General features: G+C 61.3%; 48 protein-coding genes and 4 pseudogenes (1 of these 52 only partly in view). 27 read left to right on the top strand and 25 right to left on the bottom strand.

Annotated elements, in window-relative coordinates; genetic code table 11:
* The 3 genes from B3N48_RS08595 to B3N48_RS08585 all read right to left on the bottom strand — a co-directional run.
* Positions 1 to 138: the beginning of a carbohydrate ABC transporter permease gene (locus tag B3N48_RS08595; protein ID WP_296182094.1), read on the bottom strand. 768 nt of this gene lie to the left of the window's left edge; the window shows 138 of its 906 coding nt (coding positions 1-138); its start codon is at positions 136 to 138; its stop codon lies beyond the left edge, outside the window.
* Between the two features lie 151 nt (positions 139 to 289).
* A complete protein-coding gene (locus B3N48_RS08590) occupies positions 290 to 1636 on the bottom strand; it encodes an ABC transporter substrate-binding protein (protein WP_296182093.1) in 1347 nt (448 codons plus the stop codon).
* Between the two features lie 73 nt (positions 1637 to 1709).
* Entirely contained in the window at positions 1710 to 2741 is a 1032-nt protein-coding gene (locus tag B3N48_RS08585; protein ID WP_296182090.1) for a zinc-dependent alcohol dehydrogenase, read from the bottom strand.
* A gap of 232 nt (positions 2742 to 2973) precedes the next feature.
* On the opposite strand from B3N48_RS08585, the gene B3N48_RS08580 reads away from it, so the two are divergent.
* Both B3N48_RS08580 and B3N48_RS08575 read left to right on the top strand, forming a co-directional pair.
* Entirely contained in the window at positions 2974 to 4134 is a 1161-nt protein-coding gene (locus B3N48_RS08580) for an ABC transporter ATP-binding protein (protein WP_296182087.1), read from the top strand.
* 620 nt (positions 4135 to 4754) lie between these two features.
* On the top strand, positions 4755 to 5378 hold the full coding sequence (locus tag B3N48_RS08575) for a cell wall hydrolase (protein WP_414704212.1): 624 nt from the start codon (positions 4755 to 4757) through the stop codon (positions 5376 to 5378).
* A 27-nt stretch (positions 5379 to 5405) separates the two neighbouring features.
* Here B3N48_RS08575 and B3N48_RS08570 read toward each other — a convergent pair whose 3' ends face one another.
* The gene (locus B3N48_RS08570) at positions 5406 to 6257 is read right to left on the bottom strand and encodes a CAP domain-containing protein (RefSeq protein ID WP_296182085.1); all 852 of its coding nucleotides are present in this window, start codon (positions 6255 to 6257) and stop codon (positions 5406 to 5408) included.
* Between the two features lie 130 nt (positions 6258 to 6387).
* Between B3N48_RS08570 and B3N48_RS26840 the strand changes: the two are divergent.
* The 3 genes and pseudogenes from B3N48_RS26840 to B3N48_RS08555 all read left to right on the top strand — a co-directional run.
* Positions 6388 to 6575, top strand: a pseudogene (locus tag B3N48_RS26840) (hypothetical protein); the annotation flags it as partial.
* A 192-nt stretch (positions 6576 to 6767) separates the two neighbouring features.
* The gene (locus B3N48_RS08560) at positions 6768 to 7424 is read left to right on the top strand and encodes a peroxiredoxin-like family protein (RefSeq protein ID WP_296182083.1); all 657 of its coding nucleotides are present in this window, start codon (positions 6768 to 6770) and stop codon (positions 7422 to 7424) included.
* Between the two features lie 118 nt (positions 7425 to 7542).
* Complete coding sequence (locus B3N48_RS08555) at positions 7543 to 8427, top strand: LysR family transcriptional regulator (RefSeq protein ID WP_296182081.1); 885 nt, start codon at positions 7543 to 7545, stop codon at positions 8425 to 8427.
* Positions 8428 to 8586: 159 nt separating this feature from the next.
* Here the strand turns inward: B3N48_RS08555 and B3N48_RS08550 are convergent, their stop codons facing one another.
* The 4 genes from B3N48_RS08550 to B3N48_RS08535 all read right to left on the bottom strand — a co-directional run bounded on the left by B3N48_RS08550 (position 8587) and on the right by B3N48_RS08535 (position 13404).
* A complete protein-coding gene (locus B3N48_RS08550; protein WP_296182078.1) occupies positions 8587 to 9420 on the bottom strand; it encodes an amidohydrolase family protein in 834 nt (277 codons plus the stop codon).
* Positions 9421 to 9608: 188 nt separating this feature from the next.
* On the bottom strand, positions 9609 to 10973 hold the full coding sequence (locus tag B3N48_RS08545) for a short-chain fatty acid transporter (protein WP_296182075.1): 1365 nt from the start codon (positions 10971 to 10973) through the stop codon (positions 9609 to 9611).
* Between the two features lie 232 nt (positions 10974 to 11205).
* Positions 11206 to 12396, bottom strand: a complete 1191-nt coding sequence (locus B3N48_RS08540) for a CaiB/BaiF CoA transferase family protein (protein ID WP_296182070.1) — start codon at positions 12394 to 12396, stop codon at positions 11206 to 11208.
* Between the two features lie 132 nt (positions 12397 to 12528).
* Positions 12529 to 13404: a LysR family transcriptional regulator gene (locus B3N48_RS08535; protein WP_296182069.1), complete on the bottom strand. Its 876-nt coding sequence runs from the start codon at positions 13402 to 13404 to the stop codon at positions 12529 to 12531.
* A gap of 201 nt (positions 13405 to 13605) precedes the next feature.
* Between B3N48_RS08535 and B3N48_RS08530 the strand changes: the two genes are divergently transcribed.
* Complete coding sequence (locus tag B3N48_RS08530; RefSeq protein WP_296182067.1) at positions 13606 to 14469, top strand: HpcH/HpaI aldolase/citrate lyase family protein; 864 nt, start codon at positions 13606 to 13608, stop codon at positions 14467 to 14469.
* 58 nt (positions 14470 to 14527) lie between these two features.
* Entirely contained in the window at positions 14528 to 15889 is a 1362-nt protein-coding gene (locus B3N48_RS08525) for a 2-hydroxycarboxylate transporter family protein (RefSeq protein ID WP_296182065.1), read from the top strand.
* Between the two features lie 262 nt (positions 15890 to 16151).
* On the opposite strand, the pseudogene B3N48_RS08520 reads toward B3N48_RS08525, so the two are convergent.
* Positions 16152 to 16277: pseudogene (locus B3N48_RS08520) on the bottom strand (carbohydrate porin); the annotation flags it as partial.
* Positions 16278 to 16339: 62 nt separating this feature from the next.
* On the opposite strand from B3N48_RS08520, the gene B3N48_RS08515 reads away from it, so the two are divergent.
* The 4 genes from B3N48_RS08515 (at position 16340) to B3N48_RS08500 (ending at position 21007) form a co-directional block, all read left to right on the top strand.
* Positions 16340 to 17233 carry a LysR family transcriptional regulator gene (locus B3N48_RS08515; protein WP_296182063.1) on the top strand — a complete coding sequence of 298 codons (894 nt, stop codon included), beginning with the start codon at positions 16340 to 16342 and terminating at the stop codon, positions 17231 to 17233.
* Between the two features lie 504 nt (positions 17234 to 17737).
* The gene (locus tag B3N48_RS08510) at positions 17738 to 19048 is read left to right on the top strand and encodes an MFS transporter (RefSeq protein WP_296182060.1); all 1311 of its coding nucleotides are present in this window, start codon (positions 17738 to 17740) and stop codon (positions 19046 to 19048) included.
* Between the two features lie 92 nt (positions 19049 to 19140).
* On the top strand, positions 19141 to 20145 hold the full coding sequence (locus B3N48_RS08505) for a succinylglutamate desuccinylase/aspartoacylase domain-containing protein (protein ID WP_296182057.1): 1005 nt from the start codon (positions 19141 to 19143) through the stop codon (positions 20143 to 20145).
* Positions 20146 to 20326: 181 nt separating this feature from the next.
* Entirely contained in the window at positions 20327 to 21007 is a 681-nt protein-coding gene (locus tag B3N48_RS08500; RefSeq protein ID WP_296182055.1) for a GNAT family N-acetyltransferase, read from the top strand.
* A 22-nt stretch (positions 21008 to 21029) separates the two neighbouring features.
* Here the strand turns inward: B3N48_RS08500 and B3N48_RS08495 are convergent, their stop codons facing one another.
* Genes B3N48_RS08495 through B3N48_RS08485 form a run of 3 tightly spaced genes read right to left on the bottom strand, consistent with a single transcriptional unit; the run spans position 21030 to position 23427 of the window.
* Complete coding sequence (locus B3N48_RS08495) at positions 21030 to 21641, bottom strand: class I SAM-dependent methyltransferase (RefSeq protein ID WP_296182053.1); 612 nt, start codon at positions 21639 to 21641, stop codon at positions 21030 to 21032.
* On the bottom strand, positions 21638 to 22399 hold the full coding sequence (locus B3N48_RS08490; RefSeq protein WP_296182050.1) for a PIG-L deacetylase family protein: 762 nt from the start codon (positions 22397 to 22399) through the stop codon (positions 21638 to 21640). Before B3N48_RS08490 ends, B3N48_RS08495 begins: the two co-directional genes overlap by 4 nt.
* Positions 22396 to 23427, bottom strand: a complete 1032-nt coding sequence (locus B3N48_RS08485; protein WP_414704211.1) for an acyl-CoA dehydrogenase family protein — start codon at positions 23425 to 23427, stop codon at positions 22396 to 22398. Before B3N48_RS08485 ends, B3N48_RS08490 begins: the two co-directional genes overlap by 4 nt.
* 186 nt (positions 23428 to 23613) lie before the next feature.
* On the opposite strand from B3N48_RS08485, the gene B3N48_RS08480 reads away from it, so the two are divergent.
* The 3 genes from B3N48_RS08480 to B3N48_RS08470 all read left to right on the top strand — a co-directional run bounded on the left by B3N48_RS08480 (position 23614) and on the right by B3N48_RS08470 (position 25203).
* Entirely contained in the window at positions 23614 to 23991 is a 378-nt protein-coding gene (locus B3N48_RS08480) for a DUF2946 domain-containing protein (RefSeq protein WP_296182048.1), read from the top strand.
* A gap of 112 nt (positions 23992 to 24103) precedes the next feature.
* The gene (locus B3N48_RS08475; protein ID WP_296182044.1) at positions 24104 to 24712 is read left to right on the top strand and encodes an SCO family protein; all 609 of its coding nucleotides are present in this window, start codon (positions 24104 to 24106) and stop codon (positions 24710 to 24712) included.
* Positions 24712 to 25203, top strand: a complete 492-nt coding sequence (locus B3N48_RS08470) for a copper chaperone PCu(A)C (protein ID WP_296182041.1) — start codon at positions 24712 to 24714, stop codon at positions 25201 to 25203. The genes B3N48_RS08475 and B3N48_RS08470 overlap by 1 nt, the downstream gene beginning before the upstream one ends.
* A gap of 277 nt (positions 25204 to 25480) precedes the next feature.
* Here the strand turns inward: B3N48_RS08470 and B3N48_RS08465 are convergent, their stop codons facing one another.
* The 4 genes from B3N48_RS08465 to B3N48_RS08450 all read right to left on the bottom strand — a co-directional run bounded on the left by B3N48_RS08465 (position 25481) and on the right by B3N48_RS08450 (position 28926).
* Positions 25481 to 26755 carry an Nramp family divalent metal transporter gene (locus B3N48_RS08465; protein ID WP_296182116.1) on the bottom strand — a complete coding sequence of 425 codons (1275 nt, stop codon included), beginning with the start codon at positions 26753 to 26755 and terminating at the stop codon, positions 25481 to 25483.
* Between the two features lie 140 nt (positions 26756 to 26895).
* Positions 26896 to 27561, bottom strand: coding sequence for a glycosyltransferase (locus B3N48_RS08460; RefSeq protein ID WP_296182036.1), 666 nt, complete (start codon positions 27559 to 27561; stop codon positions 26896 to 26898).
* A 336-nt stretch (positions 27562 to 27897) separates the two neighbouring features.
* Complete coding sequence (locus tag B3N48_RS08455; protein ID WP_296182034.1) at positions 27898 to 28461, bottom strand: type 1 glutamine amidotransferase domain-containing protein; 564 nt, start codon at positions 28459 to 28461, stop codon at positions 27898 to 27900.
* 129 nt (positions 28462 to 28590) lie between these two features.
* A complete protein-coding gene (locus B3N48_RS08450; protein WP_296182032.1) occupies positions 28591 to 28926 on the bottom strand; it encodes a hypothetical protein in 336 nt (111 codons plus the stop codon).
* Positions 28927 to 29344: 418 nt separating this feature from the next.
* Here B3N48_RS08450 and B3N48_RS08445 point away from each other — a divergent pair, with 418 nt between their 5' ends.
* From B3N48_RS08445 to B3N48_RS08420, 6 genes are all read left to right on the top strand, one after another.
* A complete protein-coding gene (locus tag B3N48_RS08445; protein ID WP_296182029.1) occupies positions 29345 to 30427 on the top strand; it encodes a glycoside hydrolase family 3 N-terminal domain-containing protein in 1083 nt (360 codons plus the stop codon).
* Between the two features lie 152 nt (positions 30428 to 30579).
* A complete protein-coding gene (gene tam, locus B3N48_RS08440; protein WP_296182027.1) occupies positions 30580 to 31344 on the top strand; it encodes a trans-aconitate 2-methyltransferase in 765 nt (254 codons plus the stop codon).
* Positions 31345 to 31516: 172 nt separating this feature from the next.
* Positions 31517 to 32020 carry a cupin domain-containing protein gene (locus tag B3N48_RS08435; RefSeq protein ID WP_296182024.1) on the top strand — a complete coding sequence of 168 codons (504 nt, stop codon included), beginning with the start codon at positions 31517 to 31519 and terminating at the stop codon, positions 32018 to 32020.
* Between the two features lie 464 nt (positions 32021 to 32484).
* The gene (locus B3N48_RS08430) at positions 32485 to 33270 is read left to right on the top strand and encodes a sulfite exporter TauE/SafE family protein (protein ID WP_296182021.1); all 786 of its coding nucleotides are present in this window, start codon (positions 32485 to 32487) and stop codon (positions 33268 to 33270) included.
* A gap of 92 nt (positions 33271 to 33362) precedes the next feature.
* The gene (locus tag B3N48_RS08425; RefSeq protein ID WP_296182019.1) at positions 33363 to 33995 is read left to right on the top strand and encodes a LysE family translocator; all 633 of its coding nucleotides are present in this window, start codon (positions 33363 to 33365) and stop codon (positions 33993 to 33995) included.
* On the top strand, positions 33995 to 34567 hold the full coding sequence (locus B3N48_RS08420) for a GNAT family N-acetyltransferase (RefSeq protein ID WP_296182016.1): 573 nt from the start codon (positions 33995 to 33997) through the stop codon (positions 34565 to 34567). Before B3N48_RS08425 ends, B3N48_RS08420 begins: the two co-directional genes overlap by 1 nt.
* Positions 34568 to 34627: 60 nt before the next feature.
* Here B3N48_RS08420 and B3N48_RS08415 read toward each other — a convergent pair whose 3' ends face one another.
* On the bottom strand, positions 34628 to 34957 hold the full coding sequence (locus B3N48_RS08415; RefSeq protein ID WP_296182015.1) for a hypothetical protein: 330 nt from the start codon (positions 34955 to 34957) through the stop codon (positions 34628 to 34630).
* A gap of 674 nt (positions 34958 to 35631) precedes the next feature.
* Here B3N48_RS08415 and B3N48_RS08410 point away from each other — a divergent pair.
* The 3 genes and pseudogenes from B3N48_RS08410 (at position 35632) to B3N48_RS26830 (ending at position 38144) form a co-directional block, all read left to right on the top strand.
* Entirely contained in the window at positions 35632 to 36600 is a 969-nt protein-coding gene (locus tag B3N48_RS08410) for a threo-3-hydroxy-L-aspartate ammonia-lyase (RefSeq protein WP_296182113.1), read from the top strand.
* Between the two features lie 56 nt (positions 36601 to 36656).
* A pseudogene (locus B3N48_RS26835) lies at positions 36657 to 37586 on the top strand (methyl-accepting chemotaxis protein); the annotation flags it as partial.
* Between the two features lie 165 nt (positions 37587 to 37751).
* The gene (locus B3N48_RS26830) at positions 37752 to 38144 is read left to right on the top strand and encodes a PDC sensor domain-containing protein (RefSeq protein ID WP_414704213.1); all 393 of its coding nucleotides are present in this window, start codon (positions 37752 to 37754) and stop codon (positions 38142 to 38144) included.
* A 113-nt stretch (positions 38145 to 38257) separates the two neighbouring features.
* On the opposite strand, the gene glgX is transcribed toward B3N48_RS26830, so the two are convergent.
* From glgX to glgA, 6 genes are all read right to left on the bottom strand, one after another.
* Positions 38258 to 40444 (bottom strand): glycogen debranching protein GlgX, encoded by a 2187-nt coding sequence (gene glgX, locus B3N48_RS08400; RefSeq protein WP_296182010.1) that lies wholly within the window; start codon positions 40442 to 40444, stop codon positions 38258 to 38260.
* 175 nt (positions 40445 to 40619) lie between these two features.
* The gene (locus B3N48_RS08395; protein ID WP_296182007.1) at positions 40620 to 41039 is read right to left on the bottom strand and encodes a DUF2934 domain-containing protein; all 420 of its coding nucleotides are present in this window, start codon (positions 41037 to 41039) and stop codon (positions 40620 to 40622) included.
* A 17-nt stretch (positions 41040 to 41056) separates the two neighbouring features.
* Positions 41057 to 43855: a malto-oligosyltrehalose synthase gene (locus B3N48_RS08390; protein WP_296182005.1), complete on the bottom strand. Its 2799-nt coding sequence runs from the start codon at positions 43853 to 43855 to the stop codon at positions 41057 to 41059.
* A complete protein-coding gene (gene malQ, locus B3N48_RS08385; RefSeq protein ID WP_296182003.1) occupies positions 43852 to 45924 on the bottom strand; it encodes a 4-alpha-glucanotransferase in 2073 nt (690 codons plus the stop codon). The genes B3N48_RS08390 and malQ overlap by 4 nt, the downstream gene beginning before the upstream one ends.
* Positions 45914 to 47728 carry a malto-oligosyltrehalose trehalohydrolase gene (treZ, locus tag B3N48_RS08380; RefSeq protein WP_296182002.1) on the bottom strand — a complete coding sequence of 605 codons (1815 nt, stop codon included), beginning with the start codon at positions 47726 to 47728 and terminating at the stop codon, positions 45914 to 45916. Before treZ ends, malQ begins: the two co-directional genes overlap by 11 nt.
* A 26-nt stretch (positions 47729 to 47754) precedes the next feature.
* Positions 47755 to 49341, bottom strand: a complete 1587-nt coding sequence (glgA, locus tag B3N48_RS08375; protein ID WP_296181999.1) for a glycogen synthase GlgA — start codon at positions 49339 to 49341, stop codon at positions 47755 to 47757.
* Between the two features lie 598 nt (positions 49342 to 49939).
* Between glgA and B3N48_RS08370 the strand changes: the two genes are divergently transcribed.
* Both B3N48_RS08370 and B3N48_RS08365 read left to right on the top strand, forming a co-directional pair.
* Complete coding sequence (locus tag B3N48_RS08370) at positions 49940 to 50431, top strand: GNAT family N-acetyltransferase (protein ID WP_296181996.1); 492 nt, start codon at positions 49940 to 49942, stop codon at positions 50429 to 50431.
* A gap of 479 nt (positions 50432 to 50910) precedes the next feature.
* Entirely contained in the window at positions 50911 to 52464 is a 1554-nt protein-coding gene (locus B3N48_RS08365) for a TerC family protein (RefSeq protein ID WP_296181993.1), read from the top strand.
* 67 nt (positions 52465 to 52531) lie between these two features.
* Here the strand turns inward: B3N48_RS08365 and B3N48_RS08360 are convergent, their stop codons facing one another.
* Complete coding sequence (locus B3N48_RS08360; RefSeq protein ID WP_296181992.1) at positions 52532 to 54277, bottom strand: phosphoethanolamine transferase CptA; 1746 nt, start codon at positions 54275 to 54277, stop codon at positions 52532 to 52534.
* A 359-nt stretch (positions 54278 to 54636) separates the two neighbouring features.
* Positions 54637 to 54810 carry a DUF6026 family protein gene (locus B3N48_RS08355; protein ID WP_296181990.1) on the bottom strand — a complete coding sequence of 58 codons (174 nt, stop codon included), beginning with the start codon at positions 54808 to 54810 and terminating at the stop codon, positions 54637 to 54639.
* A gap of 314 nt (positions 54811 to 55124) precedes the next feature.
* Between B3N48_RS08355 and gnd the strand changes: the two genes are divergently transcribed.
* Positions 55125 to 56102 (top strand): phosphogluconate dehydrogenase (NAD(+)-dependent, decarboxylating), encoded by a 978-nt coding sequence (gene gnd, locus B3N48_RS08350; protein ID WP_296181988.1) that lies wholly within the window; start codon positions 55125 to 55127, stop codon positions 56100 to 56102.
* Positions 56102 to 56718 (top strand): annotated as a pseudogene (locus B3N48_RS08345) (glucose-6-phosphate dehydrogenase); the annotation flags it as partial. The gene gnd and the pseudogene B3N48_RS08345, both read left to right, overlap by 1 nt.

Genomic DNA, 56718 nt, shown 5'->3' with positions numbered 1-56718 from the left:
GAACGAATTCACCAGCGCGAACACCGTCGGAAAAATCCCGATCAACGCCAGCGCCACAGTGGCGGGGGCAAGGAAGGAAAAGGCAGCACGGGTGTTGTTCCACAGGGTGGGGAACACCGGTTTTTTGTGTTTGGGCATGGTGTTGGATCTCTGGTCAGGTCTAGGCGTCTGCAACGGCGCGAACGCCTTGTGGGAGCCGGCTTGCTGGCGAAAGTGGTGTGTCATTCAACCCCGCTGTGTCTGACACTCCGTCTTCGCCAGCAAGCCGGCTCCCACACGTTATGAAGCTCTATTTCAGCAATTTGACCTTGCCATCGTAGTAACCAGCCTTCTTCAGGATGTCTTCCATTTTGGTCCCGATGGCCTTCGCGCCGTCTGCCACACTGGTCTTGCCGAGCATGATCGCGGTGCCGTTTTCGCCCACCACTTCGGACACTTCAGGCCATTGCGGGAAACGAGGACGGTAGTCCGGCACGCCGCCTTCCCACGAGGTCACCATCGGCTGCACGAACGGGTATTTCTTCTGCACGTCGGGGTCTTTGTACACCGACATGCGACCGCTCACGCCGCCCGCGTCCAGGTACGGCTTGGCCATGGCTTCGGAGGTCACCCACTGGATGAACAGCCACGCGGCGGCCTTCTGTTTGTCTTCGGATTTCGAGTTGACTCCCAGCGAGAAGCCGCCTAGTGCGGGTTTCAAACCGGCCGGACCCTTGGGTTCGGTGGCCACGCCAAGGCAGTCGGTGATCTTCGATTTGCTCGGGTCGGCCAGGGTGCCGTAGAACGCCGACCATTCGGTGATCATCGCCACTTTGCCCTGAGCCAGCGCGTTGACCGCTTCGTTGTGGTCGTAATCGACGATGCCCGGCGGCATGAATTTCATCAGGTCCTGACGGAATTGCAGGCCTTGCTGGGATTCCTTCGAGTTCAGGTTCGACTTGAAGTTGGCGTCCAGCAGCGAGCCGCCAAACGGCCAGAGGAAGCGCATGAAACTGTCCGCCGACTGCGTTTCGCCACGCCGGGATTGCAAGGCGTAGGCGTAGCGGTCCTTGGCTTTGTCGGTGAGCTTCGGCCCGTAATCCTTGAGCACTTCCTCCCAGGTCGCCGGCGGCTTATCGAACCCGGCATCCTTGAGCATGCACTTGTTGTAAAACAGCAGGCCGGAATAGTTATCGAACGGCAGGCCATAGGTTTCATCGCCCCAGCCGCCGAAGGACTTGAGAAGGATCGGGAAGAAGCCATCGAGCTTCAGGTCCGGGTCCGCCAGCTTGCTGTCCTTGGTGAAGGTGGTAATGGGTTCGAGCCAGCCGTTCCCGGCAAATTCGCCGATCCACACCACGTCGGTGAGCACCACGTCGAGCTGTTCGCCGGAGGTGAAGCTCAACACCTGGCGCTCGCGGCTGTTTTCGTAGGGGATGGTTTCGTAGCTGACCTTGATCCCGGTTTTCTTCTCGAATTCGGGCAGCAGCTTGATGGCGGCGGCGTAGCCGGGCCGGTCGAGGAAAATCGCCTTGATTTCAGTGCCCTTGTAGGGCGCCGAGGCTTCTTCCAGCGTCCACGCCTGCGCCGCGGTCGAGCCCAGGGCGGACCCCAGCGCAACCGATAGAGCCAGGGCGTTCCATACCAACTTCTTCATGACGTGACCTCTTTATTGTTGTGGATGAGGAGTACGCGGGGTTTGCGCGGATGCGCGTGTCTGTGTGAACGATCTAGTCCGGGTGTGGCAGCACGACGGTTTTCAGGGCGCCGTCGAGGAATTCCGCCGGATACCTGAAGGCTTCGGTGGCCTGTTGCAGATCGAAGCGATGGGTGACGAGGCTATCCACGTCCACGATCCCTTGAGCGACCAGTTGAATCGCCCGGTCGTAGACATGGCCCATGCGCCGGGACATGCGAATATCCAGGCCCTTGCGCCGCAGCAACGACGCGCTGAGCGGGCTGTATTGATCGCCATCGGGAATGCCCACCAATACCACGCGGCCACCGATGCGTGCAGACTGCGCGGCGATCTGGAAACCTTCGGGTGAGTTGCTGGCCTCCAGCACCAGATCGACCCCTCGGCCGTGGGTCCACTCGGCAATGGCCGCGTGATCGGCCGACACGTCATCGGCGCCCAATTGCCGGGCTTTTTCGGTGCGGTAGTTGATCGGGTCGATGGCGTAGATCGCTTTTTTGCACAGCCTTCGCGCCAGTTGCAGCAGGCACAGGCCGATTGGGCCACAGCCGATGATTGCCACGGTTTCAAACAGTTTTTGAGTCCCGGCCAGGTCCATGGCGTGAATCGCCACGCCCAGTGGTTCCAGCATGACGGCCTGCACCGGGGTGAAGTGATCGGGAACGGGGTGAATCTGGCTCGGCGCAACGACGATGTATTCGGTCATGGCGCCATGGGTATGCGGGGGAGAGCCCAGGAATTGCACGTCAGGGCAGAGGTTCACATGGCCGCGCTGGCACCACTCGCACTGGCCGCACGGTTTGGCCGGGTCCACGGCCACCAATTGACCGGATTTGAGGCCGAGGGCGGGGTGATCCTCGACCACTCGGGCGGCGAATTCGTGCCCGGCGATGAACGGCTGAGTGATTGTGGCGTGGCCAATGGCGCCTTCCTTGAAGTAATGCAAGTCGCTGCCGCAGACGCCGACCGCACTGACACGCAGCAACACCTCGTCGCCCACGGGCACCGGCAGCGGTTTCTCACCGAGGCGAATGTCGCGGATGCCATGGATGTATGCAGCCCGCATTCGGTGTGCTCCTTGACATTTGTATTTTTAGAATTACAAATGATCGTAGAGCGAAATAAAAGCCTGTCAAGCTCCGGAATGAATTCGCACCTGTAGGAGTGAGCTTGCTCGCGATGGCGTCCTCTCTTTCATGAATGTGGAGGCTGACAGTCCGCTATCGCGAGCAAGCTCACTCCTACAATCGATCGGTGTTGACTGGATCACAACAACAATAATTTCAGGGGATACGATTTTGACCGAGCTCAGCCTTAGCGGCGTCGAGAAAGCCTACGGCGACATCAAGGTGTTGCATGACATCCACCTGAGCATCGAAAGCCGCGAATTCGTGGTTTTCGTCGGGCCGTCCGGGTGCGGCAAGTCGACTTTGCTGCGTTGTATCGCCGGCCTGGAAAGCATCACTCAGGGCGAGATTCGCATCGGCTCGCGGGACGTCACCTACCTTGAACCGGCCGATCGCGGCGTGGCCATGGTGTTCCAGTCCTACGCGCTGTACCCGCACATGTCGGTTTACGACAACATCGCTTTCGGCCTCAAGATGCAGAAACTGCCCAAGGATCAGATCGAAGCGAAGGTGCGCAACGCCGCGCGTATTCTTCAACTCGAGCCGTTGCTCGACCGCAAGCCGAAGGCCCTGTCCGGTGGGCAACGGCAACGGGTGGCCATCGGCCGCGCCATCGTTCATGAGCCGGAAGTGTTTCTGTTCGACGAACCGCTCTCCAACCTCGACGCCTCGCTGCGCGTGCAGATGCGCATCGAGATCGCCAAGCTCCACGCCGACCTGCAGGCGACCATGGTCTACGTCACCCACGATCAGGTCGAAGCCATGACCCTGGCGGATAAAATCGTGGTGCTGAACAAGGGCGGCATCGAACAGGTCGGCTCGCCGCTGGAGCTTTATCATCACCCGCGTAACCGCTTCGTCGCGGGGTTCATCGGCTCGCCGCAGATGAGTTTTCTCACGGTTTCTGCCGCAGCGGTCAGCACCGACGGGGTGCAAGTGAATTTGCCCGGTGGCGGGACGTTGTGGGTGCCGGTCAACGGCGAGGGCGTCAACCCCGGCGATGCCCTGATCCTCGGTCTGCGCCCTGAACACCTGTCCGAACACGGGCTAGGCGAAGCGCAAATCCCGGCCAAAGCGCGGGTGGTCGAGCACCTCGGTGGCGAAACCTTCACCCACGCCGAAACCGCCGACGGCAGCGATCTGATGATCAAGGGCGACGGCCTGTCCCCGGTGAAGGCCGGTCAGACGTTGTCGATTGGCGTGTCGGGTGAGCGCTGCCACCTGTTCGACGCCCAAGGTCAGGCGCTGGCGCACCAACGGCATTTCACCGAAACACAACGCCCACCGGTTGAGCACCAGGCCCCCATCCCCAGCCTTCCACAGCGCCCGTAGGAGATACCCGAGGGACGATGGCGGCGGGGTAGTGGGTGATGTGTTATCCGACACTCCGCTTCGCGACCGTCGTGCCTCCGGTTGCTCCTACGGGTTCTGTGCTGTCGCGGCTTTTCGATACGCTGAAGTCATATAGAAAACGCCGTAGGGACGACGGCGGCGGGGCAGTGGGTGATGTGTTGCCCGACCACCACTTCGCGACCGTCGTGCCTCCGGTTGCTCCTACGGGTTCTGTGTTGGCGCGGCTGGTCGATACGCTGAGGTCCTGTAGGCGCCGCCGGAGGGACGACGGCCGCGATGACGGTGGTGCAGTGGCATCGCACCGTCTGACACGACGAGCTCCCGCAGCGCCCAATCGTCCGGCATCAGATCGCAATCCTCTGCACACCCCGATGGGCTTACACAGCGCCTATTGCGTAAAGTTAAAATGCCACTATGCTGCTTTTCGGCGAGCGAAGCTGAAGGTCGCTGTTACCCCTCAGCATCTCGACCCACAACCACCAAAACAACAGTCGACGACCGCTTGCGACGTTCCGATTCACCCGACCGATGCGCTTCCAAACAGCCGTCCACGGTGACGCGGGTGCAGGACCGATCGGCCTCCAGGAGAAGGTTCGACGATGCGCCTCATGTCCTTTTCGCTCTGCCTGATCATGGCCGCGCTCGCAAGCCAGGTTATGGCCGCCGACGCCACGCCTGAGCCTCAAGCCGTGGTCAGCAAAGCGCAGATTCTGGAAGAGAAGGCGGCCGAGAAAGACGGCCCCACCCCGGCTGTGCCCAGCAGCCAGATCATCACCCAATCCGAGGCGCAGGCGGTCGACCCGGCGGGGGCGGCGTCGGTGGACGACGCCTTGGTCTGCCTGTCGCGGACCATTTATTGGGAGGCCAAGGGCGGGACGGATGCCGACATGGAAGGGGTCGCCGACGTGGTGCTGAACCGCCTGGGGCATGAGGGGTATCCCGACACCATCTGTGGCGTGGTCAAGCAGGGTGTCGAGAAAAAAGCCTGCCAGTTCTCCTGGTGGTGCGACGGCAAATCCGATGAGGTGAAAGAAGACGACCGCTACGCCGCCTCCAAGGAAATTGCCCGCAAGGCCCTGAACCAGCAACTGACTGACCGCACCCGAGGCGCGATGTATTTTCACGACCGCAACGTCAGACCGGCGTGGGCGTCGCACTACCTGCGCACGGCAGAGACCGGGAAATTTCTGTTTTACAAACCGAGGGATGGCAAGGCGAAGTGACCCGCCGCGCGGGCAGCATCAAACGCCTCACTGCTGCACCCCGAACATCGCCGTCCAGTAGATCCCCGCATCGCTCTTCGGGTCCACCGCGTAGGCGGCGCCCAATTCGCGGAACGCCGGGTTCATGATGTTGCGGCAATGGCCGGGGCTGGCGAGCCAGCCGTCGACCACTTTACGGCCGCTGTCCTGCCCGGCGGCAATGTTTTCGCCAATCGCCTGGCCGATATAACCGGCCAGCTCCGCGCGGTCGCCGGGGGTGCCGCCGTTGCGTCCCTTATGATCGAAATAATTGTTGTTGGCCATGGAGCGGGTGTGGCCTTCCGCCGCCGTCGCCAGGGTGTCATTCCAGGTCAGGGGCGAGGCGGGGCTGTAAGGTTGGCCGCCGCATTGTTGCGGCTTGCTGCGGGCGTCGTTGATCAGCGCGAGGATTTTCTGCCCCTCGGCCTGAGCATTGCCCAAGCCGCCGGTCAGTAGCGGGCGCGCCAGCACGACGCGCCAGTCGCGATCATTACGGCTCACGCCCACGTCGACGAACTGTGGATTGAGCACCACCTGGCAAAAACTTTCCTGAATCGCTTTCATGGCAGAGGCAGCATCGCGCGGGCCGGACAGGCTGATGGCCTGCACGGAAACCATCGGGTACGACGCCCGGGACAGCATCGGCTGCAGATCGACAGCGCCACTGGCGGGCAGATTCAAACGCGGGTCAGGGTTGAGCGGCGGCAGCTCTTGAGACACGACGTTGGCGCACGGTTGCGCTTCGCTGCGGTAGGTGTTGATGGACTGAATCAACTGCGTTTCTTCGCTGGCCAGCGCGGTCCCGGTCAACATCAGCAGGCCTGAAACGGCCGCAAGATGCGTGAGTGTTGTGAAACGCATGAAGATCTCCCTTGAGCTGACTGCGGCCATGATGCGCGATTTTGCCTGGTTCGAAATAGTCTGAGCCGAAGAATTCATGGAGGTTGCAGTCCAGTTGCAGGTTTTGCAACGGCAAACGCCTGAATCGGTCGGACGCACAGTGTTCGACGCGACGTGCATGGCGACAATCCGCACATCGATTCGCTCAACGACAACCTGCGCCTGGCTGTCACCGCGACCCATCTGGCGAACAGGGCCTACGTCGCGTCGTGCTATTCGTACGCGTGGTACTGGTACGGCCCGCAGCGGGCGGTCACAGCGAGTGCGGCCTCTCGTTGGTCATCGTGGATGCTGCACGTGATGGCGGATGACGCCATGGCGATCCAGCGTTCATACGACAGCGCGGGGGGCGCGGTCGAGGGGGTATTCCCGGCGGGCATGAATGTTATCGCCCGGCGCTGTCTACTAGGCTTCGGCGCGGCTTGAGAGGATGAGCTCACCCAATGTTCACCACTCACAAGGAACGCCGCCATGACCCTGCAAGCCACCCTCGACGCCTTCAAAGCCGATTTCGTCGCCGGTAAACCGCCCTACAACGCACCAGCTCCCGTGCACGCCATCATGAAGCGCGCCACTGACGAACTGATCGCCTCCGGCCAGGCCGAGCGTACATTGAAGGTCGGCGACAAAGCGCCGGTCTTCACCCTCGATGATCCCGACGGCCATCCGGTGTCCTCTGCCGAACTGCTGGCCAAGGGGCCGTTGGTCATCAGTTTCTACCGGGGCGTCTGGTGCCCGTACTGCAACATGGAGCTGCAAGCCCTCGAGGCCGCCCTGCCTGAGTATCAAGCGCTGGGCGCGAGCCTGGTGGCGATCTCGCCCCAGGTCAAAGCCAATAGCCGCAAGTCGGTGCGCCAGAATGGCTTGACGTTCCCGATTCTCAGCGACGTCAAAAGCCAGGTCGCCGAAGCTTTCGGCCTGCGCTTCACACTGCCGGATTACCTGATTGAGCTCTACAAAGGGTTTGGCAATGACCTGCCGACCTTCAACGACGACCCGGCCTGGGTGCTGCCGATGCCCGCGCGGTTCGTGATCGGCCAGGACGGTGTGATCACGTACGCCGAGGTCAATCCGGATTACACCCAACGCCCGGAACCCACCGACCTGTTGCCGGCCTTGCGCGGCTGAGTCGCCGCCGTAACACCCGCCGTCACCCTGTGTGGCGGCGTTTGCCGTTCACAGATTTTGCAGCCCGTCGAATGATCGGCGATGCTGCGCGCACTGTTTCGACTGACAAGGAACTCCGATGGACCGTCTTGCTGCGATGGAAACCTTTATCTGCGCCGTGGAAACCGGCTCGTTCTCGGCAGCGGCCAAACGGCTTGGGGTCGGACAGCCCGCCGTGTCCAAATCCATCGCCTCGCTGGAGGAAGCCCTCGGTACCCGCCTACTGCTGCGCACCACCCGGGGGTTGACCCCCACCGAAGCGGGGCGGACCTACTACGAGGCCGCCCGGCGCACGGTCGATCAGGCCAACGAGGCCGACGCCGCCGTGCAGGGCGCCGGGGCAGGGTTCAATGGGCGGTTGCGGATCAGCGCGCCGGTGACCTTTGCCAGCTTGCACGTGGTGCCCTATCTCGGGCCGCTGCTGCAAAAGCACCCGCAACTGACGGTCGAAGTCATCCTGGATGACCGCAGCGTCGATCTGGTGGAAGAGGGCATCGACGTCTCATTGCGCATGGGCGCATTAAGCGATTCATCGATGACCGCCCGGAAGATCGCCGAGGGGCGGCGGCGCCTCATCGCCACCCCCGCGTACCTGCAATGCCACGGCGTACCGACCCATCCCCGCGACTTGGCTGGCCATCAGGGAGTGATCTACCAGCGCGGCATTGGCGGCGACACGTGGGACATGCGCCAAGGTGACGACGTGTTCAGCGCATCGCTGACCGGGCGCATCCGGGTGTCGGCGGCCGAAGGCGTGCGCGCCGCGGTGAAAGCCAATCTCGGTCTGGTCATGGCCTCGGAATGGATGTTTGCCCCGGAGCTGGCCAGTGGCGAAGTGGTGACTGTGCTCGACGACTGGACCCTGCCTCCCATCGATGTGTGGGCGGTGTTTCCGGCCGGGCGCATGACCAGCGTCAAGGCCCGGGCGTTCGTCGATTACGTGGCGGCGTTGCTGGCGCACTGACAAAACGTCAGGCGGCTCGCTCGACCTATGGGGGCGAATTCATTCGCGATTCAGAGACCTATCCCGCACCGATGGATCGGACGTGCCGACTTCTCGTCGAATGCCGCCCCGAATGAATTCGCGCTCACCGTCGAGAGCCGCAGATGCGGCGACTTTCTCTCACTCATCAAACCCATAAAGCTGCGCCGGGTTGTCCACCAGAATGGCCTGCCGTGCAGCGTCGCTGTCGGTCCAGTCCAGCAACAGGTCCAGCAGGTCGGCGTCATCGGGTTTATGGGCCTCGGTGACGTGGGGCCAGTCGCTGCCCCAGACCATGCGCTGCGGTGCCAGTGTGGCGAAGTCCTGGGCCAGCGAGCGCACATCGGCGTAACGCGGTCCGCCCTGCGCGGTATTCAGGTAAGGACCGCTGAGCTTGACCCAGGCCTTGTCGGCGTCGATCAGCCGCGCGATGAAGCGAAACCCGGGGTGGCTGGCGTTTGAACCCACGGGCATCCGCCCCATGTGATCGAAGACGATCTGTACCGGCAGGTTCGCCAGCAGCGTTTGCTGTTCAACAATTTGCTCCGCGGCCATATGGATCTGCAGGTGCCAGCCGAACTCGGCAATGCGCTCGGCCAAGGGTTTGATCATCTCGACGCTGACCACTTGATTGCCCGCATTCCACAGGCTGAAGCGCAGGCCGCGAATACCGCCTTCATGCAGCGTGATCAGCTCGTTGTCGGTGACGCGGGTGTCGACCACCGCAACGCCACGCGCCTGCCCCCGCATGTGTGCGATGGCGTCCAGGGTGCAGCGGTTATCGGTGGCGTAATACTTCGGTTGCACGATCACCGCACGACGCAGGCCGAGGGATTCGCGAACCTTGTGGTAGTCGGTGATCGATTGCCCGTGGGCAGGCGGCGTCGAAGGGTCAGCCGGGGCGAACCGCGGGTCGATGATGTGGATGTGCGCGTCGCAGCTGTTAGCAGGCGTTTTCAGCTTGAGTGTTTTCATTGTGCTCGCCTCGTCGTTTGCGTGTCGCTTGCTCTGGGCCGGTGATCACGTCCAGATTTCAAGGATGCCTGGGTCACTGTAGGCGCGAATTCATTCGCGAGGCGCCGTCACGCCAGACAGACACCTGTCGCCTGACACCCCCTTCGCGAATGAATTCGCGCCCACAGAGGTCCGCGCGTCCTGAGGTTTTACACCAGCAACAATAACGCCGCGCCGTACGCCACCATCGCCACCAGAAAGGTGACGAAGGTGAACCCCAGCACCCGCTGCACGCCGACGCCCGCCATGGCCACGACGGGCGCGGCCCAGAATGGCTGCAGCATGTTCGACACCTGCTCGCCCATGGCCACTGCCATGGTGGTGGCGGACAGCGAGGCGTGCAACTCCACCGCCGCCGGAATCGCGAACGGCCCTTGCACCGCCCAATGTCCGCCACCGCTGGGAATCAGAAAGGTGACCAGCAGCGAACACACGTAGCTCCAGAACGGCAGGGTGTGGGTGGTGGAAATCGCCACGAACAGCTTAGCGATCACCCCGGGCAAACCGGTGGCCTCCATCATGCCCATGATCCCGCCGTAAAGCGGGTATTGAAGGATCATCGAGCCGCTCTGTCTGGCCGCACCCTTGACCGCATTGGCGTAGGCCAGCGGGTAGCCGTGCAGGATGATGCCGAGGGTGAACATGATCGCGATCACGCCGTTGACCCCGGACAATTGCAGATGCCCGGTGAACGAATACGCGACGATGGCAATGCCCAGCGCGCCCATGATCACGCTGCCCAACGGCGAGTATTCGAGGAATTGCGCGAAGCTGCGTTTGCCTTCGGGGCGTTTGGCGGGTTCCGGGTCCGGGTGTTGGGTGATGTCCAGGCACACCGCGTCTTCATCCTTGGGGCGCAGGGCCGCGAGGACGAACGGCATGATCACCAGTAACCCCAGGGTCGGCACCATGTTGTAAGGCACAAACACCATGTCACCCAGGCTCAGGACATGGCCGGTGAGTTTTTCCACGACGTTCATCGGGTTGCCCGGTGTGGTCTGGGCCAGCACGATGGAACTGGACAGCCCGCCTGCCCAGACCACCCAACCCGAGAATCCCGCTGCCACCAGCCACGCAAAATCCACACGCATGCGTTTGGCGATTTCCCGGGCGAGCAGGGCGCTGAGGACCAATCCGAAGCCCCAGTTGAAAAACGAGGTCATCGCCACGCACAGGAAAATCATCGCACCGGCTTGCGCAGGGGTGCGTGCGAAGGCAACGAGGCGAGTGAAAAAACGCTGCACGATGGGCGCGTGGGCCAGCGCGTGGCCGAGTACCAGCACCAGCGTGATCTGCAGCGCGAAGGTGAAAATGTTGCAGAAACCCTTATACCAGCCGCCCAACAGCGCATCGAGAGAGGCGTTCGGGGCCACCAGCAACGAAACGACGGCCACGATGAACGTGATGAAAATCGCCAGCACAAACGGGTCGGGAATGGTCCGTTCGAACAGACTGATCGTGCTGTCGGTGAAACGGGTGCGCAGGCTACGCGGGGCCGTGATCGCCGTGTTCATGTGCGAGGGCCTCCGTGCAGTCGGAGGGGTTGCGTGGTGCTGTTCATGGGGCGATCCCTTTTATTGTGGTTGTGGGAAATCTCTGGTGCTGTGAAGACACACGTCCTGTGTGAGTGAGCGTGCTCGCGATGGCGTCAACCCGGATGTTCCGGTGTCTGGCAGGAGATCCATCGTGGGCAAGCGCACCCCTACGAAGGGGCGGGCGAACATCAGGTCGTGCAGGTGTCCGGAATCATTGCAAGGCGCCGCTCGCCCGCAGCTGAGCAATCTGCTCATCGGTAAATCCATGCTCGGCCATCACGCGATCCGAATCCGCGCCAAACACCGGCGCCGCGAAGGGTTCGGAGCCGGGCGTGCGGCTGAAGGTCACGGCGCGGGTGAAGCCCTGATAGCGCCCCACGACAGGGTGCTCGAACTCGGTGATCAGCGATTCCGCTTCGCACTGCGGGTGGTCGAACATGTCCTCGACCCGACGTGCAGCGGCGCACGGCACGGCTTCGCCGAAAATCGTTTCCCATTCCAGCGCGCTGTGCTGCTGAAGGGCTTCGTGCAATTGCGGGACGATGATCGCGTGATGAGTCGCCCGGTTGCGCACGGTGCTGAAACGCTCGTCGTTCGCTAGATGTTCCAGCCCGGTCAACTCGCACAAGGACGTCCAGAAATGCGGCGTATTGGCCGACAGGTACAAGTAGCCTTCGCGGGTCGGGTGAATCCCGGTGATGCCGCCGGAACGCATGTCGCGGTCCAGTGAGCGGGGTTCGCTGTCCGCCCAGATCAGCCGTGCGGACTGCATCGCCAGCGCGCTGCGCAACAGCGACACGCCCACCGACTGGCCCAGTCCGGTCCGTTCGCGTTCGAACAGTGCTGAGGACACACCACCGGCCACCAGCGACGCGGCGTAGTAATCGACCACCGAACCGTAAAGAATTTCAGGCGGGCCGTCGGGCTTGCCCTGGGCCGCGCACATGCCGGTCATGGTTTGCAGCACCTGGTCATAACCGGCCTTGGCTTTGAGCGGACCGTCTTCGCCATAACCGGTCACCGCGCAATAAATCAGTCGCGGGTTCACCGCTTTCAACTGCTCGTAGTCAATGCCGAGCCGCGTCGGGACGCCGGGACGAAAGTTGTGCACCAGCACATCGGCCTCACGCACCAGGGTCAACAATGCATCCAGACCACCGGGGGATTTCAGGTCCAGAACCACCCCGGATTTGCTGCGGTTCACGCCCAGAAAAGCGCGACTTTCAGACGCCAGCGTTGACGGGTATTTGCGCAGGTTGTCGCCGGTGGGTGGCTCGATCTTGATCACCGTCGCGCCTTGGTCGGCCAGCAGCGAGCAACCATAGGGGCCGGCAATGTAAGCGCTGAGGTCGAGGACAGTGATCCCGGCGAGCGGGCCGGTGGAGGGGCGAGGGTGCGACATGGATGTTCTCCGATCTTGTTATCGCTGGACGGACAGTGCAGGCTCCGGTGCAGCACATGGGAGCCATTCTGGTCAGCGCAATGGAGAAATAAAATGCGTTTTAGCTAGCTTTAGAATCCATAAAAAATGGATTTATCGGGCGCTCAGTTGCTCGAACAACACTTTGCAGAACACCTCGATCAAACGCTCTTTGGCCGAATTGCGTTTCCACAACAGACCTATCGGTCGGTACAACCCGGCGCCGGGTAACGGGATCTGTGCCAGCTCACCCAACTGCGCGTGCATGGGTCGCCATTGCGGCACCAGCGATACGCCGAGATTGCCTTTGACCATCGCGGCGATGGCGTCCAGCGCGTCCATTTCGAAGCGCTCTTGGGGCTGAATGCCTGCCTGCAACAGATAGCGGTCCGCCAACACGCCGCCCCATGAACGACGGTGGTAACGAATGAATGGCTGACTGCGCAACACGCTGTGCGGGTGCTCGTCGGCGAGGTGGCGGGGAGCAAGGACCACGAACGGTTCATCGCGCACCGGACGCCAGATGAACTCTTTCGGCAGCTCGAACTGCGGCGCGACCATCATCGCGATGTCGGTTTCGCCGGACAGCACCTTGCGGTACAGGTCGGTGGAAAACGCCGGTTCCACGTGGGGGCGCAGGTGTTCGTAATTGGCGATCAGCGTCGCCAACACGTCGGGGACGAGATAGGCCAGGGCGGTGGTGATGCAGCCGATGCGCAGCTCTCCGGCGACACTGTCCAGCGCGGCAATGGCGCGCAGGTCCCGGGCGCGCACCAGCAATTCACTGGCGGGGCCCAACAGCGCGGAACCGGCGGCCGTCAGTTGCATGTTGCGTCCGGTGCGGCTGAGCAGGGGCTGACCGATTTCGTGCTCCAGCGCCTTGATCCGTTGCGCCACGGCGGTGGGGGTCAGGTTGAGCTTGCGCGCGGCCGCGGCGGTGGAGCCGAGTTGGGCGACGTGAAGAAAGCTGTCGAGGTAGCGCGTGTCCATAGTCTAAAAATTCTGGATTCTAAACGTAGAAATACGCACTTTAGTTAGCTTTTTCGCTTTTGCAATATGGACCCGGCTTTTAACAGCGCCGGGGCCATGCACCTGGCTTCCAAGAACAATGCCGGGTATGGGACAGGGTCCTGTCATCCGGCGCGACGTTGCGACGCCTTCAGGCCGCCGTTGTCATCGAGTGAATTGCCCATGCGCAGCAAACTGTTTGTCCCCGGTTCCCGTCCCGAACTCTTCGAAAAAGCCCTGTCCTCTCGCGCCGACGGCGTCAGCTTTGATCTGGAAGACGCGGTCGCCGAAAGCGCCAAGTCCGAGGCTCGTGCGCAATTGGCGGGATTTCTGGCGCATCTTCCGGCCACTGCCAAAACCATCGTCGTCCGGGTGAACGGTCAGGATTCGGCGCATTACGCCGCCGACCTTGAAGCACTGGCCGGCACCCGGCTGGATATCATTAACCTGCCGAAAGTCGAAGGCCCCGAGCAGATTTCGCAACTGGTGGCTGACCTTGAGCGGCTGGAGCGTCAGCACCCGTCAGCGGCCAACATCCGCATCCTCGCCAATATCGAATCCCCCCGTGGTTTGCGTCTGGCCGCCGAGATTGCCAGTGCCCACCCTCGGGTCATGGGCTTGCAACTGGGTTTCGCCGACCTGTTGGAGCCGTTGGGCATCGACCGTCGCGACACCGCTGTCATCCGGCAACTTCAACTGAGCGTGCGCCTCGCGGCGGGGGAAGCAAACGTCGCCGCCTACGACACGGCGTTCGCGGCCATCAAAGACCCGGAGGGTTATCGCGAAGAGGCGCGTTACGCCCGACGTCTGGGTTTCACAGGCAAGTCGTGCATTCACCCGACCCAGATCGACATAGCGAACGAGGCGTTCATGCCGTCCGCCGAAGAGATCGACCGCGCCCAGCGTTTTGTGACAGCCGCCGACGATGCGCAGGCCGCTGGCGTCGGGGTTTACACGGTTGACGGGCAAATGGTGGATGCGCCGTTCGTGATCCGCGCACGGCAAGTGCTGGAACAGGCGCGTCAGGCCGGGCTGCTGACTCACTGACTGCGCTGGACACCCCGGCAACACCGTTCAACAACAATAAAAGAAGACGAGGTTTCCCATGCATAACGCCGAATCGCTGCCACGGCCCGACGTGGCCGGGTCCGAGCCACGCCGCAACGCGCTGTTCTGGCGCTTGATGGACATCCGCATCAGCTTCATTCCATTGCCGGTCTACCTGCTGCTATTGGGCCTGGTGGCCGGGTTGCTGCTGACCAAGGAAATCAAGGCCGACCTGCCGACCATGATCGCGATCATCGGCCTGGGCGGCGCCACCTGTGGCGAGATCGGCAAGCGGCTGCCGTTCCTCGGCAAGATCGGCGGCGCGGCGATTGTCTCGGCGTTCCTGCCGTCCTACATCGTCAGCCTCGGCTGGGTACCGCAGGAGATCATCACGCCGGTCACAACCTTCACCAAATCGAGCAACTTCATTTACCTGTTCGTCTCGGCGGTGGTGGTCGGCAGCATTTTCACCATGGACCGCAACCTGATCATCAAAGGCTTCGCCAAGATTTTCGTGCCCCTGCTGGTGGGCTCGGTGCTGGCATTGCTCGCAGGGATCGCCGTGGGCATGCTGTGCGGGCTGGAACTGCGTCAGGTGCTGTTTTTCGTCATCGTGCCGGTGATGGGTGGCGGGCTGGGCGAGGGCGCGATTCCGCTGTCAGTGGGGTACGGCGAAATCCTTGGCATGGATTCCGGCAAGATACTGGCGCAATTTCTGCCGATCATTTTGCTGGGCAACCTCATGGCGATCATGGCGTGCGGCTTTCTCGATCTGGTGGGCAAACGCTTTCCGCACCTGACCGGTAACGGGCGGCTGCAGATGATCGAACTGCCTCAGGACGACACCGCACCCGGCACTGAAAAGGAAACGCGCTTCGACGGTGACACGGTCAATCAGGTCATCGCGGCGGGCATGTGCGCGATCACGCTGTACCTGGCCGGTGTGCTGTTGCACGCGCTGTTCGGCCTGCCGGGGCCGGTGTGCATGCTGTTCATCGCGGTGCTGCTGAAACTCTGCAACGCCGTGCCGCAGCGTCTGGAAGTTGGGGCGCAGGTGCTGTTCAAATTCTTCACTACCTGTGTGACGTACCCGCTCCTGTTCGCCAACTCCATCGCGGTGACCCACTGGAGCGAACTGACGGCGGCGTTCCACATCGGCAACGTGCTGACCATCGCCACGACTGTCCTGACGCTGGTGCTGACAGGGCTGGTGATCGCCCGGAAAATGGGTATGTTTCCCATCGAGACCGCTATCGTCAACGGCTGCCACAGCGGCTTGGGCGGCACCGGCGACATCGCCATCCTGACGGCGGCGAACCGCATGCAACTGCTGCCGTTCGCGCAGATATCCACCCGTATCGGCGGGGCGATCACCGTGATGGCCGCTTTGCTGATACTGGCGAATTTGCCGCCGGTGTAGCGGCACCGATAGCCGGGCGCAGATGAGGTTCGTGTGGGAACCGGCTTGCTGGCGAAACGGTGGTGCAGCTGCGGATGAGCTGACTGACACGCCGCATTCGCCAGCAAGCCGGCTGCCACGCGCTGTACGCACAGGGCTCAGAGCGCCGCCTTGACCTGCAACCCCACAATCAACGTGTTCTCGATCTCCTCGCCATAAAACGCCCCCGGCTCGTGATGTATTGCACCGACGGCCGAATCGACGGCCATGGCGCCACCTGCGCGCCATACGTCATCTTCACAAGCCCTTCGCCGCTGGCCAGATCGGGGAAATCTTCACCTCGGGCCAAGACAGCATGCTCTTGCACATCACGACTGCGCGAGTTGAACACCGCGGGGCCGTACCCCATGACAAAGGCGGGCGCTTGTGCGCAAATGCTTCATTTGCCGACAACGCTAAACAGGACATTCGATGCAACTGGAATGGCTGGAAGATTTCATCGAGCTGGCACGCACCCGCAGCTTGTCGCGGGCGGCGGAGAATCGTTGCGTGACCCATCCGGCGTTCGGGCGACGGATTCGTGCGCTGGAAGACTGGGTCGGCGTGCCGTTGGTGGAGCGCAAACAGCCGCTGTCGCTGACCCCGGCAGGCTTGCTGTTTCTCGACGCGGCGACGCAATCGATGGGGCTGTTGCTGGCCGCTCGGGCGCAATTTCAGAACCTCGGGATGAACCGCGACGAGCCGGTGCGCATTGCCACCGGGCGCACCTTGGCCCGCGTGTTTTTTCCGGACTGGTATCAGTCGTTGCACGCACAGTTCGGTGCGTTTCCGGTGTCGCTGGTGACCGGCGGCGCTCAGGAGGCCATCAGCAAGCTGAGCGCCGGGGAGGTGGATTTGCAGTTGATCTTTTCCAGCCCGTTGACGCGCATTTTGATCGACAGCGAGCGCTTCGATTCGCGGGTGCTGGCGCAGGAAGAATTGCTGCCGGTCAGTGCGCCAGATGCACAGGGGCGGGCGCTGTTCTCGATTGACGCCCACAGCGACGCGTCGAGCATTCCCTGGCTGGGGTTTTCGTCGACGCTGTCCTTGCGCGGGGTGCTGGCCCAGCACCTGGCGCAGCTGCCTCAGCGGCTGGCGTTGCGCATGATGTATCAGGCGGATTCCTACGAGGCGATTCTGGAGATGGCCAGGCGCGGCAGCGGGCTGGCGTGGCTGCCACGCATGGTGGTCAGGGAGGCGCTGGCGGCGGGGGAGTTGGTCATTGCCGGGGGGCCGGACATGCAGATCGGTTTCGACATCTCGCTGCACCGATTGCGGACCAACCGCAGCGAACGGGTCATGCGGATTTGGGAAGGGTTGCCTTGAACAAGGACTCATGCGAGGTCAGGTCAGCCCCTGCAGGTCGTGTGCACGGACCGCCCCCCGGGTGAGCACGCACACACAGACAGATATTGTGGTTGAGGTGGTGCGTCAGGCGCTGAAGCGGCGGCGCCTGTGCGACCGTTCGCACCCGAATTCGCGCCCGTGGAGGTTCATCTGCAGGGCGGAATCCGAGCCACGCGCGGATGATAGGTCGGCTTTTTACTGCACCCTTTGTGAGCGATCTGTAAATAATCGACCCCTCAGGCCCTTGGCAAAGCCCCGGCCCCATGCCCTTGTGCCGGATAAGCTCAAGCCTGTGCCCAAACAGCAATTGTTCAAGCATCGCATCTGCTTCACCTTGGCACCGGGCCGGGCAGTCACGAAGGCGCAGACCTTTGATCGCTGCCCGGTTGTTTTCACCCAATAAAAAGACTGCCGTCGAGTTCGTCAGGCCAACGCCCGCGAACGTGATCGCCCACTGTGAAACAGACCCGGAAGCCATCCTTCATGACCCCTCATTCATCAACCGTGAGCGCATCCTCGGCCCCTGCCCGGCGAGGCCCGTGGAAAGAGATCATCGCCGCCAGCTTCGGCAATGCGCTGGAGTTCTACGACCTATTGATCTACGGCTATTTTGCGGTGGTCATCGGCAAGCTGTTCTTCCCCTCCGACAATGAAGCCACCTCACTGCTACTGGCCGTCGGCTCGTTCGGGATTTCATTCCTGATGCGTCCGCTGGGCGCCATCGTGCTGGGGTCGTATGCCGACCGGGCAGGGCGCAAAGCCTCGCTCACGTTGTCGATTCTGATCATGCTCATCGGCACGGCGCTGATCACGTTCACACCTTCGTACCAGCAGATTGGCCTGGCTGCGCCGTTGCTGATCATCGTCGCGCGGATGCTTCAGGGTTTCTCCACCGGCGGTGAATTCGGTGCGGCGACCGCGTTCATGGTTGAACACGCCGATGCCAGCCGCCGTGGTTTCTTCGCCAGTTGGCAGCTCTCCACCCAAGGCTTGGCGACCGTGCTCGCAGCGGGCGTCAGCGCCTTGCTCAGTTACGTGCTGACCGACGCCCAATTGGCCGACTGGGGCTGGCGGGTGGCCTTTGGTGTCGGGTTGCTGATCGGACCGGTGGGTTTTTACATCCGTAGCCAGATCGACGAGACCCCGGACTTCCAGAAAGTCGCCGCCAAAGCGGACGAAAAAACGCCGCTGCGGGATGTGTTGATCAAGGGCCATGTCAGCCTGTTGCTGGCCATCGGTGTGGTCGCCGGTGCCACGGCTTTCAACTACGTGCACAAGCTGTACATGCCCACCTACGCGCTCAAGCAATTGAACATCGCCGCCACTTCTTCGTACCTCGGCGCGTTGGTGACCGGCCTCACGCTGATGATCATGGCGCCGGTGTTCGGCGGTCTGTCCGATCGCTACGGCCGCTTTCGTGTGCTGACCCTGGCCTTGTTGATCACCGGTCTGTCGTCGTACCCGATGTTCGTCTGGCTCAACCACTTCCCCAGTGTTTCGACGTTGTTGATGGTGCAGGCGGTGGTCGGGGTGCTGATTGCCGCCTCCCTGGGACCGATCCCCGCGATGCTGGCCGACATCTTCCCGACCCGGACCCGGGGCACCGGCCTGGCCCTGAGCTACAACTTTTCGGTGACGCTGTTCGGCGGCTTCGCCCCGTTGATCGTGACCTGGATGATCGAGGCCACGGGCAGCAAATTGGCGCCGAGCTTTTACGTGATCGCCACGGCGCTGGTCAGTGTCGTCGCCGTGATCATCCTCGGTCGGCGCATGCGTCATCGTCCGCCGGCGTGATGCCCGCTTTGAATCGTCGTTCAACCATTCGCGTGTCGCCGCCGTCCCACAGGGCTCCGGCCAGCGATTGTCATTGTCTGCTGGAGACTGAAATGAAAACCCTTGAGCAAGTTCGTGCTGCCTTGAAACCGTACCCGATTGAAGTCGAATTTCCGGACATCCGCCGTTGGCAGGCGGGCACCCATGGCGTCGATTACGTGCACAGTTTCGACAGCGGCGTGCCCGGCCCCCACGTCATGATCATGGCCCTGACCCATGGCAATGAAGTCAGCGGGGCGATCACGGTAGACGCGTTTCTCGCTCGCGCATTGCGACCGGTACGCGGACGCCTGACCCTCGCGTTCGGCAATGTCGAGGCGTATCACCGCTTCGATCCGCACGACATTGATGCGACCCGTTATCTGGACGAGGACATGAACCGCGTGTGGCTCACGGACAAGCTGGACGGTGACCAGGATTCCACCGAGCTGCGTCGGGCTCGGCAATTGCGGCCAGTGGTCGAGACCGTCGACCTGCTGCTCGACATTCACTCCATGCACGAGGAAGCGCCGCCGGTGATGATGTGCGGCGCCCAGCCCAAAGGGCAGGATTTCGCGGCCACGCTGGGTGTCCCGCAGACCGTGGTCGTCGACGCCGGGCACGCCAATGGCCGTCGCCTGCGCGACTTCGGCGGGTTCGACGATCCGGCCAGCGCCAAGAACGCCTTGCTGATCGAGACCGGGCAGCATTTCTCCAGGCGCAGCCGGGAAGTGGCGCTGGACACCGCGGCGCGATTTCTGGTGACCACGGGGGCTGTGCGTCAGCAGGACGTGGCCGAGTTCATGCGCCCGACGTCGTCAGAACCGCAGCGCTTTCTGGCCGTCACCTGCCCAGTGGTAGCCCGCAGCATGGACTTCACCTTTGTCGAGGATTTTCGCGGGCTGGAAGTGATCGAAAAGGCCGGGACCGTGATCGCCCATGACGGCGGCACTCCCATCGTCACACCTCACGATCACTGCGTGCTGGTGCAGCCATCATTGCGGCACCTCGGGGTAGGCGTGACCGTGGTGCGATTGGCGAAGATTCTGGACGTGAAGCCGCGTCAATTGTCGTTCTGATTCAACGCGGGCCGGACCGCCACCTCTGTTGGGGGCGAATGCTTTGGTGAAGCGGCGGTTCAGTTGACGGTGGGTTGTTGTAGCAATGTCTCGCAACCGCATGGGTTCCGGCGGGTATGATGCGTGGGTTCGGCTTTTGCGCACCTTCGCCGCACAGCCTTCACCCCGACTCAGGATCGTCATGCACACCATCACCCGCCTCGAACGCACCCCGCCCGAATCCATCGACAGCCAGATCATGCAGATGGTGGTCGACTACGTCACCGACATCAGCATGGTCGGCATCGCGCCGAGCAACCCGCTGTACCCGCTGTATCAATTCGGCGTCGGTCATGAGGTGCATCAATACGTGCAAGCCATGGACGGTTCCCGTGGCTTTCCTGTCGAATTGATCGTGGCGCTGGACCCTGAAGATCCGTCAGTGGTGTCGGGCTTTCTGCTGTACCTGCCGGTGCAGGGCGATGCCGATGCGTGTTCAGTGGCGTACATGGCCGTCAAGGCCGATCAGCGCCGTCGCGGTATTGCCCGCGCCATGATCGAAAAAATGCTGGCGCGCTACCCTCACGCCGAGCTCGCCTGTTTCGTGAACAAGGTGCCGTACTTCGAGGCGATGGGCTTTCAGGTGCTCGCTGCGCGCGGCCCGCAGGTGCTGATGAACACTCGCGATCATCAGACGGATGGCCTGCTGGCAGTCATCGACACCACGCCCATCTACCAGTCTGTGGAAGTGCGTCAGATTCATGCCTACTTGCTGAAACAACACGGCAACAGGGCCATGACTGACGCCGAGAAACAGCGTGACCGCCAGTTGGACCAACTGACACGACAAGCGCGCTTGTTCGTCAATGAGCGATTGGGGTAAGAGGTATCCCGTGATTGCCGGGTTAGGACGCCGCGTCCAGCACCTGTTCGTTCAGATCGATACCCCCCGGCTGTTTGCTCCACATCTCAAGCAAAAAGTCCTTTTCCTCGTGCCGCAACGTTCGGTGCATCTTCAGCTGCTCATCGAGCAAGGCGTGAGCTTCACGTCCTACCATTGGGCAGCCTTCAATCGGGTGCAGCCAGTGGCAGGCGAGCACGGCGCCGTTGGCGGTGAGGCTGGCGACGAGGCGCTCGATGACGCGGGCGAACTGTTCAGGCGCGAGGTAGTACGCCCATTCGCTGACCACGATCAAGTCAAACGACCCCACTGGCCAATCTTCCGGCAAACGCCCCTCATGCACCGTCGCGCGAGGGAACGGCGCCAGGCGTTGACGCGCCAGTTCGACTGCGCGAGTGCTCATGTCCATGCACACGATCTCGTCACAACGATGGGCCAGACGCAGGCTCAATTCGCCATTGGCACAGCCGGGCTCAAAAACCCGCTCATAGCGCTGGCGGGGCAGGGCGGCGAGGGTCAGGTCGCGTTTGCGCTGCTCATACCAACGGGTGCGAAAGGCCCATGGGTCGTCGTTTTCCGCGAACAGTTCATCGAAGTAATCAACAGAGACGCTCACAGAAACACCAGTTCGAAAGGCTGAAGCAGACGCTCCAGGGTGATGGCGTCCAGTACCGGCAAAGCGCCGGTGCTGGTGTCGGTTTGCAACTGGCTGGCGTGGCAGGTGATCGCGCGACGTTTGCGCGCCAATTGGTCGTCGCTCAGCGTCAGCTTGCGCGCCTGCTCCCATGGGATGCGCGGGTCGTTGGGCTCAGCCCAATGCCAGGCCCAGATGGGGACTTCCACAAGTGTCGCCCCGGTGCTGGCGGCGGCCTGTGCCGCGCAGTGGCCCACGGCTTCGTGGTCACAATGGCCGTCGTGCCGCCACGTACTGAGCAGCACATCACTTGGGCGCAAGTCTTCGCTCAGCAGCGCAATCAATGCTTCTGCGTTATCGGCGACCCCGCCATCGGTCAGGTCTAGCCGATGCCAGCTGATGCGCGCAGCATCAAGGCCGAGGGCGGCGAGGGCGTATTCGCTTTCTTGCCGACGCTGCGCGCGCAGGCGGGCTTCGGGCCATTGGCTCGAACCGGGATGGCTGCCTTCGCCATCAGTGACCGAAATCAGCTGAATGTCCTGCTGCCGATCCGCCATCGCGGCCAGCAGGCCTCCGCACGCCAGCACTTCATCATCAGGATGAGGGGCCAGCACCACCAATCGCGCCCCGGGAGGCACCAAGGCCTCTGCGCTGATCGGCTGCGCACCGCGCAAGGCCGTGCTGCGTTGCCATTCGCTCAACGGCGTACCCTGCACCCCAAAGGGTTGCGCTTGACTCATAACGACCAATCCTCTGATTCCCGTTCGGCCAGCAGCTGGCCCAGATGCGCCAGGTCACGCTCGGCATGGCTTTGACGAATGAACACTGGCAAATCCACTGCCAGTCGGGCGAAATGCGGATCGCGACAAAAGGGTGTCGCACCGAGCGCCCGGCCTACATGCCGACAAACCTGCTCCACCGCCATCTCGACGTGTGCCCGGACCCGTTGAACGGGTAAGCGCGCGTCGGCGTCGGGGTTTGCATCGATCCATTGCGCGCAGGCTCGCAACGCCGCCGAGGCGCCATACAGCGCAGCGTCCACTGCGCCCAAGTGCGCGTCGGCATGTTGATCGGGACGGCCCTGTTGACGTTGCCGATGAAGAGAGCGGGCAATGGACACGGCGGCTCCGTACCAAGCGGCGGCAATCCCGGCGCCGCCTTGCCAGAACCCGGGCCGCGATAGGTAGGCTTCCGGTGCGCCGACGCAGTGGCCGACCGCGTTGTCGAAATGCACATCGACGCTGGCGGTGGTGGCCATGCCTACGGCCTGCCAGGCTTGGGCGTCGATGCTGACCCCCGGTTGATCGAGGCGCACGGCGACCAATTGCGGCTGATCATCGGCTGTCCAGGCGGTGATCAGTGCGTAATCGATCTGCTGCGCGCCGGAGCACCAAGCCTTGCGTCCATCAAGCCTGACCTCGTCGCCGTTCCGTTGACTGACCGTCACCCGCGCTGAAGGTGGCTCGGCGGCCCATACGCCCCAAATGCCGGTCTCCGCGAAAGGTGCGCTGGAAAGTTCGTGCAGAATCGCCAACGCATCGGTGTGACCTTCGTACAGCTTGAGCAACGCCAGATCGATGCCGCCCACTGCCGCCAGGCTCTGCCAGCGCAACAGGGTCTGTCCGCCGCCCGGCATCGGCAGATCATCAAGGCCGCGCTCAATGCACAGGCTCATGGCATCCCGCAGGCGATCGTCCACCATCGGCCCGTTGGGGCGGCGCGCAAAGTCAGCCAGCACCGCGTCAATCCCTTGTGCGTCATTGCCCATGAATGAAATGCTCCAGAAAACCGTAATTGCCCGACCCGACGTGAGCGGGTTGTATAGGGAGTTCGGCAGCTTGGGCGGGGCGGGGTTCAAACAATTTGCTGGCCATCGGCCCTGCGCGGTTTTGTCGCACCTGACAAGCCGACCCCGATCCATGTGAAGAGGGGCAACGATGTAGAATGGCGCCCCATGAAATTCGTCCGAACCCACCAATCCTTCATCGCCTGGATGCTGTACGGCCTCATCCTGTTCAGCGGACTGGTGTGCTGCCTGAGCCATGGCCAGATGCTGCGGGCGTTCAACGAGGTCACCGTCGGCATGGACTGTGGCTCGTCGCCGGATTCGGCCGGTCACGTGGACATGGCGCAGTTGGGTGAACACGCTCAGCTGATGAAGCTGTCCATGGCCGATTGCGCCTTCGCAGGCACCCTCGCGCTGTCGCTGCTGTTCTTCGTCGGTCTGGGCTGGATCGCCCGCCGTTCGCCCACGCGCGTCCACCGCGCCAACCATCCGCTGCGAAAACCGCCCCGACTCAACCTGCCCGGTCTGTCTCCCCAAGCGCCCTGAACCGGCGTGCCATACTCGCGTACCGATGGGTGTCACCCTGCCTGCCGACAGGCATTCGAAAAGGGTGATCAAAGGCTGGCTCCGACGCTGGCCGCTTCAGAGAGTTCGTCAGATGAAAGATTTATTGACCCGCCGTCAGGTGATGACCGGCATGGGCATTCTGGGACTGGGCCTGCTCGCAGGTTGTGACGGTTCGACCACTGCCCTGGACTTCAAATACGGCAAGGACCTGAGCAACAAGATCATGGGCCGTACCTTCAAACTCACCGATACCCAAGGTGAGACCAAGACCCTGTCGAGCTTTCGCGGGCTGATGCCGGTGGTGTTCTTCGGTTTTACCCAGTGCCCCTCTGTGTGCCCAACGGCGCTGGCGCGGGCGGCGCAGGCGAAGAAGCTCATGGGCGAGGAGGGCAAGATCATGCAGGTGATCTTCATCAGCGTCGATCCCGAGCGTGACACGCCGGAAATCCTCGACGCCTACGTCAAGCAGTTCGACCCCGGTTTCGTCGCCTTGCGCGGCACGCCGGAGCAGACGCAACAGGTCGCCAAGGAATTTGGGGTGTTCTACGAAAAGGTGCCGATTGGCGACACGTACACCATGTCCCACACCGCTACCAGTTATGTGTTCGACACGCGCGGCAATCTGCGCCTGGGTCTCGGCCCTTCGCTGACCGCCAAGCAATGTGCCGAAGACCTGCTCACTGTCATGGAGGTCTGCTGATGACTGTTCTGTTTCGCAAGCCGGCGTTGTGCCGAGCGTTGACTGTTTCGTTGCTGGCGGGTATCAGCCTGTCGGCGGTGGCACAAACCCGGGTTGAAGACCCTTGGGTTCGCACCAGCGTGCCGGGGCAACCGTCGTCCGGCGCGTTCATGCGCATCACGGCTGACACCGACAGCAAGCTGGTGGGCGTTGCCTCACCTGCGGCGACCCATGTGCAGGTTCACGAAATGAGCATGACCGACGATGTCATGCGCATGGGGCCTGTGGATGCTGTGCCGCTACCCGCGGGCAAGACCGTGGCGCTCGAGCCGAATGGTTACCACGTGATGCTCATGGGGTTGGTGGGGCAGATCAAGGAAGGCGATCACGTGCCATTGACGCTGACCGTTGAGAACGCCAAGGGAGAACGTGAAACCGTGCAGGTCGATGCGCCGGCGCGCACCATGGCCGAGAGCATGGACATGAACCACGAGCACGGCGCGAGTCACTGATACAAGAGAGCGGCACCGGTCAAAAGCACCGGTGCCGGCCGCCCCCCGCCATCGCTGCCGTCGTGCCTCCGGCGTCTCCTACAGAGATCCCACGGGTCGGACGCTGATCTCATGTCCCAGCCCCATCATTCGCCAGCGAGCCCGCGCCCAACCTGACCCATCAAACGCATATCCCGCAGCTGCCCCTGATCCCGTAGGAGCCGCCGGAGGCACGACGGCCGCGAAGACGTCAGCTGTGCCACCACGAATCAGCGAGACACGCCCGCATCCCAGCCATTCACGCCCCGAACATCCCCACCAGCAACACCCCGTTCAAACCGATGATCAGCAACGTGATCGCCCACGCCACGGCGGTCAGCACCGGCCCTGTCACCAGACTCCCCATCAGCTGACGATCGGACACGAACCGCACCAATGGCACGATGGCGAACGGCAGCTGCATGGACAGGATCACTTGGCTTAACACCAGCAACTTGGCCGTGCCTTCCGAGCCGTAAATGCTGGTGACCACAATCACCGGAATGATCGCCAGGCCTCGGGTCAGCACCCGTCGGACCCAGCCTGGCAGCTTCAACTTGAGAAACCCTTCCATGACGATCTGCCCGGCCAGGGTCGCGGTCACGGTCGAGTTGATGCCAGAGGCCAGCAGCGCAATGGCGAATAACGCCGAAGCGATCCCGACGCCCAGCATCGGCGACAGCAGGTGATAGGCCTGTTCGATTTCCACGACATCGGTCTTGCCGGCCTTGTGAAATACGGTAGCGGCCGTGATCAGGATCGCGGCGTTGACGAACAGCGCCAAGGTCAGGGCGATGGTGCTGTCGGTGACCGACCAGCGCAAGCCGATGCGTCGGCCTTCGTCGGTGCGCGGGTAGGCACGTGTCTGGACGATGGAGGAATGCAGGTACAGATTGTGTGGCATTACCGTTGCGCCAATGATGCCAATGGCCAGATAAAGGGCGGCCGGATTGGTCACGATTTCTGCCTTGGGAATGAACCCGGCGAACAGCTCGGCCATGTCCGGACGCGCCAGCACCATCTGAATGGCGAAGCAGCCAAAGATAATCAGCAGCAGGGCGATGACGAACGCTTCCAGCGCCCGGAAGCCTCGGCCCATCAGCAGGAAGATCAGAAAGACGTCGATGGCCGAAATCACCGAGCCCCAGACCAGCGGGATGCCGAACAGCAGATTCAGCGCAATGGCGGTGCCGATCACTTCCGCCAGATCACAGGCAATGATCGCGGTCTCACACGCCACCCACAAAGCGATACACACAGGTCGGCTATATCGCTCGCGACAGGCCCGCGCGAGGTCCCAGCCGGTGGCGATGCCCAAACGGGCCGACAGGGCTTGCAGCACGATGGCCATGAGGTTGGATAACAGGATGACCGACAGCAGCATGTAGCCAAACTGCGAGCCACCCGCCAGATCGGTGGCCCAATTGCCGGGGTCCATATAGCCCACTGCGACCATGTAGCCTGGCCCGGTGAACGCCAGCAGGCGCTTGAACCAGTTACTGGAGGTGGGCATGGCAACGCTGGCGCTGGGCATGCCGCCGCCCAGCGTGTCGTCGCCAGGGTTGGCCCGGTTTTTAAAGGGTTGCATCGATTGCGATCCCGCCAAGAGATGAAGTAGCTGCGCGTGCAGCTGCAACCCCCAAGGTGAGGTTCAGGCCGCACGCGTGATGGGGGTTAGCCCAACAACGTTTGAGTCGCCAGTGAACTCAGATAATCGCCAAATCCTTCCTTGCAGCGACAATGTTTGCGCGCGCTGGTAGTTACACTGTTGCGCGCGGTCCAGACAATGCGGGCGCCGATCCTTTCAAGGTCGGCGACCAGGTGCACATCCTCGTGGGCCGCCAGCGCCTTGAACCCGCCCGCTCTAAGGTACGCCTCAGACGAGACACCCAGGTTCGCGCCGTGGATGTGCCGATGATCGTCCACCGGGCGATACAGTGCGTCATAACGTTCACGCACCTGGGGTGCATGTTCGGACCAGTCATCCACCTGCACAATGCCGCACACCGCATCGGCCTCCACCGCCACCTGCTCAGCCAACCATGCATAGGGCACGACCGTGTCCGCGTCGGTAAACGCCAGCCAGCGGGCGCCGCGATCCAGCATCCACTGGGCGCCTGCGGCGCGGGTCATGCCGACGTTGCGGTGCGCGCACACATGCACATTGACGCTGTGCTCGCGGGCGATTTGCAACGAACCGTCAGAGCAGTCGTCGAGCACGATCAGAATCTCCACGGCCTCGCCGTGCAGGTCTGCGTGGTGGGCGGATGCCACGAGCGACTTGATGCAGTCATCCAGAAAAAGTTCTTCGTTGTGCGCGGGGACAATGATTCCGATCATGGGCGAGTCTCGTCTCGGCGCCCGCGGTCATCGCGTGGGCCTTTCCATGTCGACGTAGCCGAAGAAACATTGGTTGCAAGTATTTTCGTTTTCGAAGACAGACTGTCGTCAAACGAGGCTTTTCACAGCCTTTTAACTTAACGCAAAAACCGTAAAACGATTGAATTCCTTGCCCAGCAATCGCTCATACCCGCCGAGTGCGAGACTCCCCTGGCGGACTGTACGTCGCTGTCTTCCGCCGGGGTTACTCATCTTCTGGACGCACCGACGCCGCTTCAACAGCGGCGTCGGTGCGTTTTGCCATAAGGCTTCATAACCAGCCTCAAGCGACAGGCATCATGCCTCGAGCAACGCTTTGCCGATGGCTTCGTTGAACGCCGGCAAGTCATCCGGGGTGCGCGAGGTGATCAGTGTCCAGCCATTCGCCCCGCATTGCTTGACCTCGGCATCGACCCAGTCGGCAGCCTTGGCGTTGAGCAGGTCTGTTCGCACGCTTGGGTAGGACGTGAGGGTTTTGCCTTCCACGACGCCAGCGTCAATCAGCACCCAAGGGCCATGGCAAATGGCGGCGACGGTTTTACCGGCGTCGGCGAAAGCCTTGACCAGACGCTGGGCATCGGTGTCTTGACGCAGGGTGTCGGCATTGACCGTGCCGCCTGGAATGACCAGCGCATCGAATTGATCTGCCGACAAGCCCGCCAGGCGGGTGTCCGAAGTCACGCTGATGTCTTTGTCGGTGTCCTGCAGCACTGTCTGGGCGTCGCCGCCGTCGATCGTGGCGTGAGTGACCGTCGCGCCCATGCCCTTCAGTGCCTCCAGTGGCTTGAGCAGTTCATCGCGCTCAATACCCTTGTTCGACGTAATGATCAGGACTTTTTTGCCGTTCAGTGTCGTGCTCATGATGATGCCTCTGAGTGAAAGTCATGCCCGATAATTCGGACGTGTCGGTTCTCAGAGGGAACTGCGAAAACGAAAGTTCATCCCGATTGCACCGTTGGACATGCGCGCGTGTCAGCGGTCAGACATGACTTACAAACATTCCCGAGCGGCTTTTTCCAGTGCACTGCGGCCAAATGCGGCAGCGAGGGGGGCACGCTGATACAGGAACACCCGGGTATTGGGGTTGCCTTTGAACACTTCGAGAATATCGTCTTGCGACACTTTGCTGGAGACCAGCAACTTAATGTGGTTTTTGCCTTCGGTCATGGTGGTTTCCGGTTTGATCTGCTGCCACTTGGGAAATACGCACTGCGCGTACTCTCCAGGAGCCTTGGCGGTTTCCAGATCCACCGAGGGGTTATTGGGGGTGGAGCCACAGCCGGAAAGGGACACGGCCAGCACAGTCGTCAGCAGCAAAAGACGCATCGCGTTTATCCTGAAACCAAGAGTGAGATAACGTTAAAAACCATCACCGGAAGTTAATATCAATTCAATATCAACGCTGGCGATGACAGTAAGTCCGCAAGTCTGTATTCCATCTCGATGGAAAGACGAAAGTTGGGAAGCAATATCATTCTCATCGATGATTTTGGCCCTCTTTCATTAATCGTCGGTATGTTGACGAGCAAACTGATAAATGAAAAGAGTGCTCGAAAAATATTCCTCCGCCGATACGTAGCCAGTCCCCGCCGTAATCCCCGACGCCACCTGATCGACATTTTTTTGCTCGTTCGAGACGCTATCTATGCTCGGAGGCAGCAAGTTTCATGCTTGACAATCCGCACTGGCTCACTAAAGTGAGCAAAAACGAGCATAAAGCAGCGTTAAAACAGCGAGAGCGAGCATGTCTACCGAACTGCAATGCGCAGCCCATTCCGTCCTGATGCCAGCGTTCTCCGGACTGCACCTCGACGAGGCGGTCCGCCGTCATTTGAACCAGGGGGGAGTTTCAATCCTGCTGGGCGAAACCCGCGATGAATACCTGTCACGCAAGATGACCTTCGAGCGCCGTCGCTCCGAAGCCTCCGCGCATTTCGCCCAGATCGTGGAACACGCTACCGAATGCGCGGGTGCGCCTGTGTTAGTGGCGGTGGATCAAGAGCTGGGCGGCATCCAGCGTCTGCATCAGCTGGTCCCCGGCATGCCATCGGCGGACGAACTCAAAACCCTGAGCAGCCTGGACATCGAAGCGCGCAGTTACGAAATGGCCAGCGCTGCACGGGCCATGGGCGTGAATCTGTTCCTGGCGCCCATCGTCGATGTGGTGACCGGCCGCAACCCGTGGCTGCATAACCGTCATCTGGGGCCGGACCCTGCGCAGGTCTCGCGTATCGCCTGCGCATTCATCCGAGGTGTGCAGCGAGCGGGTGTGATTGCCACCGCCAAACATTTCCCCGGTCACTACGAGACCGAGCAGGATCCTGCCGTCGCGAGAGCCACAGTGCCGGGTACGGTCGCGTCGCTGAAGGAAGGTATGGACGTTTTTCGTCAAGTCATCGCGGCAGGTGTCAAAGCCATCATGCCGGGCCCGGCGGTGTTTCCTGCGCTCGACCCCCTGCAGGCGGCGAGTACATCCCGCGCCATCATCGGGTTGCTGAACGAGACCCTGGGCTTCGACGGTTTGATCATTTCCGACGACCTCGACGCCGTGTCGATCCTGCGTGACAACAGCATCGCCGACACCGCTGTCTCGGCCTTGCAAGCCGGCGCGCATCTGCTGCTGGTCTCCAGTGCATCAGGGCTGGACGATATCGCCCAGGCCATCGTCGATGCGGTGGAATGTGGCCACTTGAGTCGTGAACAGCTGTTGAATGCCTCACATAAAGTACGGGGTCTGGCGCAGGCGTCCAGGGCGCAGGTCGATGCCGGGCTGTACGTTTCCTATGCGATTCCAGGGGGCCAATTGACGCGGCGCGTCGTCCGCTGACCGCAAAACGCCCGAATACGGAGACGTGAACGCGCTGGCGGCCGGCAAAAACGGGCAGCGGCAAGCCACGCAGCCGCCGGCTCTCTTCATTGTGCTCACGTCGAACAGGCCTTACCCTCCACGGCATGTCTTTCACACAGAAGGAATGCCTGATGAGTTGGTCAGCCAAGCAGTATTCGATGTTCGAGCAGCAACGCACCCGCCCGGTCCGTGACCTGGTTGCCGCGATCCCCACGCAAGAGGTCAAGACAGCGATCGACCTGGGCTGTGGTCCTGGCAACTCCACGCAAGTGCTGGCCGAGCGTTTTCCCGATGCGCTCATCACCGGTCTCGACAGCTCCGACGACATGCTCGGTGATGCCCGTCAGCGTCTGCCTGGTGTTTCGTTCGAACTGGCCGACATCGGCGTCTGGAAACCGGCCAAATCCTACGATGTGATTCTGGCCAACGCGTCGTTGCAATGGGTGCCCAATCACGCAGAGCTGTACCCGCGCCTCGTCAGCCTGCTCACGCCGGGTGGCAGCCTCGCCGTCCAGACGCCGGACAACCTTGAAGAACCCGCTCACCGGCTGGCTCGCGAAATTGCGGCAACCGGCCCGTGGGCCGACAAGATCGCCTCGGTCAAACACCCTGATCGCCACCCGGCGGCTTATTACTTCGAACTGCTGCGCCCCCACGCTGCCGAGGTCGATGTCTGGCGTACCACCTACCATCACCCGTTGGCCGGAGGGCACGAAGCTGTGGTCGAATGGTTCAAGGGCTCGGCGCTGCGGCCGTATTTGCAAAAACTCGATGAGGGCGAGCAAAAAGCCTTTCTCGAGGCCTACCTGAAGGCCATTTCGCAGGCCTACCCGGCCCTCGCTGACGGCTCGGTGTTGCTGCCGTTTCCACGCCTGTTTGTGGTTGCGACCCGCTAGATGCGCACTACGGTGCAGGCGCGTGGCTTGTTCCACGATCAACGACGCAATCGTCGAAAAACCAAAGCATGTGGTCTGTCTGAACCGCCGTATTCACTGAATTGACGACTGCTGCGCAGCCGCTCGCGGGACAAGCCGCGCTCCTGCAGTTGTCGGGATCACAGGAAAAATCATGACCAACAGTGAGCTCGATCTGGCATCCCGCCTGATCCGCAATTTCAACGAAGTGCCGCTGGAAGCTGAACGTCGCGACCCTCTGTACGAGAGCCAGGCCGCCAGACTCGGCACGGGCACCGCTGCACACAAGCTCGGCGCCTCGGTGGACATCGTCGCCCCTGGTAAACGCTCCTGCCCATACCATTTCCACTACGCCCAGGAAGAGATGTTCGTGATCATCGAAGGGCAGGGCAGCCTCCGCGTCGCAGGCGAAATGCTGCCGATCAAGACCGGCGACGTGATTTTCATTCCCCCAGGCCCGGAATACCCCCATCAGATCATCAACACTTCCGATGCACCGCTTAAATATTTGTCCATCAGCACCCGCGAAACGCCGGAAGTTTGTGAGTACCCCGACTCCGGAAAGTACCAGGCGATGGTCACGATCAATGGGGCCCGGGCATTCAAGGCGGTGCAGCGGCCGGAGGCCACGCTGGATTATTGGGAGGGGGAGCCGTGAGGGGCGACGGGTTTGGAACGTGACTCGCGGTTCGTTTTTTAGCGCTGCGCCGATTCATTCGGGAGGAAAATGAAGCCGTTGTTCCAATCCGATGCGTCATCGATTTCCTGTATGGCCTCGCTGTTCAATTGATCTTCGCCGGATGTCGCCTGAAACGCCTTCGCGAATGAATTCGCTTGCACAGTTGAAACTGCGTCGGGCGGTACGTTTGCGGCGATACCGAATTTCTGCAGACGCGAGTCATGCCTGATATTTATGACGACACCGGACCTCCGTGGGAGCCAATTCATTCGCGAAAGACCGACCTGGCGAGGCAGGTTCGTCGTTTGATGCACGATCAGATGGACAGATTTGGTTATAACCCTAGATCCTTTCGGTCTACCCGCTATATAAGAAAAACAAAGGTCCTTAAGCAAAAAATCGTTATCCTGCGCGCCAGTTTTAGTGGCGTGTCGGGCAGAGCAATGGATTTCGGTAATACAGGTTTCGTCGTGGCTGGCCTCGTCGTGGGGTTCATTGTTGGCATGACCGGGGTCGGCGGCGGCTCGTTGATGACCCCGATCCTGCTGTGGTTCGGCATCAATCCCGCTACCGCCGTCGGCACCGATCTGCTGTACGCGGCGATCACCAAAAGCGGTGGTGTGCTGGTACACCGAAAGAACGACAACATCGATTGGGGCGTCACCGGCTGGCTGACGCTGGGCAGCGTGCCTGCCGCTGTGCTGACGCTGTGGTTCCTGAGCAGCCTGCACACGGCGCCCGAGTCAATGAACGCAGTGATCAAACAAGGGCTGGGCGTCGTGCTGTTGCTCACGGCGCTGGCGATTTTCTTCAAGCAGCGTCTGTTGGCGTTTGCCCAGCGCCACGCCGGGGATCACTACCGGCTCAGCCAGCGAAGCCTGAACAGCCTGACGGTGCTCACCGGCCTGATTCTCGGCGTCATGGTGGCGCTGACGTCGATCGGCGCGGGTGCCTTGGGCACGGTGGCGCTGTTCATTCTTTATCCGTTTCTGCCCACGCGGCGCCTGGTCGGCACCGAGATTGCCCACGCCGTGCCGCTGACGCTAATCGCCGGCCTTGGCCACGCCAGCATGGGCAATATGAACTGGGCCATGCTGGGATTTTTGTTGATGGGATCGTTGCCGGGGATCTACCTCGGCAGTCAGTTGACCGGCCGTGTGCCCGATGCTGTGCTGCGGCCATGTCTGGCGCTGATGCTGGTTGCCATCGGCTACAAGCTGGCGTTCTGATTCGTCGAATCAGGCCCAGGCAGGCTGCTCGTCAAAGGCTCGCCAGCCCCGTAAACTGACGCCACTTGTGCCAGCCACGAAAGGGACGTCCCATGCTCGCCTTCTCCACCCTCGCGTTGTTCTCGGGGGCCTGCCTCGCGCTGGCACTCACCCCAGGTCCCGACATGCTGCTCATCGCCTCACGCAGCGCCAGCCGGGGCAGGGCGGCGGGTTTTGCTTCCCTCGCAGGCATCCAGCTCGGCACCTATTGCCACGCGCTGGCGGCCGCTTTGGGCTTGTCCCAACTGTTCGTCACGGTGCCGGTGGCCTATGACGTAGTGCGCTTCATCGGTGCGGCGTATCTGCTGTATCTGGCGTTCAAGACCTTCCGCTCGACCGGCACCGCGCTGTCGGCCAATGCGTTGCTGCCCCGCTATTCGCGGGCGCAGATTTTCCGCCAGGGCCTGCTGACCAACGTGCTCAATCCCAAAATGGCGCTGTTCGTGCTCGCGCTGTTCCCACAGTTTATCGATCCCGACGCAGGGTCTATTGTCGTGCAGATGTTGCTGTTGGCAACGGTGTTGAACGCTGTGGGCGTCATCGCCAATGGCGCAGTGATAGTCATGGCGAGTCGTCTCGGTCAACGGGTCGGCAGCAGTGAGCGGGCCGCGCGCTGGATGCAGAAGATCCTCGGCACTGTCTTTCTCGGCCTGGCTTGCCGACTGGCGCTCGTCGGACGCGATTGATGGAGATCATCGCTGAGCCGCAGTTGATCCGGCTGGTCACCGAGCACTTGATCCTGCGTCCGGCGCTCGCTGGCGATGCGGCGCAGATCCGGGCCTACAACCTGACCAACCACAAGCATTTGCAACCGTGGCAACCCACGCGTCCCGCCGGTTTCTTCGACATCGACAACATCCTGATGCGCATCGCACACGTGGAGCGTGAACGTCTGGCCGGACGGTGCCTGCACCTGTTGATGCTGGATCGTGCCAGCGGAGACATGGTCGGCGAGTGCAATTTCAGCAACATCGTGCTGGGCGCGTTTCAAGCGTGTCATTTGGGGTACTCGCTGGCCAAGACCGCGCAGGGCAAGGGCCTGATGACCGAAGCGCTGCGCAGGGGGATCGCCCATGTTTTCGACGATTTGCAATTGCACCGGATCATGGCGAACTACAAGCCGGAAAACGAGCGCAGCGGTCGCGTGCTGGAAGCACTTGGATTTGAGAAGGAAGGCTTCGCTCGGGCCTACCTGAAAATCAACGGCGAGTGGGCGGATCATGTGCTGACTGCGCTGGTCAATCCGAGGCGTTCGTAAACGTGTGCAAAAACGCCGCCGGCCACCCGTACAAACGGATGGCCAGCGGCGTGGCAAGGTTCAGCAAAGCTTGTCAATGACGCGCAAGCCCGGCTCTTTCTGCGCACTGCCCCATTCACTGCTGAGGGTATCGAGCACCTGACCCAGAAACTGCTTGTCGGCGGCGGCCTTCTTGCCGACATAACCATGGCCTTTGCGGTACATCTTCAAGCGCGCACGCATGTGTGGACGTTGTTCGTCGAACTCGTGTTCCTCGGTGCAGGCACCCAGGCCGTCCATGTGTACATCACCTTTTTCACAGACCCAGAGAATGTGGCTATCGAGGGTGTCCTTCTGCGCCGCGAACAGTCGAGCCAATTGATCAATGGTGGGTTGATTGTTCAGATTCATGGTGGGATACCCCTTTTTTGCCTGTCGTTAATCTATCTGGTTAGTTCAAACGTAATGGCAGATCGTCCATCGATCTGCAGTCCTTTCACGCGCTGACAAACAAGGTCCGTCGATACAACAGAGCCGGAGCCGTTGCCGGGCAGGAGGTATGTCGATGGGGGGCTGTACGGAGTGCGTCGAACCGAAGGGAAGAAACAGCGGACGTCATGAGGACACTGGCGACGTATCGTGGTCGGCCACAAGTGTCATGAGGACGTTTCGCCAGCACTGGCCCAAAGGTCGGTCACGCCGGTTCAGCTTCATCAATCTGCCTTGTGGGCAGCACACATCCAGAGGGTGTTCGACGGCTTTGTCTAACGGGCCCGGAGTACTTTTGCCAGCTCTCCCGATCAGGGAGACGGCCTCACTATGCAATCGCCGAAACACTTCGTCAACCATTTTGTAGTGATTATTTTCGTGGACTACATTTTTTGTAGTGCCGATACACAAAGGTCCGTTCGTGACTACAAAGTCAGCGTCTACGGGGGGCAGACTCCGATGGCTTTCAGCATTCACTCACCAACGGTTGCCTCGAACGTATGCCAGCCTTTACCTTCCCAAGTCTGTATTCCATGGCAAGCGAAGCCGGGCATCGTTCGATGACCCCGGTCTCGCCAATGACTCTGAGGGTAATGATGGAAACGCTCGTACTCCCGACCTATGACGACGTGATCGCGGCTGCCAAACGTATCGAAGGCCATGCCCACAAAACGCCTGTTCTGACTTCACGCACGGTGGATCGCGAGTGGGGGGCCGAGGTGTTTTTCAAATGCGAAAACTTTCAACGCATGGGGGCGTTCAAGTTTCGGGGCGCCTTCAATGCCCTGTCGAAGTTCGACGCCACTCAGCGCAAGCACGGCGTGGTCGCGTTTTCGTCGGGTAACCACGCCCAAGGCATCGCGCTGTCTGCCCGGTTGCTGGGGATTCCCGCGACCATCGTCATGCCCCACGATGCACCGGCCGCGAAAGTGGCTGCCACCCGGGAATATGGCGCGACTGTGGTGGTGTACGACCGCTACACCGAAGATCGCGAAGCCATTGGCCGGCGCCTGGCCGAGGAACAGGGATTTACGCTGATTCCGCCGTACGATCATCCGGACATTCTGGCGGGGCAGGGCACGGCCGCGAAGGAATTGTTCGAAGAAGTGGGTGCTCTGGATGCGCTGTTCGTGTGTCTCGGCGGCGGCGGCCTGCTCAGCGGTTCCGCGCTGTCGACCCGGGCCCTGGCCCCGCAGTGCAAGCTCTATGGCGTCGAGCCGGAGGCGGGCAATGACGGCCAGCAATCCTTGCGCAGCGGGCGCATCGTCAAGATCGACACTCCGAAAACCATCGCCGACGGCGCTCAGACCCAGTACCTGGGCCAGTACACCTTCAGCATCATCCAGCGCGACGTTGACGACATTCTGGTCGCCAGCGATGCGCAGTTGGTGGACGCGATGCGCTTCTTCGCCGAGCGCATGAAAATGGTCGTGGAACCGACAGGGTGTCTGGGCTTTGCGGCCGCGCGAGAAATGGCAGCTCAATTGAAGGGCCAGCGGGTGGGGGTGATCATCAGCGGCGGCAATATCGACCTCGCTGCCTACGCGAAGCTGTTGGCGCGCTGAATGCCCGGTGCGCACCAAAAAGGCTGCGTCGCGCGGTAAACCGCTCGATCTGGTGCATGCGACAACGGCTGTATGCTGCCGGACCGGGCCTCCCGCGCTGTCGCACTGATGGCATTGTGCTTGCAGCGCCTTTCGGCACACATGGAGGGAGATGCCGAATGTTTTCACTGCGCGCCAACAAACGCCGGGCTCATGACGATGACGCCCTTGACCTGTTGTTCGATGACCTGGACCTGACGGTGCAGCTGTCCGGTCCTTCGCCGTTCAATACGCGTCTGAATGGCTTCAGCCAGGCCCTGCATCAGCGTCTGGCCGAGAGCCTGGCCGCGTCCGTGGACATTGCCGCCCATGCCCCGGAGTTGGCGCGCATTGCCCGCGCCACCGAACAGAGCGGACAGATGCTGGCCCAGGCCTCGGAGCTGATCGCCAGCGCCAGTGAGCAGGTCAGCACATCCCTGGACACCGAGCTGGTGCCAGGCGCCGCGCAGGTGGCCAGGCTGTCCAGCGAGGTCACCCTTACGCTGCGCCAGTGCCAGCAGACCGGCGAGCAGGTGCTGGGCCAGGTCGAGGCCATCGGTTCCAGTGAGCAGAAGCTGGAAGCGGTGATCGGTCAGCTGTTTGGCCAGCTCGAAGAAGTGAGTCAGGTCCTTGGGGTGATAGCCAGCATCTCCCAGCAGACCAATTTGCTAGCGCTCAATGCAGCCATCGAAGCGGCCCGCGCCGGGGAGCATGGTCGCGGGTTCGCCGTGGTCGCGGACGAGGTTCGGCGGCTGGCCGGACACACCACCGAGTCGACGGCCCGGGTGAGTCAAATCATCGAGCGCTTTCGGGCCGACATGGACCAGCTGGGTGCCGCGGGCCGGATCATGCACGCCGCAGTCGCCGAGGGCCGCGAGGGCATGACCCGTATGGGCGAGGATTTGCTCAGTACCCAGTCCGCCATGGACCAGCTCGATCAACGGGTGGGGCACATCGCGTCGGGCACCGAGCACATCGGCATCGCGGTGCATGCGATCAACCGCGACGTGCAGAACATTGCCGGAGTGGCGTCGGAATTGCTCGGCAACGCTGGGCAGGTCTTGACCCACAGTGATGCAGTACGCAACAGCGGCGATCATCTGCTGAACGGGCTGGGCGGTTTTCGGCTGCAGATGCACAAGGCGATTCAGGCGAGCGTGGAGAGTCTGGGGAGTGAGGCGGCGATGCTGGGGGACGTGCAGACAGCCGAGCGCTTCATGCTCGACACGTTACGGCGCGATGCGCGTTTCGAGTTGTTTTACATGGTGGACCGCAACGGCACGCAGATCAGCGAAAACATCGGGCTCGATACTGACAGCCAGGCACCGAGCTGCAAGGGTCGTCATTGGGCGCAAAGGCCCTGGTTCAAGGAGGTAGCGGCGCAACTGACCAGCCATATCACGCCGGTGTATCGCTCGTCGGCCACGGACGCGTTCTGCATCACCGTGTCGGTGCCGATCTTCGCCGCGAATGGCGAATTGCACAGGGTGCTGGCGGCGGACGTTAGGTTGTCGGCGTTGATGTGAAGGGCTGCCTGCTGCCGTCCGAGTCTCTGCGACACGCTGGAAAAAAAAAGTGGGAGCCAGCAAGCCGGCTCCCACAGCATATCGCTAAAGACAGCAGTCGGGCGATGCCAGCCCTACGCCTGATCTTCCTTTTGCAGCTCGAACAGCAGCAGCGAGCGCGGCGTAACCGTGTACTCGGTGCCGAAGTCGAATTGAGCCTTGCCTTTGCTCTCGGGTTGATTGGTGTCGACCAGATTGACCCACTTCACGCCTTCCGGGACTTCCGGCAGGGTGAAGTTCACGCCGTCGTGGTGCGAGTTGACCACCAGGAGCATGGTTGCGTCGGCGCCGCGACGGCGAATCCCGGTTTCCTGGGCGCGGCCATCGATAAGCATGCCGAGGCAGCGCCCGTTGGCATCTTCCCACTGCTCGGTGGTCATTTCTTCGCCACTTGGCGACAGCCAGGTCACATCCTTGACACCCAGTTCCTCGTTGTATTCGCCCACCAGGAAGCGGCCACGACGCAGGATCGGGTATTTCATGCGCAGCTTGATCAGCCGCTGCACGAAGTCATGCAATGCCTTGCCGTCTTCGTCCCAGTCCCAGTTGACCCAGCCAATCTCGCTGTCCTGACAGTACGCATTGTTGTTGCCATGTTGGGTGCGCGCGAATTCATCACCGGCGACGATCATCGGCGTGCCCTGGGAAAACAACAGGGTGGCGAAGAAGTTGCGCATCTGGCGCAGGCGCAGTGCGTTGATTTCCGGGTCTTCGGTCGGGCCTTCGACGCCGTGGTTCCAGGAGCGGTTGTCGTTGCTGCCGTCCTGGTTGTTCTCGTCGTTGTCCTCATTGTGCTTGTCGTTGTACGACACCAGGTCGTGCAGCGTGAAGCCATCGTGCGCCGTGACGAAGTTGACCGACGCGTAAGGTCGGCGGCCGCGCTGGTTGAACATGTTGCCGGAAGCGGTCAGACGGCTGGCGAGGTCTGCCAACTGTGCCTCGTCGCCTTTCCAGAACGCCCGCACGGTGTCGCGGAACTTGTCGTTCCACTCGGCCCAGCCCGGGGCGAAGTGTCCGACCTGATAGCCCCCTGGGCCGCAGTCCCAAGGCTCGGCGATCAGCTTGACCTGACGCAACACAGGATCCTGGCGACAGGCGACCAGGAAGCTGTGACGCTCGTCGAAGCCGTCGTGGTAACGGCCGAGGATGGTTGCCAGGTCGAAGCGGAAACCGTCGACATGCATCTCGCTGGCCCAATAACGCAGGGAATCGGTGACCATCTGCAACACGCATGGGTGGCTTAGGTCCAGGGTGTTGCCGGTGCCGGAGTCGTTGATGTAGTAGCGTTTGTCGTCCGGCATCAAACGGTAGTACGAGGCATTGTCGATGCCGCGCATCGACAGGGTAGGCCCGCGTTCGTTGCCCTCAGCCGTGTGGTTGTAGACCACGTCCAGAATCACTTCCAGGCCGGCATGATGCATGTGGGCGACCATTTCCTTGAATTCGGCAATCTTGCCGTGAGCGAGGAAACGCGGGTCCGGGGCGAAGAACGCGATGGTGTTATAGCCCCAGTAGTTGGTCATGCCCTTTTGCAACAGGTGCTGATCGTTGACGAACGCATGGATCGGCAACAGCTCGATCGAGGTTACGCCTAGCCCTTTGATGTGCTGGATCACGTCGTCGACCATCAGGCCGGAAAACGTGCCTTTCAGCTCGTCTGGCACGGACGGGTGACGCATGGTGAAGCCGCGGGTGTGGGTCTCGTAGAAAATGGTCTTTTCCCACGGCACGTTCACGCGTTGATCGCGGCCCCAGGTGTAAGCAGGATCGATCACCTTGCACTTTGGCACGAACGGGGCACTGTCACGTTCGTCGAAGCTCAGGTCATCATCGGGGTGACCGATCGTGTAGCCGAAAAGGGCTTCAGACCATTTCAGCTCGCCGACCAGCTGCTTGGCATACGGGTCGATCAACAGTTTGTTGTGGTTGAAACGATGGCCGTTTTTCGGGTCATACGGGCCATACACACGATAGCCGTACACCAGGCCCGGATGGGCATCGGGCAGGTAGCCGTGGAAGATTTCATCGGTGTATTCGGGGAGTTCGATGCGCTCCAGTTCCGTCTCACCGGTAGAGTCGAACAGGCACAACTCGACCTTGGTCGCGTTGGCCGAAAAAATCGCGAAGTTGACCCCCAGGCCATCCCAGTTCGCGCCAAGCGGGAAGGGCAGACCTTCACGGATGCGCGACGCGGTGACTTCCGGGCTGTCGGCCTTGCTGGATTCATTCTTTGGGGCGGTGGTGTTTTCTGGCTGGCTCATGGTGATTCCTGACGTTCGAATGATTTCCTGAAGGCGAACAAAGCCTTTGTCGCAGCTTCATTGCTGCGCCACTGCTACAGAAACAGGCAGAGGGATTACCGCAGGGAGACGTCGGTGTCAGACGATCCCTGCGGCAGAGGTCTTCAGTGCGCTTGGCTTCGTGGGTGACGAAGGCTCAAGGCGCGGGTGGCTTTGCAGCCGGCGGTGTCTTCTTGGCAGCAGGTTTTGCTGCCGGCTTGGCCGCGGGCTTGGCGGCTGCGCCGTCAGCGCTGCTGGCAGCGGCTTTCGGCTTGGCCGGAGCTTTGGCCGCCGGTTTTGCTGCAGGCTTGGCTGCTGACTTCGCTGCCGGCTTTTCAGCGGCTTTGGCGGCTGGTTTTTCTGCAGCCTTGGCAGCGGGCTTGGCGGCTGCGGCCTTGGGTTCAGCCTTGGGTTTGGCGGCTGCTTTCGAGCCAGCTGCTTTCTTGGGTGCCTTGGCTTCAGCGTCCGCTAGCTTGCGGGCCTGTTCCCAATGCACGGCATCCTTTCCATGAGGCTTGCCCTCTGATTCCCAGATCTGGTGGGCAAGCTCTTTGATTCGTTTTTCGTCGGCACTCATCTCGACACTCCCGGGTATTACAAGGTTTGAATAAGCAGATTGACGGAAAATTCCTTGAGCGCTGCGCTGAGCGACAATTCCTTGTTCTCTCTGACTGTAGCTTGCGCGAAAAGTCCCTTCCAATTTGGATTTGCATCAGCGAACGGCAGGAGGATTCGCGTATCGCCCCAATTTCCTGCATTGATGAATGGAGTTTGCGCGGTGCCCAATAGTTCAGCCGGCAAACGTGGTATCACAACGATAGCCCGCAAATCCTCCTTTTCCCGGGCAAATGCGAGGACGTGTTCGGCGTGTTCGCCAACCACTTCCAGCGGTTGATAGCGGCCCTCACTGAACAGGGTCGGGTGCTGGTTGCGCAGGCTGAGTACCTGTGCGATCAACGCCTGTTTGATGCGACCGTCCTGCCACTGGGCCAGTAACTCGGCCGGCGTCGTGGTGTCACTCAGCGCGCGTTGGCGAGCGGGGTAATCCACGGGACGACGGTTGTCCGGGTCCACCAGGCTGAAGTCCCAGAATTCAGTGCCCTGATACAGATCAGGGACACCGGGCACGGTCATTCGCAGCAAAGTTTGCGCCAGACTGTTCAAAGCACCGGCCGGGGCGATGCGGTTGGCGGTGGCACCGATCGACTGACGCAGCGCGACGGCATCGGGGCTCAACAACAACTGCTGAAGAAACTCGCGGCACGCGGTTTCGTAGGGCTCGTTCGGCGCGCTCCAGCTACTTTTCAACTTGGCTTCGCGCAGCGCTTTTTCTTGCCATTGGGTCAGGCGTTTGGCGTAGTCCTCGAAGGCGTCCGCACCGTCCATGCTCAACGGCCAGCTGCCGAGAATCGCTTGATACAGCATCAGCTCGTCACCGGGGCTGATGGCTTCCTCACCCTGTTTCAAAGGGGCTGACAACTGCTGCCAGCGCTCCACCTGCTCGGCGTACCATGGCGCCAGCTCACTAAGGACAGCCAGGCGTGTGCGGGTGTCTTCGCCGCGCTTGTGGTCGTGGGTCGCGGTGGTCAGCAGGTTGTCCGGAAAGCTTGCACCGCGCTCGATGCAGATCTGGTGAAACGCCTCAGGCGGTGCACTGAAATGTTGCGGATGAAAGCCCACATCATTACGCGACAGCAGCACGGCGGAGCGATAGAACGAGGTGTCTTCCACGGACTTCGCCGCGACGGGTGACGTCAGTTGCTGGAAGCGATTGCACGCCTTGCGACGCATCTCCCGCAGCGGGCCGGTCGGGTAATCGCGCAGGCGTTCGCCGCCGAGCCAGCGGGCCAGGTAATCCAGCACCGGCCAGTCGCCTTCGCCGAGCATCTCGCGCGCGCCGGTCATGGCTTGTTGGAAGAAGCGTTCGTCTTCGGCCGAGCGTCCACATGCCGTGATGTAGGTGCGATAGACCGGGAAACTGCCCACCAGCGCCAGCAGCGCACGGCGGATCGCGTTGAGGGTGAGGTCGCGGCTCATGACGTCGCTGCGGGCCACTTGCAACAGCGCTTGCGCGAGGTTTTCGAAGTCGCCGGCCAGCGTGCCGTGCAGCACCAGATCGCGGGCTTCCAGCACTTCGGCATTGAAGTCCGCGGTGCGCCCGCTGATGCGGCTCCACAGCTCGCCAAGCACCTCTTCGCCTTTTGGGTCGTGTTGCAGCAATGACACCTGGTTCATGAATTCGTAACCGGTGGTGCCATCGACATTCCAGTCTTTGCGCACCTGTTCATCCGGGCCAAGGATTTTTTCGACGAAGATCGGAATATGGGTCAGCTCGGTGCCCGCCGGACGCTGACTGAGCAGGCTCTCGACGCGACGGTGCAGCTTGCGGCAGTAACCGCGAGGGTCGGCGAGGCCGTCGATATGGTCGATGCGCAGACCGTCCACCAGGCCCTCAGCGATGAGCTGGAAGATCTTGCCGTGGGTGGCTTCGAATACCTGCGAGCGCTCGACCTTGAGGCCGCCCAGCTCGTTGATGTCGAAAAAGCGCCGCCAGTTGATGTCGTCGCCCGCTGTGCGCCAGCTGGCGAGGCGGAAATCCTGACGTTCAAGCAACTCATGCAAGCGCTTGAAACCTTCGGGATCTTTACCATCGAAGTGCTTGAGGCCGTCGTTGATCGCCTGCACCAGATCGGGCGTGTTTTTGACCAGCGCCGCCAGTTCGGCCTTGGCGTCCACGGCTTGATCGTAGGCGTCCGGCCGTGAGTCCAGTGCCGAGAAGTGCTGGGCCAGGGCCTCCAGTTCCGATCGTTTGGCGGCGTTCAGCACCGGCCCGTAGGTGCCGGGATTGATGGGGAAGTGATGCTGGTAATGCTCCACCCGGAAACTGCCGGTTTCGGCGTCGAAACACAGCGGCGCTTCACCCTTTTGCAGCACGGTACCGTAATCGGTGCTGAGGAAGGGCAGCAGCAGCTGGCCCTTGAGCAGCGGGTCCGGCGAGTTCCACTGAATGTCGAAGAACTTGGCGTAAGGGCTGCGCTGCCCCCATTCGATCAGGTCCAGCCACCAGGGGTTGTCGGCACCGCCCACGGCCATGTGGTTGGACACGATATCCAGAATCAGCCCCATGCCGTGCTTGCGCAGTTCGGCCACCAGACGCCGCAGAGCCGGTTCACCGCCCAATTCAGGGTTGATCACCCGGGGATCGACCACGTCGTAGCCGTGCATCGAGCCGGCCCGCGCCTTGAGCAGTGGCGAAGCGTAAATGTGACTGATGCCCAGTTCAGCGAAGTAGGGAACCAGCGCGGTGGCGTCGTCGAGGGTGAAGTCTTTATGGAACTGCAAGCGCTGGGTGGCGCGCAACGATTTGATTGGAGGATGAGTTAGGTCGTTCATTGATCGCGCTCCGCGGCCTGTTGACGTGCTGCGGCTAGGATTTCCAGACGACGCGCCGCGTTGGCGTTGTCCAGCAAGGTGGCACAGTCGCCGGGCAGACGTCGACGCCAGTTAGGGTGGCTGTCGATGGTGCCCGGGAAGTTGGCCTGTTCTTCAATACCCAACGCATCTTCGATCGGCAGCAGCACCAGCGGCGCACGGGTATGGCCGAGGTAGCGCACGCTGCCGTCGATCACGTCGCTTTCGCTGCGCAGCGGCGCGTGTTCATAGTTGAGCTTCAGCGCAGCCCGCAAGCCTTCTCGCTCACGCTGGCGAGTCGATTGCCACTTGGCTTCGGCCGCGTCGTCGATCAGGCCGAGGGTCTTGTTCCACTCGATGTCCAGCTCGGTCAGCCACCCGGTAAGGGTCGGCAGATCGTGAGTGCTGGTGGTCGCCAAAGCATCGTCCGACCATTTGATGATCGGTTTGAAGTGGGCGTCGTCCTGTTCGAACAGCAGCACACGCATGCCAAGAATGCCGCGGCTCGACAATTTCTCATGCAGCCCTTCAGGGACCGTGCCCAAGTCTTCGCCTAGCACCACTGCTTTGTGCCGCCAGGATTCAAGACACAGCAGGCGCAACATGTCGTCAATGGGATAGTTCAGGTATGCACCTTCGCTGGGTGCCGAGCCTTCCGGCACCACCCAAAGCCGCTGCAGGCCCATCACGTGGTCGATGCGCAGCCCGCCAGCGTGGGCAAAATTGGCCCGCAGCATTTCAATGAACGCGCGGAAACCATTGCGCTTCAGACCCGCGGGGGAAAATGCAGAAATGCCCCAGCTTTGGCCAGAGCGATTCAGGATGTCCGGTGGCGCGCCGACGGTCAGGGAGGACAGCAATTCGTCCTGTCGACTCCAGGCCTGACTGCCGGCGCCATCTGCGCCCACGGCCAGGTCCCCGATCAATCCGACGCTCATGCCACTGCTTTTGGCGGCCGTTTGAGCGCGCTCCAGGCCCCGAGCGATTAACCACTGAGCGAAGGCGTGAAAGCCGATTTGCTCGCGATGGTCTGCGGCAAACACCTTGATGGCGTTGCTTCGCGGATTTTTGTAATCCTCGGGCCACTCATGCCAATTGCCACTGAGGTTGAGCACATCGCACTGGTCGCGCAGGGCTTCGAAGCGGCAGTGATTCTCCAGCGCCTCACCCCCGGCGTGACGAAAGCTGTTGAAGTCCTCGTGCAGCGGATGGTCGCTGGCGATGAATGCCGCGTAGAGCGCGCGGTAGAGCGTCCATTTGGCGGACGCGGCGGCCGGCCAGTCGATCAGCGGCAGGGCTTCAAGGCGCTTGAATTCGTCGCCAAGCCGGGTTTCTTCAATCGCTGCGCGAACGGCGCGCTCGCCCAGAATCGCACCAGGTGCCGCATACAGCGCATTGAAGAACAAACGGCTGGAAGGGGAATACGGGCTGAAACTTTCGCTGTTGTTGGAGAACATCGCGTGCACCGGGCTGATGGCGATCGCCGCAGCGCCGCGCTCACCGGCCGAGCGGGCGAACGTTTCCAGTGCCTGAGTGTCGCCAAACCCGCCATCGCCCTCGCGGCGCAGGTAATACAGCTGCAGGGTCAGGCCCCACGCACGGGGAACGCTGACGTCGGCGGCCATGGCCATGGTGTAAGCGGTTTTGGGCGCAACGGCGATGGTCAGGTGTTGACCGTCGATCGTCAGCTGCTGATAGCCGACGGTCGCCAGTGCGGGCAGCTCAGCTTTGGCGGTAAGTTTGGCATCCAGCCGCGACCCGTCTTCCAGTTCCAGCACGAACGCTGTCTCAGGCCTGAACCAGGCCGAGAGATCAAGGTTGCTGCCATGGTCGACGGTCAATAACGGCGGCGGGGTAGTGGGGCGGCTATGGTCCTGCAGGCGTTTCAGACTGGCAGTGACCTGTTCATCATTCTCGGCAGCGTAACCCAAACCTTGCAGCACCTTGCGCAGCGCCTCGTCGCTGACCCGTTGCGGGCGCGCGTTGGCATCCTTCCACTCCACTGACAGTCCGGCTTCGACGGCCAGTTTTTCCAGTTGCTCATTGCTCATCCTGTTCCTCCACAACGTCATTCGATGTCAGGCTGACAATGGCCGTGTAGGGATTGAGGGTGCCGCGTTGGGAAAGTTCTGCCGATGTTGGGTGGGACGCGTGCAGCACCTGTTGAACGCGATGCGGGTCGATCTGCACCGCGTGTTCGCCAAGGTTCAGGTCGATGCGCAGGATTTGCCCGTCGCCCATCTGCCAACGCGCACTGACGGCTTTGTCCGCCAGCACTTCGGCACCCAGCGCCTGAGTGCCGTCGAGGCGCGGCACGATCTGCTCACGGCGAATCTTCAGCAGCTCGCGGTACAACGCCAGCCAGTTGCGGTGGTCCTGGCCCTTGTCGGTGTCCAGCAGCAGTGCGTCGAAGGCCGGGCGCGAAGCTTCGAAGGTCTGCAAGGCGTTCGGATCGGGAATCTGCTCGCGCTTGGCCGGGTCGGCGAAGGCCGCGAAATCGGCAAACTCTCCGCGACGACCTTCGCGTACGGCATCGGCCAGTTCGTCATGGAAGTCGGTGAAGAACAGAAAGGGCTCGCTGGCGCCCCATTCATCGCCCATGAACATCAGCGGGATCATCGGCGACAGCAGCCACAACGCCGTGGCAGCACGCAGGGCCGGCGGTGGGCTCAATTGCACGAGACGCTCGCCCAATGCGCGATTGCCGATCTGGTCGTGGTTCTGCAGGAACAGCACGAACGACGTCGGCGACAGGTGCGCACTCGGCTCGCCGCGGTTGTGGACGTGACGAGTCGCCTCGCCCTGATAGACAAAGCCCTCGCTCAGCAGTCGTGCCAGTTTATGGGTCGGTTGCTCGGCGAAGTCGGTGTAGTAGGCGTCGGTTTCGCCGGTCAGCAGCACGTGCAACGTGTTATGGCCGTCGTCGTTCCACTGCGCGTCGTAGCCCTGATCCAAGCGATGGGCTTCGTTGAATTCGTTTTCCAGCATCAGCCAGACGTGACGACCGGGCGCCGTTTGCTCTCGAACCGTCGCTGCCAGCTCTTTGAGGAACGTCGGGTCTTCGATGGCATGTACCGCATCGAAGCGCAGGCCGTCAAAGCGGTACTCTTGAAGCCACATCAGGGTGTTGTCGATGAAGAAATCTCGCACTTCACGACGCCGAAAGTCGATCGCGTCGCCCCATGGGGTTTTCTTGTCGCTGCGGAAGAAATGCTTGGCGTAGGCGCCGAGGTAATTGCCGTCGGGGCCGAAGTGGTTGTAGACCACATCCAGAATCACTGCCAGACCCAGGCCATGGGCGGTGTCGATCAGATGCTTGAGCTGTTCAGGCGTGCCGTAGGACGACTGCGGAGCGTAGGGCAGGACGCCGTCGTAGCCCCAGTTCCGATCCCCTGGAAACTGCGCGATGGGCATCAGCTCGATGGCTGTGACGCCGGTGTCAGCCAAATGCTGCAAGCGCTGTTCAACGCCTGCGAAACCGCCCAGAGCGCCAACGTGCAGTTCATAGATCACCGCTTCTTCCCAAGGGCGACCCTGCCACGCGTCGTGTCGCCAGGCATAGGCGTTCGGGTCGACCACCAGGCTATGACCGTGCACGCCTTCGGCCTGAGCCCGGGAGGCCGGGTCAGGTACGTCAAGGGTGTGATTGATCTTATAGCGATAGCGCGAACCCGCCGGGCAGTGGGCTTCGAGGACAAACCAGCCGTCCTCTTGGGGCAGTAGGGGCTCAGCGGCCCCGTTTTCCAATTCCACACTGACGTGTTCAGCGTCCGGTGCCCACAGGGCGAACCGGGTATGTCCGTTATCCAGCAACACGGCGCCGTGGCGCCAGTGTTGATCCGTGCGCGAAGGCATCCGTCATTCCTTATTCAAACCATCGATCAGTAATGCAGCGCGACACCCACGTTCTTTTTCAGCAATTCCTGATAAAGATCGGCATAGGGTTCAACGGCTTTGTGCCAGTCGAACGGTGCAGCCATGGCGCGGCAACGCATGGCATTGAGCAGTGTTGGGTTGGCGAAAACGTTGAATGCGCGAGTCAGGGCTTCGGTGTAGCTCTCGACAGTGGATTCATCGAAGAGGAAACCGGTGCAACCGTCTTCGATCGTGTCAGCCAGACCGCCAGTACGGCGGGCGACCGGTAGCGAGCCGAAGCGTTGGGCATACATCTGGCTCAGGCCGCAAGGCTCATAACGGGATGGCATCAGCAGGAAATCACTGCCCGCGAACATGCGGCGAGCATCGGTTTCGTTGAAGCCGACCCGTACGCTGATCTGGCCCGGGAAACGGGCGGCGAGGGCGCGCATGGCGTCTTCTTCTTCCGGTTCGCCACGGCCAATGATTGCAATCTGCCCGCCGTGATTGACGATGTACTCGGCGACGCCGATGGTCAGGTCCAGACCCTTCTGGTACACCAAACGCGAGACCACGGCGAACAGCGGGCCGGTGGACGGCTCCAGCTCGAACAACTCGCGAACGTAGTCGGCATTGATTTCCTTGCGCGTCCATTCATTAGGCGCGAAGCGGCAAATCAGGTGTTCGTCGGTGGCGGCATCCCAGCTCTCATCGATGCCGTTGGGAATCCCGCTGAGCTGGCCGCGATTGGCCTTGCTTTGCAGGAAGCCTTCCAGGCCGCACCCGAAGTCGGGCGTGGTGATTTCCTGGGCGTACGTCGCGCTCACGGTGGTGATATGGCTCGCGTAGGCCATGCCCGCTTTGATGAATGACAGCTGGCCATAAAATTCCATGCCGTCGGGGCTCAACGCGTGGTCGGGGATCCCCAGCTCACGGCTCGAAGCCGGGCTGACGAAACCCTGATAGGCCAGGTTATGAATGGTGAAAATGCTGGGCGTCGTCTGTCCGCGCCATTTCATGTACGCCGGCGCCAGACCCGCTGGCCAGTCGTGGGCGTGAACAAGTTCCGGGCACCACTGGGTTTTCACTGCGCCTGCAGCGAAATCGGCAGCCGCCAGACCCAAACGGGCGAAGCGGATGTGGTTGTCCGACCAGTCACGGCCCTGATTGTCGCCATAGGGCGTGCCTTCCCGCTCATACAGCTCCGGGCAAATCAGAACGTAAATGACCAGGCCGTCTTTCATGTCCATACGGCCAATCTTGCAGGGGGGCAGCGCAGCATGTCCGCTGAGCTCGCTGATGATATGGATCGGGTTACCGCTATTGATGACCTGTGGATAGCCGGGAATCAGCACGCGTACATCGTGTAGGTGGCGCATGGCGCGCGGCAGTGCTGCGGAAACATCACCCAAACCGCCGGTTTTCACCAGATCGGCCATTTCTGATGTCACGAACAGGATCTTTTTCCGGTTCGCCGCAGAGATGCCTGGTTGTACAGGGGGCAGTTGCAGCACAGGTGCGCTCGTCGTTGCGAAGACCGGCAGATGGGTCAGCTCGCTGGCCGGCTGATTAAAACTCTCTCCCTTCTGGGTTTTGACAGCGGCACTAATCATCGTTTTCTCCCATTCGATACGCAGTGTTGGTACAGCACTTGAGTTGTAATTGGCCATGTCCTATGGCCAGGCACACAAGACCTACGCAAAATCGATACCCATTTACCGACTGCATAAGTGAGGACAGGGTGAAAGCGACCGTTGCTCGTGATACATCCGTTAGCGTAGGCGCTCTAATCAGCTGACCCAGCACTGTTGTAGAAGTTTCGACTATTTTTCCGGGAAATGTCTGGCATGCGGGATGGAAGCCTGTTGTAGGAAATCTTCGACTTCGCTACAAAGATGCCTGACCGCCAAATGCGCCGTTCTGGGGCACGAAGAGGATCGTAAACGTCCCGATAACCGTTGGTCGGATTGTTCGACAATTACGCCGACGCGACTTGGGAAGCATAGATGGGCGAAGCCGTTTTACGATTCATTTCAGGGGAAGTTTTTGTTGTGGCCTTTTCTTGGTGCAGCACAGCCCGGATCTTGTGCGTTATAAGAAAAATCCTACTTCTGTATCAGGAGTTTTTGCCGCGCCACGCGGTAGAATCCCTCCACGCGGCAGATGGCTTCAGCCCGCTGCCTGTTACCCCCTGAGTTGTCGAGGAAGTCAATGCAAGCCCCTGAGGTTCTGGTCCTGCAAGCCAGTTATAGCAACCCGGTTCACGCTGAAGCCATCGGTTTCCTGATCAATCAATATGCCGAAGACGCCATGGGTGGCGGCGAGTCCTTGTCTCCTGATACGCGCGAGCAACTGGCGGTCGAATTGGCCAAGCGCCCCCACGCGTTCAGCGTGCTGGCGTTCATTTCTGGCGAGCCGGTCGGGCTGGTCAATTGTTTTGAAGGATTTTCCACCTTTGCCTGCCGGCCGCTGGTCAACATTCACGACGTGGTCGTCATCGCCTCCGCACGCGGTTTGGGCATCAGTCAGAAGATGCTCGCCAAGGTCGAGGAAATCGCCCGTCAGCGCGGCTGCTGCAAGCTGACCCTTGAAGTGCTGGAAGGCAACGCCGTCGCCCAGAACGCGTATCGAAAAATGGGCTTCTCCGATTACCAGCTCGACCCGCAGATGGGCAAGGCGCTGTTTTGGCAAAAGGGGTTGTAATGACCGCTTACAGCCGATGGAGAGTGCGTCGGCTGACCATCGCTATCGCGGCCGTCGTGCCTCCGGCGGCGCCTACCGGGCAACGGTGCCACGCGATCGTGATCACGCCGCAAAACCTGTAGGAGCCGCCGGAGGCACGACGGCCGCGACAGCGGTGGCCGAGGCAGCACAGAATTGTCAGGCCTGCCTCCCGCACTGTTGCTCCGGCAACATCCCTCAAACCATTTGTAACAGTTCTATCCTGTAAGAGAATTCCATACGCGATGTAGGATCGCCTTCCGTATCGACTTCAGGACAGCCATGTCTCTCTCTCTGGAACCTCCCAGTTGCCCATCCCGTCCATTGACCCCGGATTTCCTTTACCCGCCTTATCGCGCTGACCGGCGCACGTCCATCACCCTTCGTTGTCTCGGCCCCCTTACGGCGCAGCCGGATTCCGTGGTGCCCGCCGTTCACCCGTTGAAAAGGACTCTCTGACCATGGAATGGCTTGCGGATCCCACGGCCTGGCTGGGCCTGTTGACCCTGATCGTGCTGGAACTGGTGCTGGGCATCGACAACCTGGTGTTCATTGCCATCCTGGCCGACAAACTGCCGCCGGAGCAGCGCGACAAGGCCCGCGTCCTCGGACTGTCGCTTGCGCTGATCATGCGTTTGGGCCTGCTGGCCAGCATTTCGTGGATGGTGACGCTGACCGAGCCGTTGCTCGACGTGTTCGGCAAAAGCTTTTCCGGTCGCGACTTGATCATGCTGTTCGGCGGGGTATTCCTGCTGTTCAAGGCGACCATGGAACTTCATGAACGGCTGGAAGGCCATGTTGCCCAGCACGCCGGTAGCGCGACCTATGCGCTGTTCTGGCCCATCGTGGCGCAAATCGTCGTGCTCGATGCCGTGTTCTCCCTGGACGCAGTGATTACCGCGGTGGGTATGGTGGACGAGCTGTCGGTCATGATGATCGCCGTGATCTTTTCGATCGGCATCATGATCATCGCCAGCAAGCCGCTGACCGCGTTCGTCAACGCGCACCCGACCGTGATCATGCTGTGTCTGGGCTTCCTGATGATGATCGGCTTCAGCCTGACCGCCGATGGCCTGGGGTTTCATATCCCCAAAGGCTACCTGTACGCGGCGATCGGTTTTTCGATTCTCATCGAGGTGTTCAATCAGGTCGCACGATCCCGCCGCAGGCGCAGCCTCAAAGGCAACATGCCGCGCCGACAGCGCATGGCACACGCCGTCCTGAGGCTGCTGGGCGGGCGTAAACCCGGAGCAGAGGAAGTGGGTGAAGACGTCGCCGACATGCTTGATGGCGATGGCGAGGAAGCGCTTTTCGACCGACGCGAGCGGGTGATGATCAGTGGCGTGCTGCAGTTGGCGCAAAAGCCGGTGCGCACCGCCATGACCGCGCGCAATGATGTCGATTTGATCGACCTGGCTGACGACGAGCAGACGATCAGACAGCAGTTGATGGCTTCGCCTTACTCGCGCTTGCCGGTGATCCGCGACGGCCGCGTCGAGGAGCCGTTGGGGTTCGTGCACAAGAAAGAGCTGCTCAATGCGCTGCTGTCCGGAGACACGCCCGAGTTGGCGCACCTGACACGTCAGGCGCCGAATTTGCTCGACAGCTTTTCGATCCTGAACGCGCTGGATCAAATGCGTGGTGAATCGACCCACATCGCGTTCGTGGTCAATGAGTTCGGTGACTTTGTCGGCATTCTGACCATGACTGACATTCTCGAATCCATCGCTGGCGAATTGCCGGACGCTACCGAGGCCGAGGGCCCGGATCTGGTGGAGGAGGGCGAAGGCGTGATAGTCAATGCCGCGATGAACCTTATGCATCTGCGGGAGCGCACCGGTTTCAAGGCCCGTCCCACCGAGGAGTATCAGACGCTGGCCGGGCTGATCATGAGCCTGCTGGACCGGTTGCCAGCCATGGGCGACGAGGTGCAGTGGGAGGGCTGGCGCCTGAAGGTGCTTGAGGTTCAAGAGCGACGGGTGACGCGGGTATGGCTGCGCAAGCCGCTGCCCTGATCGACGCCAGTAAAAAAGAAGGCCTGCAATGCGCAGGCCTTCTTTTTCGGTGATGTCGAGGACGCGGTTACTTGATCGCCACCTCAGGCACTGCGTCCGGTTGCTTGGCGACTTTCTCCATCAACGCGAAATCGCTCAGGCCCTTCTGCGCATAGGGGTCGCCGATCAGTCGCGGGCGCGCCTTGAAGTCCAGGCTGACCAGGCTCTTGGTGGTGTCCAGTTCATCGAAACTCAGCCCCGCCAGCTGCGCCCAGGTGTGAATCAAGTTGGAACTGGAGTAGGGGCGGCTGTGGATGCTGTCGAAACTCCAGTTGTGGGTCTCGCGCCATTTGGGCGATGCGTAGGCAATGAACGGCACGGTGTACATCGGAATCGTCGGTTTGCCTTCGTTGCGCCCCAGGGTGTCGTGGCCGGGCGAATCGTAAACGTCTTCACCGTGGTCGGACAGGTACAACAGGAAGCCGTTCGGATCGGCCTTGCTGTAGGTCTTGATGAGACTGGACACCACGAAGTCGTTGTACAGCACGGCATTGTCGTAGCTGTTGTACAGCTCCAGCTTGCTGTCATCGATGGCTGCCGGAACGCCATCCCGACCGGTGAATTTCTCGTACTGTTCCGGGTAGCGGTACTGATAGGCCATGTGCGTGCCCAGCAGGTGAACGACGATCAGCTTGCGCGGCGCCGCATCGGTCAGCGCCTTGGCAAAGGGCTCGATCACGTCGCCGTCGTACTGGCGGGCGTTCTGGTTTCGGTTGTTGTTCAGGTAAACCTGCTCGTCGGCCTGTTCGGAAAACGTCGTCAGCATGGTGTTGCGCTTGGTCATCGTTTGCTGGTTGGTGATCCAGAACGTCTTGTAGCCCGCCTGTTTCATGACACTGACGATGGACGGGGTCTTCAGGTAGAGGTCCGGGTTTTCCTCGTCGGCAAACGTCAACACTTGCTGTAGCGCCTCGATGGTGTAGGGTCGGGGCGTGATCACGTTATCGAAAACTTGCAACTGGTCTTTCATCGCGTCGAGGTTCGGCGTGGTCTGCCGTGGGTAGCCATACAGGTGCATGCGACCGCGGTTAGTGGACTCGCCGATGACCAGTACCAGCGTGGTCGGCAGGCCGGCCTGCTGGTCTTTGAGGTTTTTCAGCGGTGCAATGTTGCTGCTGGTGGCGAGCATGTCCTGCATGCTGTCCAGCTGCTGGGTGTAACGGTGGTACGCCACCAGCATCTGCCACGGCACCGCCGGTTCGATGCGCGATTCGAACGCTTCAAGGCCTTCGGCGGTCGTGTCGGAACGCGCCAGTTGTTTGGCCAGCGGATAGCCGATGATCGCTACCAGCAGCGCTGTGGCCACGACCCAGGCACGGCCTCGGGGCATGTGCACCGGGCGCAGGCGGGTCCACAGGAAGATCGCGAACGCGGTATGGGCGATGAACGCCAGTACGATCCACCAGGCAAAGTACTGCGTCATGTACTCGCCCGCTTCAGAGATGTTCGACTCGAACATGATGAAGATGACGCTTTGCGAGAATTCCTGCTGATAAATGAAGAAGTAGCCCAGGCTCGCCATGGAACAGGCCCATAGCACCACGCCGATAACAGCGGCCATGACCCGGGTCTTGTGGGGGAACATCAACATCGGCGCGAGCCAGATGCCGCTCATCAGGAATGCCTGGCGAAAGCCTGCAAAGCCAGTGATACCCGTCAACTGGATCAACAGTTGGGTGATGCCGGAAAAATACCAGAAGAACAGGAAAAGCCAGGCGACGCCGGCCCAGTCGAAGCGTGTCGGAGTGGGGGTGCTCCGTTTCAGTGTTGCCATCAGGCGCTCCAGCTATGGATCTGTCGAGCGGCCCAATAGACCGCATCATTTTGCGAGGGTCCGTTTCGCAGGCCATAAGAGGCCGGCGGACGTGCCACAGAGGGGCGGCAGTATGGTGATGGGGAAGTGAAAAAAATGTCAGACAGGTGTCGCCGAAGCGTTCAAACGCTCAAAACCGGATTTTCTGCGGCATGGGAACATTGCCAGATGTGTCTGGTCCGAAAACTGAACGTCGGGATTGGCCGAGATCGTGAAAACGGCCTAGGTCAATGGGGGCAGAAAGGGAGACAGCAGGGGAGTGATTCGAGCGTCAAGGCAAGCCAGCGAATCGGGCTTGCCTCTGTTGGGGGGAACCGATGTCAGGCTTGCAGCGCAGTGCCGCTGTGGGCGAGTTGAGCGTGTTGCAGCATCAGGGCCATTTGGGCGACTTTCTTTTGCAGCAGATCACGTTCTTCGCGAAGCTGACGCAGCTCATCGCGACGGACGGTAACATACAGAGTCTGTGGAACACTTGCCGGTAGTACTGTGCCCATTGCTCACCTCGCAAATGGCGGATTCAACTTCGTAAGGTTCAAGCAATGACTCGAGCGCTACCCGTCTTGTCCATGCTTCCTACCTTTGTCGGCGCGGATTCTGATTTCTTTCGCAGAAAAAGGGAACTTTTTTATTTTTAATGGTCGCTGGCATTTCCAGTTGGCGACGAACGGCGTAAAACCCCCGTGCTTGACGCACCAACATGAAACTATTTTCACCGGGAAACCTTCGTTTGCCTCCCCGGACTAACCCTACAAGCGGCACTGGGCTATAAAATGAGGCACCCTTTTTACGGATCAAGGAGCACCTCTACATGCAACTCGGGATTGTTGGACTAGGCCGCATGGGCGGCAACATCGCACGTCGACTGATGCTCAATGGCCACACCACAGTCGTTTACGATCGCGATGAGCAGTCTCGCACCGTGCTCGCCAACGAAGGTTCGACGCCAGCGGCCGACTTGAAGTCACTGGTCGCTGCGCTGGACAAGCCACGAGCTGTCTGGGTGATGCTGCCTGCAGGCGCTCCGACCGAAGACACCATCAACGTGCTGGCCGACTTGCTCGAAGAAGACGACGTGATCATCGACGGTGGCAACACTTTTTATAAAGATGACGTGCGTCGGTCCCATGCTCTGAAGCAAAAAGGCCTGCACTACGTCGACGTCGGCACGTCCGGTGGCGTCTGGGGTCTTGAGCGTGGCTACTGCATGATGATCGGCGGTGAAACCGAGGTGGTGAATCGCCTTGACCCGCTGTTCAAGACACTCGCCCCGGGCATCGGCAACATCCCTCGCACCAAAGACCGCGCCAAAGACGCCGATCCGCGTGCCGAGCACGGCTACATCCACGCAGGCCCTCCGGGCGCCGGCCATTTCGTCAAGATGATCCACAACGGCATCGAGTACGGAATGATGCAGGCCTTCGCCGAAGGCTTCGACATTCTCAAGACCAAGAACTCGGAAAACCTGCCGGAAGACCAGCGCTTCGATCTGAACCTGGGCGATATCGCTGAAGTCTGGCGTCGCGGCAGCGTCGTGTCGTCCTGGCTGCTGGACCTGACCGCCGATGCGCTGGCCACCGACCCACAGCTCAATGCCTACTCCGGCTCCGTGGCCGACAGCGGTGAAGGCCGCTGGACCATCGAGGCTGCCATGGAGCAGGCGGTGCCGGTGCCAGTGCTGTCCACGTCCTTGTTCGCCCGCTTCCGCTCCCGTCAACAAAGCACGTATGGCGACAAGATGCTCTCCGCCATGCGTTTCGGTTTTGGTGGTCATAAGGAACCAAAATAATGGGTTTGACCCGAAGCAAGCAAAAGGCCCCGGTCGCTCCGGCGACCACGCTGTTCCTGTTCGGCGCCCACGGCGACCTGGTCAAACGGCTGTTGATGCCGGCCCTCTATAACCTGTTCCGTGACGGACTGGTAGGCGAGGACCTGCACATCGTCGGGGTTGACCACAACACCGTCAGCGATGCCGACTTCGCCAAAAAGCTCGAGGACTTTATCCGTCAGGAGGCAGCCAGCAAGGTCGCCGAAGGTGGCAAGGATCCGCTGGACCCGGCGTTGTGGGGCAGCCTGGCCAAACGCATCACTTACATCACCGGGGATTTTCTCGACGACGCCACGTACACGGCCATCGACGACAAGATCAAGAGCACGGGCACCAATAATGCCGTGTTCTACCTGGCGACCGCGCCGCGTTTTTTCAGCGAAGTGACTCAGCGGCTTGGCTCGTCTGGCCTGATGGTGGAGGGCGAGGATCATTTCCGTCGCGTGGTGATCGAAAAGCCGTTCGGTCACGACCTGCCAAGTGCGGTCGCGCTGAACAATTGCTTGTTGAAGGTGATGAGCGAGAAGCAGATCTACCGAATTGACCATTACCTGGGCAAGGAGACGGTGCAGAACAT

This window comes from Pseudomonas sp. UBA1879 (genome assembly GCF_002338065.1).
In the GTDB taxonomy this organism is placed as follows: domain Bacteria; phylum Pseudomonadota; class Gammaproteobacteria; order Pseudomonadales; family Pseudomonadaceae; genus Aquipseudomonas.
Note: the sequence above shows the minus strand (reverse complement) of the source record. Positions and strands in the feature narration are given on the sequence as shown.

Coding starts and splice junctions, on each gene's coding strand:
- B3N48_RS08545 (WP_296182075.1), bottom strand. CDS start 10,973: ATGAACACGGCGATCACGGCCCCGCGTAGCCTGCGCACCCGTTTCACC.
- B3N48_RS08430 (WP_296182021.1), top strand. CDS start 32,485: ATGGATTTCGGTAATACAGGTTTCGTCGTGGCTGGCCTCGTCGTGGGG.
- B3N48_RS08415 (WP_296182015.1), bottom strand. CDS start 34,957: ATGAATCTGAACAATCAACCCACCATTGATCAATTGGCTCGACTGTTC.
- B3N48_RS26830 (WP_414704213.1), top strand. CDS start 37,752: ATGCACAAGGCGATTCAGGCGAGCGTGGAGAGTCTGGGGAGTGAGGCG.
- B3N48_RS08510 (WP_296182060.1), top strand. CDS start 17,738: ATGACCCCTCATTCATCAACCGTGAGCGCATCCTCGGCCCCTGCCCGG.
- glgA (WP_296181999.1), bottom strand. CDS start 49,341: ATGATTAGTGCCGCTGTCAAAACCCAGAAGGGAGAGAGTTTTAATCAG.
- B3N48_RS08480 (WP_296182048.1), top strand. CDS start 23,614: ATGAAATTCGTCCGAACCCACCAATCCTTCATCGCCTGGATGCTGTAC.
- B3N48_RS08575 (WP_414704212.1), top strand. CDS start 4,755: ATGCGCCTCATGTCCTTTTCGCTCTGCCTGATCATGGCCGCGCTCGCA.
- B3N48_RS08540 (WP_296182070.1), bottom strand. CDS start 12,396: ATGTCGCACCCTCGCCCCTCCACCGGCCCGCTCGCCGGGATCACTGTC.
- B3N48_RS08500 (WP_296182055.1), top strand. CDS start 20,327: ATGCACACCATCACCCGCCTCGAACGCACCCCGCCCGAATCCATCGAC.
- B3N48_RS08505 (WP_296182057.1), top strand. CDS start 19,141: ATGAAAACCCTTGAGCAAGTTCGTGCTGCCTTGAAACCGTACCCGATT.
- B3N48_RS08370 (WP_296181996.1), top strand. CDS start 49,940: ATGCAAGCCCCTGAGGTTCTGGTCCTGCAAGCCAGTTATAGCAACCCG.
- malQ (WP_296182003.1), bottom strand. CDS start 45,924: ATGAGCAATGAGCAACTGGAAAAACTGGCCGTCGAAGCCGGACTGTCA.
- B3N48_RS08390 (WP_296182005.1), bottom strand. CDS start 43,855: ATGAACGACCTAACTCATCCTCCAATCAAATCGTTGCGCGCCACCCAG.
- B3N48_RS08360 (WP_296181992.1), bottom strand. CDS start 54,277: ATGGCAACACTGAAACGGAGCACCCCCACTCCGACACGCTTCGACTGG.
- B3N48_RS08590 (WP_296182093.1), bottom strand. CDS start 1,636: ATGAAGAAGTTGGTATGGAACGCCCTGGCTCTATCGGTTGCGCTGGGG.
- B3N48_RS08425 (WP_296182019.1), top strand. CDS start 33,363: ATGCTCGCCTTCTCCACCCTCGCGTTGTTCTCGGGGGCCTGCCTCGCG.
- B3N48_RS08445 (WP_296182029.1), top strand. CDS start 29,345: ATGTCTACCGAACTGCAATGCGCAGCCCATTCCGTCCTGATGCCAGCG.
- gnd (WP_296181988.1), top strand. CDS start 55,125: ATGCAACTCGGGATTGTTGGACTAGGCCGCATGGGCGGCAACATCGCA.
- B3N48_RS08420 (WP_296182016.1), top strand. CDS start 33,995: ATGGAGATCATCGCTGAGCCGCAGTTGATCCGGCTGGTCACCGAGCAC.
- B3N48_RS08410 (WP_296182113.1), top strand. CDS start 35,632: ATGGAAACGCTCGTACTCCCGACCTATGACGACGTGATCGCGGCTGCC.
- B3N48_RS08530 (WP_296182067.1), top strand. CDS start 13,606: ATGCGCAGCAAACTGTTTGTCCCCGGTTCCCGTCCCGAACTCTTCGAA.
- B3N48_RS08450 (WP_296182032.1), bottom strand. CDS start 28,926: ATGCGTCTTTTGCTGCTGACGACTGTGCTGGCCGTGTCCCTTTCCGGC.
- B3N48_RS08535 (WP_296182069.1), bottom strand. CDS start 13,404: ATGGACACGCGCTACCTCGACAGCTTTCTTCACGTCGCCCAACTCGGC.
- treZ (WP_296182002.1), bottom strand. CDS start 47,728: ATGCCTTCGCGCACGGATCAACACTGGCGCCACGGCGCCGTGTTGCTG.
- B3N48_RS08355 (WP_296181990.1), bottom strand. CDS start 54,810: ATGGGCACAGTACTACCGGCAAGTGTTCCACAGACTCTGTATGTTACC.
- B3N48_RS08395 (WP_296182007.1), bottom strand. CDS start 41,039: ATGAGTGCCGACGAAAAACGAATCAAAGAGCTTGCCCACCAGATCTGG.
- B3N48_RS08570 (WP_296182085.1), bottom strand. CDS start 6,257: ATGCGTTTCACAACACTCACGCATCTTGCGGCCGTTTCAGGCCTGCTG.
- tam (WP_296182027.1), top strand. CDS start 30,580: ATGAGTTGGTCAGCCAAGCAGTATTCGATGTTCGAGCAGCAACGCACC.
- B3N48_RS08460 (WP_296182036.1), bottom strand. CDS start 27,561: ATGATCGGAATCATTGTCCCCGCGCACAACGAAGAACTTTTTCTGGAT.
- B3N48_RS08550 (WP_296182078.1), bottom strand. CDS start 9,420: ATGAAAACACTCAAGCTGAAAACGCCTGCTAACAGCTGCGACGCGCAC.
- glgX (WP_296182010.1), bottom strand. CDS start 40,444: ATGAGCCAGCCAGAAAACACCACCGCCCCAAAGAATGAATCCAGCAAG.
- B3N48_RS08435 (WP_296182024.1), top strand. CDS start 31,517: ATGACCAACAGTGAGCTCGATCTGGCATCCCGCCTGATCCGCAATTTC.
- B3N48_RS08490 (WP_296182050.1), bottom strand. CDS start 22,399: ATGAGTCAAGCGCAACCCTTTGGGGTGCAGGGTACGCCGTTGAGCGAA.
- B3N48_RS08365 (WP_296181993.1), top strand. CDS start 50,911: ATGGAATGGCTTGCGGATCCCACGGCCTGGCTGGGCCTGTTGACCCTG.
- B3N48_RS08515 (WP_296182063.1), top strand. CDS start 16,340: ATGCAACTGGAATGGCTGGAAGATTTCATCGAGCTGGCACGCACCCGC.
- B3N48_RS08470 (WP_296182041.1), top strand. CDS start 24,712: ATGACTGTTCTGTTTCGCAAGCCGGCGTTGTGCCGAGCGTTGACTGTT.
- B3N48_RS08485 (WP_414704211.1), bottom strand. CDS start 23,427: ATGGGCAATGACGCACAAGGGATTGACGCGGTGCTGGCTGACTTTGCG.
- B3N48_RS08475 (WP_296182044.1), top strand. CDS start 24,104: ATGAAAGATTTATTGACCCGCCGTCAGGTGATGACCGGCATGGGCATT.
- B3N48_RS08560 (WP_296182083.1), top strand. CDS start 6,768: ATGACCCTGCAAGCCACCCTCGACGCCTTCAAAGCCGATTTCGTCGCC.
- B3N48_RS08455 (WP_296182034.1), bottom strand. CDS start 28,461: ATGAGCACGACACTGAACGGCAAAAAAGTCCTGATCATTACGTCGAAC.
- B3N48_RS08525 (WP_296182065.1), top strand. CDS start 14,528: ATGCATAACGCCGAATCGCTGCCACGGCCCGACGTGGCCGGGTCCGAG.
- B3N48_RS08555 (WP_296182081.1), top strand. CDS start 7,543: ATGGACCGTCTTGCTGCGATGGAAACCTTTATCTGCGCCGTGGAAACC.
- B3N48_RS08585 (WP_296182090.1), bottom strand. CDS start 2,741: ATGCGGGCTGCATACATCCATGGCATCCGCGACATTCGCCTCGGTGAG.
- B3N48_RS08465 (WP_296182116.1), bottom strand. CDS start 26,755: ATGCCCAGCGCCAGCGTTGCCATGCCCACCTCCAGTAACTGGTTCAAG.